Origin of the sequence: Winogradskyella sp. A2 (assembly GCF_046762865.1) — a bacterium.
GTDB lineage: Bacteria > Bacteroidota > Bacteroidia > Flavobacteriales > Flavobacteriaceae > Winogradskyella.
Genome location: NZ_JBKQXM010000004.1, coordinates 1 through 57,671, shown reverse-complemented (window position 1 = coordinate 57,671; position 57,671 = coordinate 1). Strand labels below are relative to the sequence as shown.

Annotated in this window: 56 protein-coding genes (1 of these 56 running past the window's edge); 27 read left to right on the top strand and 29 right to left on the bottom strand. The window is 32.6% G+C overall.

What is annotated here, in order from left to right:
- The 5 genes in view from ACFWV9_RS08810 to miaA are tightly spaced (at most 30 nt apart) and all read left to right on the top strand, a layout consistent with a single transcriptional unit that may run on beyond the window.
- A protein-coding gene (locus tag ACFWV9_RS08810; protein ID WP_411894840.1) for a DUF1015 domain-containing protein crosses the window boundary here: on the top strand, positions 1–307 show its end. The gene continues 932 nt to the left of window position 1, outside the view; only the last 307 of its 1,239 coding nucleotides appear in the window; its start codon lies beyond the left edge, outside the window; the stop codon is at positions 305–307.
- Positions 297–965 carry a YggS family pyridoxal phosphate-dependent enzyme gene (locus ACFWV9_RS08805; RefSeq protein WP_411894839.1) on the top strand — a complete coding sequence of 223 codons (669 nt, stop codon included), beginning with the start codon at positions 297–299 and terminating at the stop codon, positions 963–965. The genes ACFWV9_RS08810 and ACFWV9_RS08805 overlap by 11 nt, the downstream gene beginning before the upstream one ends.
- A gap of 30 nt (positions 966–995) precedes the next feature.
- Complete coding sequence (locus tag ACFWV9_RS08800; protein WP_411895197.1) at positions 996–2,363, top strand: exonuclease domain-containing protein; 1,368 nt, start codon at positions 996–998, stop codon at positions 2,361–2,363.
- Between the two features lie 23 nt (positions 2,364–2,386).
- Positions 2,387–3,259, top strand: coding sequence for an ion transporter (locus tag ACFWV9_RS08795; protein ID WP_411894838.1), 873 nt, complete (start codon positions 2,387–2,389; stop codon positions 3,257–3,259).
- A complete protein-coding gene (gene miaA / locus ACFWV9_RS08790) occupies positions 3,252–4,169 on the top strand; it encodes a tRNA (adenosine(37)-N6)-dimethylallyltransferase MiaA (protein WP_411894837.1) in 918 nt (305 codons plus the stop codon). Before ACFWV9_RS08795 ends, miaA begins: the two co-directional genes overlap by 8 nt.
- 19 nt (positions 4,170–4,188) lie before the next feature.
- Here miaA and ACFWV9_RS08785 read toward each other — a convergent pair whose 3' ends face one another.
- The 18 genes from ACFWV9_RS08785 to ACFWV9_RS08700 all read right to left on the bottom strand — a co-directional run bounded on the left by ACFWV9_RS08785 (position 4,189) and on the right by ACFWV9_RS08700 (position 25,551).
- On the bottom strand, positions 4,189–4,899 hold the full coding sequence (locus tag ACFWV9_RS08785) for a response regulator transcription factor (protein WP_411894836.1): 711 nt from the start codon (positions 4,897–4,899) through the stop codon (positions 4,189–4,191).
- Between the two features lie 9 nt (positions 4,900–4,908).
- Entirely contained in the window at positions 4,909–6,474 is a 1,566-nt protein-coding gene (locus ACFWV9_RS08780) for a sensor histidine kinase (protein WP_411894835.1), read from the bottom strand.
- Positions 6,475–6,544: 70 nt separating this feature from the next.
- Positions 6,545–7,135, bottom strand: coding sequence for a dephospho-CoA kinase (gene coaE / locus ACFWV9_RS08775; RefSeq protein WP_411894834.1), 591 nt, complete (start codon positions 7,133–7,135; stop codon positions 6,545–6,547).
- A 1-nt stretch (position 7,136) separates the two neighbouring features.
- Positions 7,137–8,087 carry a CdaR family protein gene (locus ACFWV9_RS08770; protein WP_411894833.1) on the bottom strand — a complete coding sequence of 317 codons (951 nt, stop codon included), beginning with the start codon at positions 8,085–8,087 and terminating at the stop codon, positions 7,137–7,139.
- 11 nt (positions 8,088–8,098) lie between these two features.
- A complete protein-coding gene (locus ACFWV9_RS08765; protein WP_411894832.1) occupies positions 8,099–9,109 on the bottom strand; it encodes a glycosyltransferase in 1,011 nt (336 codons plus the stop codon).
- 29 nt (positions 9,110–9,138) lie between these two features.
- The gene (locus ACFWV9_RS08760) at positions 9,139–10,839 is read right to left on the bottom strand and encodes an FG-GAP-like repeat-containing protein (RefSeq protein WP_411894831.1); all 1,701 of its coding nucleotides are present in this window, start codon (positions 10,837–10,839) and stop codon (positions 9,139–9,141) included.
- Positions 10,840–10,872: 33 nt separating this feature from the next.
- On the bottom strand, positions 10,873–12,534 hold the full coding sequence (locus ACFWV9_RS08755; protein WP_411894830.1) for an FG-GAP-like repeat-containing protein: 1,662 nt from the start codon (positions 12,532–12,534) through the stop codon (positions 10,873–10,875).
- Positions 12,535–12,671: 137 nt separating this feature from the next.
- Positions 12,672–14,519: a choice-of-anchor J domain-containing protein gene (locus ACFWV9_RS08750; protein WP_411894829.1), complete on the bottom strand. Its 1,848-nt coding sequence runs from the start codon at positions 14,517–14,519 to the stop codon at positions 12,672–12,674.
- Between the two features lie 189 nt (positions 14,520–14,708).
- Positions 14,709–16,412, bottom strand: coding sequence for an FG-GAP-like repeat-containing protein (locus tag ACFWV9_RS08745; protein ID WP_411894828.1), 1,704 nt, complete (start codon positions 16,410–16,412; stop codon positions 14,709–14,711).
- Positions 16,413–16,495: 83 nt separating this feature from the next.
- Positions 16,496–17,965, bottom strand: a complete 1,470-nt coding sequence (locus tag ACFWV9_RS08740) for a T9SS type A sorting domain-containing protein (protein ID WP_411894827.1) — start codon at positions 17,963–17,965, stop codon at positions 16,496–16,498.
- Positions 17,966–18,161: 196 nt separating this feature from the next.
- Positions 18,162–18,977 (bottom strand): enoyl-ACP reductase, encoded by an 816-nt coding sequence (locus ACFWV9_RS08735; RefSeq protein WP_411894826.1) that lies wholly within the window; start codon positions 18,975–18,977, stop codon positions 18,162–18,164.
- A 50-nt stretch (positions 18,978–19,027) separates the two neighbouring features.
- On the bottom strand, positions 19,028–20,680 hold the full coding sequence (gene recN / locus ACFWV9_RS08730) for a DNA repair protein RecN (protein ID WP_411894825.1): 1,653 nt from the start codon (positions 20,678–20,680) through the stop codon (positions 19,028–19,030).
- Between the two features lie 113 nt (positions 20,681–20,793).
- Positions 20,794–21,681 carry a DUF4835 family protein gene (locus ACFWV9_RS08725; protein WP_411894824.1) on the bottom strand — a complete coding sequence of 296 codons (888 nt, stop codon included), beginning with the start codon at positions 21,679–21,681 and terminating at the stop codon, positions 20,794–20,796.
- Positions 21,674–22,885, bottom strand: a complete 1,212-nt coding sequence (coaBC, locus tag ACFWV9_RS08720; RefSeq protein WP_411894823.1) for a bifunctional phosphopantothenoylcysteine decarboxylase/phosphopantothenate--cysteine ligase CoaBC — start codon at positions 22,883–22,885, stop codon at positions 21,674–21,676. Before coaBC ends, ACFWV9_RS08725 begins: the two co-directional genes overlap by 8 nt.
- Positions 22,886–22,891: 6 nt before the next feature.
- Positions 22,892–23,218: a DNA-directed RNA polymerase subunit omega gene (locus tag ACFWV9_RS08715; protein ID WP_224477701.1), complete on the bottom strand. Its 327-nt coding sequence runs from the start codon at positions 23,216–23,218 to the stop codon at positions 22,892–22,894.
- 24 nt (positions 23,219–23,242) lie between these two features.
- Entirely contained in the window at positions 23,243–24,040 is a 798-nt protein-coding gene (locus tag ACFWV9_RS08710) for an outer membrane protein assembly factor BamD (protein WP_411894822.1), read from the bottom strand.
- A 108-nt stretch (positions 24,041–24,148) separates the two neighbouring features.
- Positions 24,149–25,033, bottom strand: coding sequence for a 4-hydroxy-tetrahydrodipicolinate synthase (gene dapA / locus ACFWV9_RS08705; protein WP_411894821.1), 885 nt, complete (start codon positions 25,031–25,033; stop codon positions 24,149–24,151).
- A complete protein-coding gene (locus ACFWV9_RS08700; RefSeq protein ID WP_411894820.1) occupies positions 25,033–25,551 on the bottom strand; it encodes a DUF6913 domain-containing protein in 519 nt (172 codons plus the stop codon). The genes dapA and ACFWV9_RS08700 overlap by 1 nt, the downstream gene beginning before the upstream one ends.
- 70 nt (positions 25,552–25,621) lie before the next feature.
- On the opposite strand from ACFWV9_RS08700, the gene ACFWV9_RS08695 reads away from it, so the two are divergent.
- From ACFWV9_RS08695 to ACFWV9_RS08685, 3 genes are read left to right on the top strand one after another with little or no spacing between them, the layout of a single operon-like run.
- Entirely contained in the window at positions 25,622–26,383 is a 762-nt protein-coding gene (locus ACFWV9_RS08695; RefSeq protein WP_411895196.1) for a 5'-nucleotidase C-terminal domain-containing protein, read from the top strand.
- Positions 26,384–26,386: 3 nt separating this feature from the next.
- Positions 26,387–27,301, top strand: a complete 915-nt coding sequence (locus ACFWV9_RS08690) for a bifunctional metallophosphatase/5'-nucleotidase (protein ID WP_411894819.1) — start codon at positions 26,387–26,389, stop codon at positions 27,299–27,301.
- A gap of 59 nt (positions 27,302–27,360) precedes the next feature.
- Positions 27,361–27,744, top strand: coding sequence for a DoxX family membrane protein (locus ACFWV9_RS08685; RefSeq protein ID WP_411894818.1), 384 nt, complete (start codon positions 27,361–27,363; stop codon positions 27,742–27,744).
- Here ACFWV9_RS08685 and ACFWV9_RS08680 read toward each other — a convergent pair.
- The 5 genes from ACFWV9_RS08680 to ACFWV9_RS08660 all read right to left on the bottom strand — a co-directional run bounded on the left by ACFWV9_RS08680 (position 27,741) and on the right by ACFWV9_RS08660 (position 32,524).
- Positions 27,741–28,478, bottom strand: coding sequence for a hypothetical protein (locus tag ACFWV9_RS08680; protein ID WP_411894817.1), 738 nt, complete (start codon positions 28,476–28,478; stop codon positions 27,741–27,743). The two genes, ACFWV9_RS08685 and ACFWV9_RS08680, sit on opposite strands and share 4 nt — an antisense overlap.
- Positions 28,479–28,581: 103 nt before the next feature.
- A complete protein-coding gene (gene ligA, locus ACFWV9_RS08675) occupies positions 28,582–30,576 on the bottom strand; it encodes an NAD-dependent DNA ligase LigA (protein ID WP_411894816.1) in 1,995 nt (664 codons plus the stop codon).
- A 2-nt stretch (positions 30,577–30,578) separates the two neighbouring features.
- Entirely contained in the window at positions 30,579–31,160 is a 582-nt protein-coding gene (locus ACFWV9_RS08670; protein ID WP_411894815.1) for a TIGR00730 family Rossman fold protein, read from the bottom strand.
- Position 31,161: 1 nt separating this feature from the next.
- The gene (gene prmC / locus ACFWV9_RS08665; RefSeq protein WP_411894814.1) at positions 31,162–32,031 is read right to left on the bottom strand and encodes a peptide chain release factor N(5)-glutamine methyltransferase; all 870 of its coding nucleotides are present in this window, start codon (positions 32,029–32,031) and stop codon (positions 31,162–31,164) included.
- Position 32,032: 1 nt separating this feature from the next.
- Positions 32,033–32,524 (bottom strand): GNAT family N-acetyltransferase, encoded by a 492-nt coding sequence (locus tag ACFWV9_RS08660; protein ID WP_411894813.1) that lies wholly within the window; start codon positions 32,522–32,524, stop codon positions 32,033–32,035.
- A 61-nt stretch (positions 32,525–32,585) separates the two neighbouring features.
- Between ACFWV9_RS08660 and ACFWV9_RS08655 the strand changes: the two genes are divergently transcribed.
- The 5 genes from ACFWV9_RS08655 to ACFWV9_RS08635 all read left to right on the top strand — a co-directional run bounded on the left by ACFWV9_RS08655 (position 32,586) and on the right by ACFWV9_RS08635 (position 36,109).
- Positions 32,586–33,044 (top strand): hypothetical protein, encoded by a 459-nt coding sequence (locus ACFWV9_RS08655; RefSeq protein ID WP_411894812.1) that lies wholly within the window; start codon positions 32,586–32,588, stop codon positions 33,042–33,044.
- The gene (gene ribD / locus ACFWV9_RS08650) at positions 33,045–34,049 is read left to right on the top strand and encodes a bifunctional diaminohydroxyphosphoribosylaminopyrimidine deaminase/5-amino-6-(5-phosphoribosylamino)uracil reductase RibD (RefSeq protein ID WP_411894811.1); all 1,005 of its coding nucleotides are present in this window, start codon (positions 33,045–33,047) and stop codon (positions 34,047–34,049) included. It begins immediately after the preceding gene.
- Positions 34,042–34,653 (top strand): HAD family hydrolase, encoded by a 612-nt coding sequence (locus ACFWV9_RS08645; protein ID WP_411894810.1) that lies wholly within the window; start codon positions 34,042–34,044, stop codon positions 34,651–34,653. The genes ribD and ACFWV9_RS08645 overlap by 8 nt, the downstream gene beginning before the upstream one ends.
- 71 nt (positions 34,654–34,724) lie before the next feature.
- Positions 34,725–35,501 (top strand): EamA/RhaT family transporter, encoded by a 777-nt coding sequence (locus ACFWV9_RS08640; protein WP_411894809.1) that lies wholly within the window; start codon positions 34,725–34,727, stop codon positions 35,499–35,501.
- A complete protein-coding gene (locus ACFWV9_RS08635) occupies positions 35,501–36,109 on the top strand; it encodes an IMPACT family protein (protein WP_411894808.1) in 609 nt (202 codons plus the stop codon). The genes ACFWV9_RS08640 and ACFWV9_RS08635 overlap by 1 nt, the downstream gene beginning before the upstream one ends.
- Here the strand turns inward: ACFWV9_RS08635 and ACFWV9_RS08630 are convergent.
- Entirely contained in the window at positions 36,104–36,511 is a 408-nt protein-coding gene (locus ACFWV9_RS08630) for an acyl-CoA thioesterase (protein WP_411894807.1), read from the bottom strand. The two genes, ACFWV9_RS08635 and ACFWV9_RS08630, sit on opposite strands and share 6 nt — an antisense overlap.
- A 198-nt stretch (positions 36,512–36,709) precedes the next feature.
- Between ACFWV9_RS08630 and dnaA the strand changes: the two genes are divergently transcribed.
- The 4 genes from dnaA (at position 36,710) to ACFWV9_RS08610 (ending at position 40,787) form a co-directional block, all read left to right on the top strand.
- Positions 36,710–38,137 carry a chromosomal replication initiator protein DnaA gene (gene dnaA, locus ACFWV9_RS08625; protein WP_411894806.1) on the top strand — a complete coding sequence of 476 codons (1,428 nt, stop codon included), beginning with the start codon at positions 36,710–36,712 and terminating at the stop codon, positions 38,135–38,137.
- A gap of 12 nt (positions 38,138–38,149) precedes the next feature.
- Positions 38,150–38,599, top strand: a complete 450-nt coding sequence (locus ACFWV9_RS08620; RefSeq protein ID WP_411894805.1) for a low molecular weight protein-tyrosine-phosphatase — start codon at positions 38,150–38,152, stop codon at positions 38,597–38,599.
- Between the two features lie 73 nt (positions 38,600–38,672).
- Positions 38,673–40,073, top strand: coding sequence for a PQQ-dependent sugar dehydrogenase (locus ACFWV9_RS08615; protein ID WP_411894804.1), 1,401 nt, complete (start codon positions 38,673–38,675; stop codon positions 40,071–40,073).
- Complete coding sequence (locus ACFWV9_RS08610; protein WP_411894803.1) at positions 40,074–40,787, top strand: SAM-dependent methyltransferase; 714 nt, start codon at positions 40,074–40,076, stop codon at positions 40,785–40,787.
- Between the two features lies 1 nt (position 40,788).
- Here ACFWV9_RS08610 and ACFWV9_RS08605 read toward each other — a convergent pair whose 3' ends face one another.
- The 5 genes from ACFWV9_RS08605 to dapF all read right to left on the bottom strand — a co-directional run bounded on the left by ACFWV9_RS08605 (position 40,789) and on the right by dapF (position 44,828).
- Positions 40,789–41,451, bottom strand: a complete 663-nt coding sequence (locus tag ACFWV9_RS08605) for a peptidoglycan-binding protein LysM (protein WP_411894802.1) — start codon at positions 41,449–41,451, stop codon at positions 40,789–40,791.
- A gap of 116 nt (positions 41,452–41,567) precedes the next feature.
- Positions 41,568–42,473 carry a DUF2279 domain-containing protein gene (locus ACFWV9_RS08600; protein ID WP_411894801.1) on the bottom strand — a complete coding sequence of 302 codons (906 nt, stop codon included), beginning with the start codon at positions 42,471–42,473 and terminating at the stop codon, positions 41,568–41,570.
- 4 nt (positions 42,474–42,477) lie between these two features.
- On the bottom strand, positions 42,478–43,524 hold the full coding sequence (gene mltG, locus ACFWV9_RS08595; protein ID WP_411894800.1) for an endolytic transglycosylase MltG: 1,047 nt from the start codon (positions 43,522–43,524) through the stop codon (positions 42,478–42,480).
- A gap of 3 nt (positions 43,525–43,527) precedes the next feature.
- Positions 43,528–44,055, bottom strand: a complete 528-nt coding sequence (locus tag ACFWV9_RS08590; RefSeq protein WP_411894799.1) for a GNAT family N-acetyltransferase — start codon at positions 44,053–44,055, stop codon at positions 43,528–43,530.
- The gene (dapF, locus tag ACFWV9_RS08585; protein WP_411894798.1) at positions 44,049–44,828 is read right to left on the bottom strand and encodes a diaminopimelate epimerase; all 780 of its coding nucleotides are present in this window, start codon (positions 44,826–44,828) and stop codon (positions 44,049–44,051) included. The genes ACFWV9_RS08590 and dapF overlap by 7 nt, the downstream gene beginning before the upstream one ends.
- A gap of 149 nt (positions 44,829–44,977) precedes the next feature.
- Between dapF and ACFWV9_RS08580 the strand changes: the two genes are divergently transcribed.
- The 10 genes from ACFWV9_RS08580 (at position 44,978) to ACFWV9_RS08535 (ending at position 57,481) form a co-directional block, all read left to right on the top strand.
- A complete protein-coding gene (locus tag ACFWV9_RS08580) occupies positions 44,978–46,387 on the top strand; it encodes a trypsin-like peptidase domain-containing protein (RefSeq protein ID WP_411894797.1) in 1,410 nt (469 codons plus the stop codon).
- A gap of 138 nt (positions 46,388–46,525) precedes the next feature.
- The gene (locus tag ACFWV9_RS08575; protein WP_411894796.1) at positions 46,526–47,974 is read left to right on the top strand and encodes a glyceraldehyde-3-phosphate dehydrogenase; all 1,449 of its coding nucleotides are present in this window, start codon (positions 46,526–46,528) and stop codon (positions 47,972–47,974) included.
- 196 nt (positions 47,975–48,170) lie between these two features.
- Positions 48,171–48,800: a tRNA (guanine-N1)-methyltransferase gene (locus ACFWV9_RS08570; RefSeq protein ID WP_411894795.1), complete on the top strand. Its 630-nt coding sequence runs from the start codon at positions 48,171–48,173 to the stop codon at positions 48,798–48,800.
- Between the two features lie 82 nt (positions 48,801–48,882).
- Positions 48,883–49,566: a tRNA (guanosine(37)-N1)-methyltransferase TrmD gene (trmD, locus tag ACFWV9_RS08565; RefSeq protein WP_411894794.1), complete on the top strand. Its 684-nt coding sequence runs from the start codon at positions 48,883–48,885 to the stop codon at positions 49,564–49,566.
- Between the two features lie 150 nt (positions 49,567–49,716).
- Positions 49,717–50,067 carry a 50S ribosomal protein L19 gene (gene rplS, locus ACFWV9_RS08560; protein WP_411894793.1) on the top strand — a complete coding sequence of 117 codons (351 nt, stop codon included), beginning with the start codon at positions 49,717–49,719 and terminating at the stop codon, positions 50,065–50,067.
- Between the two features lie 820 nt (positions 50,068–50,887).
- Positions 50,888–53,107, top strand: coding sequence for an NADP-dependent isocitrate dehydrogenase (locus ACFWV9_RS08555; protein WP_411894792.1), 2,220 nt, complete (start codon positions 50,888–50,890; stop codon positions 53,105–53,107).
- 67 nt (positions 53,108–53,174) lie between these two features.
- The gene (locus ACFWV9_RS08550; RefSeq protein WP_411894791.1) at positions 53,175–55,550 is read left to right on the top strand and encodes a TonB-dependent receptor; all 2,376 of its coding nucleotides are present in this window, start codon (positions 53,175–53,177) and stop codon (positions 55,548–55,550) included.
- A 3-nt stretch (positions 55,551–55,553) separates the two neighbouring features.
- Positions 55,554–56,369, top strand: a complete 816-nt coding sequence (locus ACFWV9_RS08545) for a DUF4249 family protein (protein WP_411894790.1) — start codon at positions 55,554–55,556, stop codon at positions 56,367–56,369.
- Positions 56,370–56,442: 73 nt separating this feature from the next.
- The gene (gene murQ, locus ACFWV9_RS08540) at positions 56,443–57,258 is read left to right on the top strand and encodes an N-acetylmuramic acid 6-phosphate etherase (protein WP_411894789.1); all 816 of its coding nucleotides are present in this window, start codon (positions 56,443–56,445) and stop codon (positions 57,256–57,258) included.
- Positions 57,242–57,481 carry a DUF6095 family protein gene (locus tag ACFWV9_RS08535; RefSeq protein WP_411894788.1) on the top strand — a complete coding sequence of 80 codons (240 nt, stop codon included), beginning with the start codon at positions 57,242–57,244 and terminating at the stop codon, positions 57,479–57,481. Before murQ ends, ACFWV9_RS08535 begins: the two co-directional genes overlap by 17 nt.
- Positions 57,482–57,671 lie beyond the last annotated feature (190 nt).

Below are 57,671 nucleotides of genomic sequence, written 5' to 3'. Positions count from 1 at the left end.
AAATTTTGAATTTAAAACAGCTTTAGACCAACTTGATGCTCAACTTTTATATAAGACTATTTTACAACCTATCTTAGGTATTGATGATCTTAGAAATGACAATAGAATTGAATATGAACATGGTAGGCATGAGATGATAACTATAAAGTCTAGTGTAGATAATGGCCAATTTAGAGTTGGTTTCGGAATGTGTCCTGCAACAATAAAACAAATGAAACAAATAGCAGATGAAGGCTTAACCATGCCTCCAAAAAGTACTTATATTTTACCAAAACTTAGAAGCGGAATTACGATTTATGAGTATTAATCACAACCTACAACGTATTAAATCAACTCTTCCAGATAAAGTTACTTTGGTAGCAGTTTCAAAGACTAAACCTACAAGTGATTTAATGGCTGCCTATGATTCTGGCCAAAGAATTTTTGGAGAGAACAAAATCCAAGAAATGGTTGACAAACATGATGTTATGCCAAAGGACATTAAATGGCATATGATAGGTCATGTACAAAGAAACAAGGTCAAATATATGGCCGGATTTGTGGATTTAATTCATGGTGTTGACAGCCTAAGACTACTGAAAGAAATAAACAAGCAAGCCGAAAAACACAACAGAGTAATCGACTGTTTACTTCAAATAAAAATCGCCAAGGAAGACAGTAAATTTGGTATGGATGCTGAACTGGCTGAAGAACTTTTAAAATCAAAAGCCATTGAAGAGCTAAAAAACATAAAACTATCAGGCTTGATGGGAATGGCCACTTTTACAGATAATATGGACCAAATTGAAGGCGAATTTAAATTCCTTAAATCTGTTTTTGATAAAGTTTCTACTTTAAAAGGAACCAATTTAGATCTACAAATTTTATCAATGGGTATGAGTGGCGACTACCCACTTGCAATAGAATGCGGTAGTACAATGGTTAGAGTTGGAAGTAGTATATTTGGTGCAAGAAATTACAATTAAAAATTAATCAACTCAATTTAATTTTTTCATATTTACGCAATCTTAGACATAGAAACTACTGGTGGCAAATACAATGAGGAAGGTATTACCGAAATCGCTGTTTATAAATTTGATGGCCATGAAGTTGTAGACCAATTTATTTCACTCGTAAATCCCGAACGAGAAATACAGCCATTTGTTGTTAATCTCACTGGCATTAATTCTAAAATGCTTAGAAATGCACCTAAGTTTTATGAAGTCGCCAAACGCATTGTCGAAATAACAGAAGATTGTGTCTTAGTAGCTCACAATTCAGATTTTGATTATCGCATCCTAAAAACAGAATTTAATCGATTAGGTTTTAAATATAAGCGCAAATCACTTTGTACGGTAGAGCTTTCAAAACAATTAATCCCAGATATGGAGTCTTATAGCCTCGGTAAATTAGCTAGAGCATTAGGGATACCAATGAGTGATAGACATAGGGCAAGTGGTGATGCACAGGCAACCTTAAAACTATTCAAAATGATCCTTAATAAGGATTCAAGTAAAAAAATAATAAAGGAAACAATCAAGGTTGAGCAAAAATCTAAATTGGCATCAAATCTAAGACAGATCATTGAAGATCTACCTACCGAAACGGGTGTTTACTATATACATAATGCCGAAGGCAATATAATTTACATAGGTAAAAGCAATAATATTAAAAAGCGTATAACGCAGCATTTTACAAATAAGAATTCCAAATCCAAGAAGATTCAGGTACAAGTATCTTCGGTATCATATGAACGTACCGGTAGTGAATTGGTAGCGCTTTTGAAGGAAAGTGAAGAAATTAAGACAAATAAACCAATTCTCAATAGAGCATTAAAAAGGAATAAATTTTCACAAGGGCTGTATAGTTTTAAAGATGATAATGGTTATATAAACTTAAGGATAAGCCAATTAAGACAGAATGAAAAGCCAATAACCACTTTTACTAACAGACAGAGTGGTATCTCATTTTTGAACAGAATGATAGAAAAATTTGAATTATGCGAAAAGCTCCTCGGTTTGGAAAAATCTCAAACAAGTTGCTTTAGATATGAAATAAAAGAATGCTATGGAGCCTGTATTAATGAAGAAGATGTTGAGGCGTATAATAAACGTGCAAACAGCGTAATTGAGATGAACAGTTATGATAACAAAGACATGTTACTTATTGATCGTGGTAGATATATAGATGAAAAAAGTGTAATATTAATAGAAGATGGCATCTTTAGAGGAATTGGTTTTTTTGATTTGAATCATCAAATTAATAATCGGGAAATTTTATCCTCATTGATTACACCAATGCAAAATAATCGAGATACCCAGAATATTATTCAGAGTTATATGCGTAGAAATAAAAGACTAAAAATTATAGAACTACTTAAATAATTTGGTTTTCGTAGATTTGATGAATGGAATCAACTAAAAAACATACTTGGCGAAGTAAACTTCATGAAATTATTTACGAAGCAGATACGCCTAGTGGTAAATTATTTGATGTCATTCTTTTGATTGCAATTTTGGCAAGTATTGTACTTGTAATGCTAGAAAGTGTTAAAAGTTTTGATCTTAAATATCACGGTTTTCTAGATATTTCTGAATGGATTATAACCATTCTATTTACCATAGAATACATAGCACGAATAGCTGTTGTAAAAAAGCCATTAAAGTACATCACTAGTTTTTATGGTATAATTGATCTTTTATCTACTATACCTAAATACATTTCTTTGTTTTTAGCTGGTACACATGCACTGGTAGCGTTAAGAGCACTGCGCCTACTGCGCGTTTTTAGAATATTAAAGCTTGCTAGGTATCTTGGTGCATCCAATCAACTAGCCAATGCCATTAAAGCTAGTAGAGCAAAAATTGCAGTATTCTTATTCGCCGTACTAATAGCGTCAATAATATTTGGTACTATTATGTACTTGGTTGAGGGTGAAGAAAATGGATTTACAAATATCCCTAAAAGTGTTTATTGGTGTATTGTAACTTTAACTACAGTTGGTTTCGGAGATATTGCGCCTCAAACTCCATTGGGTCAATTTATTGCAACTTTTATTATGATATTAGGTTATGGTATAATTGCCGTGCCCACAGGTATAGTATCTGCAGAATACACAAAAGCTTCAGGAAGTGATGTAAAAAAATTATCTGATGAAGAAATTAAAAGCCTAGATTCAGTTCATTTAAATACACAATGTTGTGTTAATTGTTTGGCAGAACAACACCAAGATGGTTCCAAATATTGCTATAAATGTGGCTGTGAATTAAACCATGAGTAAACATATTTTAATATCTGTTGTAGGCCCAACTGCTATTGGTAAAACTTCATTAAGCATACAACTTGCTCAACATTTTAATACTGAAATAGTCTCGGCAGATTCACGACAGTTCTATAAAGAAATGAATATTGGTACCGCTGTTCCGTCAAAAGAGGAACTAAATTCTGCGCCACATCATTTTATTCAACATAAATCCATTAGGGATAAATATTCTGTTGGTGATTTTGAAAGGGATGCCATAAAAACGATTGAAAGTATTCACAATAACAATAGAACTGTAATTTTGGTGGGAGGTTCTGGTTTATATGTTGATGCAGTAATAAATGGACTAGATGAATTTCCAAAAGTTGATTCTTCAATAAGAGAAACTTTGAATTTACGATTGAAAGATGAAGGATTGGATTCCTTACAAAATCAACTAAAAGAAATAGATAAAAAGGCTTACAACCTCTTGACAATTAATAATCCACACCGCGTTATAAGAGCTCTGGAAATTTGTATTGGAACTGGTAAGCCATATAGTTCCTTTTTAACTCATAAAAATAAATCGCGCTCCTTTAATACAATAATGATTGGGTTAATGGCTGATCGTGATGTCATTTATGATAGAATCAACAAACGTGTTGATTTAATGATAGATACCGGTTTAATTAATGAAGCAAAGGCATTATATCAATTTAGAAATTTAAATGCTTTAAATACAGTTGGTTATAAAGAATTATTTGCGTTTTTTGATGGTGAAATCAGTTTGGATTTTGCCATATCAGAAGTTAAAAAAAATACAAGACGATTCGCAAAACGGCAATTGACTTGGTTTAGAAAAAACAAGAATATCAATTGGTTTGATTATACCATTGATGTCAATAAAATAATTGAATTCTTAGAAAATGAAATAAAAAAAACCAGCTGAAAAGCTGGTTTTTAATTATCTAATCGTTGTTGTTTATTACGAGTCTAAATCCTTCTCCGTGTATGTTCAAAATCTCTACTTTAGGATCAGGCTTTAAATACTTACGCAACTTAGCAATATAAACGTCCATACTTCGAGATGTAAAATAGTTGTCGTCTCTCCATATTTTAGTTAAAGCAAGTTCTCTTGGCATTAAATCATTTTCATGTAATGCCAACAAACGCAATAATTCATTTTCTTTGGGCGATAGTTTTGATGGTTCTCCACCATCAAATTTTAAGAAACGTAATTTAGAATTCAGATCAAAACGTCCAATCTTAAATTCAAATTGTTTACTATCTGCAACTGTATCAGTAGCCTTACGTTGCATAATAGCTTTTATTTTCATTAATAGTACTTCACTATCAAATGGTTTGTTTAGGTAATCATCAGCACCTACTTTATACCCTTTAAGTACATCTTCCTTCATTGCCTTAGCAGTTAAGAAAATAATTGGCACATCTGTGTTTTTCTCTCTAATTTCCTTAGCAAGAGTAAAACCGTCTTTATATGGCATCATTACGTCTAGAATACATAGATCGTAATCGTCCTTTTTGAACTTCTCAAAACCTTCCATTCCATTTTTAGCATGGACAACGTCGTAATCGTTCATCATTAAATAATCTTTTAAAACAGTTCCAAAATTTGGATCGTCTTCTACCAATAGAATTTTCTTGTTTTGTTCTTCCATGATTCTCTTTTATGATATTAATGGTAGCCTTATTATAAAGGTACTACCCTTTCCTTTTTCACTTTCAACTGATATATGACCTTGATGGTCTTCTACTATTTTTTTAACATAGGCTAAACCTAAGCCATGTCCTTTTACATTATGTACATTTCCTGTATGTTCTCTATAAAATTTTTCGAACACACGCTTGGCAACTTGCTTTGACATTCCGTTACCTTGATCTGCAATTTTGAGTATAATATTATTTCCAATATTTTCAGTATGCACATCAATTTTTGGTGCATCATCTGAATACTTTATCGCATTGTCTAATATATTAACGATTACATTTGTAAAATGTGTTTCATTCGCCAATATTGATGATTTAACAGCTTTAAAATGAGTCTTCACATATCCTTTTCTATCTTCTACAATTAACTGAACGTGCGTAATGGCATCATCAACTAAATCATGTAGTTTCAATCGATCCTTACTTATATTTAACTCATTCTTATCAAGTTTAGAGATACGCAATACATTTTCAACTTGTGCATGCATACGTTTGTTTTCATCCCTAATCATCTTAAGATAACGTTTTACTTTATCTTCATCACTAATAATCTTAGGATTTTTTATAGAGTCTAACGCTAAATTAATCGTAGCTATAGGTGTTTTAAACTCATGTGTCATATTATTTATAAAATCCGTCTTAATCTGTGATATTTGTCTTTGTCTAATTAATTGATAAATAGCACTAGAATAAGCGAGTATTATCACACTTGTAAAAATCACCGATAAGACTATCATCCACATTATTGATGATAATAAATACTTTCGTCTATCAGGAAAATCTACCCAAAGTTTATAGCTGCTTTCGTTATTATTGTCTAAAAAAATATAAACGCCATAGGCATTTTCCTTTTCAAAATTTTCAGTTTGAACCTTAGTAGCAAGGTCATCATCATAAATTGCAAACTCAAAATTTAGATTAACACCTTCATCTTTTAACTCTCTATTTAAAAGTGTTTCAACCTGTAAAGCAGATACACGTTTATAAATAGGAATATCCTTGAGCATATCCTTAAACGTATCTTCATACATTTGCCTGTCTAAGGCTGGCATAGAAGAATATTGTATAAGGCGCTCACTAGGTGCTATGGCATTTTTACCATCAATCTGAGAGTTATTATAAACTTCTGTTACACGCTCATTTGAACGTTTGCTTATAGCAAAACTGTCAGCATCAATTTCAAAGAACAATGAAGGCACTTTAAACCGCTCCTCTAAAACCGTATTACGGTGAACAATGGTTTTATCATTTATATCGTCTTCAGTAGTTATAAATAATCGTTTTATAACTGTTGAATCTGGTCTTTCATTTTTGCTAAGGAAAGGTTGAAGTTTTATAAGTGAGTTTCTAAGTTCCATTTCTTCAATGTCTCTAGAAACAAAACTTAAGGCCCGTTTTACACTAAGTGTAAAATTTTTCTCCTCATTCCTTAAACTATTATTTATAAAAAATGATTGCACAAAAATGATACCAATGAGAGATAGGCTCATTAACACCACTAAAAAGACGAATAGCTTCTTACTCATCAGTCAAATTTAACATTTTAACATTTAGCGCAAATTATGTTTAACCTTACATTAACAAAAGGTAAGATGGTTATTTTGCTGTTATTTTAAGAAGTTTATTGTGAATTTGAAGCGCCTGCTTCTTAGCTGATGCCAAATCGCTATTTGTAATAATAAAGTCTGAAAGCTCTTTTTTTTGAGCATCAGTCCACTGATTTTTAATTATAGCTTCAATTTTTTCTCTTGTTGTATCGTCTCTTTTTAATATTCTATGTATCCTCAATTCTTCATCTGCAATAACAGTAATGATATAATCATAATTGAGTTGTAAATCATTTTCAAAGATGATTGCTGCCTCTTTTAAAACATAAGGCGCATCTTGTTTCTTTAACCAACGTTTAAAGTGTGAAGCTACTTTTGGGTGAACAATGGCATTCATTTTGTTCAGCAATGACTTATCACTGAAAATCTTCTTTGCTAGATATGGTCTATTTAATTTGCCATCTACATAGGCATTGTGACCAAATAATTGAGTCAACTTTCGTTTTATGACCTTTGATCTATTCATTAGTGCTTTAGCCTCCTTATCAGCCACATAAAGCGGTATGCCCAATGAGTTTAAATAATTGGCTATTGTGGTTTTACCACTACCGATTCCACCTGTAATGCCAACTACTACCATACTATAATTTAATAAAATCTATACGTTTCTGCTTAACACTTGCTCTTTTAACGAAATCTGGTTTTACAACAATTTTGGGTATCATGAACTGTTGACCTTCATTAACATCATTAAAGTCGCATTCTACCTTAAAATTAGATTCTGTAATTGAATTAAACCGATTTAAATCTATATAATAAGATACAGATACAGTCTTTGGGAAATAGTTAATGTTTACATTATTTGGAGTGTTCTTTATTACTACAGGTACTTCAATAGTACCTTCGGTAAATCGTTCTACATCTCCATAAACCTTAATCGATGCTGGTACTGCTTGTACGTCATTATATTTTGACATATCCAAATTAATTCGTTCTTCAATATCTAATTTGATATCAGAAAGAGACAATAATTCAGTATTTATGGATTCGATAGATTCAAGCTTTGACATTGGCCCAACTAATTTTACACTATCAATATCTTTGTTCAATTCTCCAAGCAAATCAAAACCTAAAGCATATTTAAAATCTTTTTTAACAACAACATCCACATATTTTGTTGACATTTTTGAAAACTTTAAAATTAAAGTGTCAGGTTTAAGCGTAAATAATTTATACGAACTACCCAACTCTTCTTCAATTATATATTTTTGACGCTGTACATCAAATACAAATTCATTATTTCTTGTGATGACATCAGTCTTTGCATCTATCCTTATTATTTTAGAATCCTTAAAGACAAAAGGAACTAAAGTAAATCCTTTAGCTTCAACATATGCATTGATTAGATTTAAAGAGTCATCTTCAATTACAATTTCTTCATCTAAATTGACTAGCTGAATTTTTAGAGTTATATTTTGTTTGTAATCATTGGAAAGCTTAGAAAAAATCAAAAAAACAAAAGCCAATATGAAAAAGATACTGAACCTTTTTACATTTTTCTTTTTTAGATAATTTGAAATTTTCTTCTTCATTTAATTAAATACTATTTATTAAAAAATAAATAAGAGAACACTTCTTCGGGTTTTCTTTTTAAAAAAGCCACATAAATACTCGATTTTAAAAATCCATATCCATATCCAAAAAATTGAACTAAAATGGCAATTACAGATTGTATGGCTACAAAGATATTCTTGTAAGTAATAAATGAAATTAATAATGCAAGAACAAAATAGACTATATAGAAATACAATGGCCATGTTAAACTGATGGTTAAATATAAAACGAATGAAACCAATAACCCAAGACTAAATAGTGTAGGAAACCAATAGACTAAACTACTAGAGTTTGGGTGCCATTTATTAAGTATTGGTCTAACCATACCAAACCTATTGACCTGTTTGTAAAATTTAGACCAAGAAATACGCCTTTTATGATAAACAAATGCATTTGGTATTAAAACCGTTTTATAACCTAGCTTAAGCAGTCTTAAAGACAAATCTGGATCTTCGCCTGGATGTATTGAACCAAATCCTCCCGAATCAATAAAAGCTTGTTTAGAGATGCCCATGTTAAAGCTACGTGGTTGAAACTTATTAACCTGTTTCTTACCACCTCTAATTCCACCAGTAGTGATTACAGAAGTCATAGCAAAGCTGATAGCCTTTTGTAAATTAGAGAATGAAGGGTGCGAAGCATCAGGGCCTCCAAAACAATCATAATAACTCACGTTAAGAAATGACATAACTTCAGTTAAGTAATTGCTTGGTAGCAAAACATCTGAATCTAATATGATGTAATAATTTCCTTTAGCCTTTCTCATTCCATAATTACGAGAATTACCCGGTCCTGTATTCTCTTTAAAGTAATACGAAATATTTAATTTATCATTAAATTCTTCAATGACTGATTGTGATGATTCCGTTGAACCATCTTCGATAATTACAATTTCATAGTTATAATTTCCTTCTAGACCTAAAAAGCTTTCAAGTAGTTCTTTTATTTCTTGTGGTCTATTAAATACAGGTATAATAAATGAAAATGATAAGTCCTTCATACCTTACAAAGGTAAATAAACCTATAAGTTTATTTTTTAATAAACTTCATTATTTCATGTGTGTTTTGAGAAGATAATCTTATAAAGTAAACACCTGTTCCTAATTGATAAATATCCAAAGAAATATCTTTGCTATTTGGTTCAACTGACTTATATTTCTCACCTAATAAATTGAATACTTCAAGCTTATCAATTATTTTAAAAGAATCAATATTAAGAATGTTACTTGTTGGATTTGGATACAATGTGATTTTATTGGTATTAAATTCATTAACAGATAATGAACTGCCTTCAACTATTTTTAAATTCTGATTAGGTGAAATATTATAAAATATATCTTCGGTACCACTTAACCAATTCACTTTAACATAGTCAATTAAATTGGCGTCTCCAATACCAAAAAACTCACTGGCTGAATTCTGGGACAAATAACCTTCGCCACTTAATGTATATCTATATTGTTTTTCTCCATTAACTGAAATTTCTATGAATGAGCCAATACCATTTCTATTACTAATGGTACCCTCTAACTTTACTTTTAACCAATTGTTACTAGTATTAGAATTGTTCTTCCAAAGAAATATATTGTCATGGTTTATATTATTAACTAAAATTTCTGGATAACCATCATTATTGGTATCTCCTATAGCATTGGAGTAGCTAATTGCGAAATCACCTGGTACGGCGTTATTTTCAAGTGAAAATTCTCCGTTATCATTTCTAAATAATGCTGATGACAAATAACCTAAAACCGAACCATCATGTTCAGCAGTAACGTAAATATCTAAATCACCATCATTCTCGGCATCTAAAAAGACCGAACCCCAAGCTACGCTATTCATTGTGGTATTTGTTAACTGGGCTACATCTGTAAAAGTACCATCACCATTATTTTGAAGTAAAACATTACCAACTACGTCATTGGTAACATAAATATCTAGCCAACTATCAGAATTAAAATCACCTACGGTAACAGACATGGCGTCAATAGTAATATCAGTACCAGTTTCTAATCCAACTTCAGTAAATGTTCCGTCGCCATTATTCTTATACATAGTATTGGCATAAGCAATTTTATCGTTTGCCACATATATATCCTGAAATCCATCCTTATTATAGTCAATAAACGCTGAACAAAAAGATAGTGTCCCTGTGGATAAAAGTCCAACTTCTGCATTTACAAGTGAAAAGGTATTATTTCCGTTGTTTTTATATAACACATTTGGTATTGTAGTATCTCTATTTGACAGAAACACATCCAAATAACCATCATTATTGTAATCTCCCCAAGACGCACCATACGTAACTAATACTTCATTTAACATACCTGATGAATTGGTTATGTCTTGAAGCATCATATTACCTAGATTCTCATATAATCTATTCACATTTGTATCACTAGTGACAAAAAGATCATTGTCGCCATCATTATCAATATCAACCCAATTAACCTGCTTGTTTCTCCAATTATTATTTGAGATATTAAGTGTTTGTTCTACAAAGTTACCATTGATATTTTTATAAAATCTAATTGGATCACCATTAGCGGTTGCAACTGTTAAATCATCCCAACCATCATTATCGTAATCAAAGAAAGACACTCCATTACCAAATAATGTATTACCACAAATAATTTCTACACCAAGCTCTTCAGCTTGATTGTTAAAAGCAATCTGTGCAAAGCAAAAGTTAATTGATAGTAACCACAAAGTCAAGTGATAAAACTTCATAATTGAGTTTACTGGTTTTATTATAAATGCAGATTATTGTTTAATTATTCTCAGGGTTTTTTGAGCATTCCTAAACTCAACTTCCACCATATAAGGACCTTCTTCTAAAATTGATAAATCTATCTCACACTCCAACGACTGAGGTTTGGTTGACATAACCAATTGCCCTAACATATTATAAATTCTAACACCTTCTATTTGGTATTGCGCATTGAAAGTCAGGATATTTTTTACTGGGTTTGGAAAATAAGTTAGAGCTAAGGAATCATCAACTTCTGAAATGGAAAGCGAGGAACCCTCAACAATGTTCAGGGTTTGGTTCGCAGACACATTGTAAAAAATATCTTCAATCCCGCTTAACCATGTCACCTTAACATAATCAATAGTAGTATCTGTACCTAAACCAAATTGCTCGGTTCCTGAATTTTGAGACAGATAGCCTTCACCCAAGCAGGTATAACGATATTGTTTATTACCATTTATGGATATTTCAATAAATGAACCTACACCATTTCTATTACTTGTCGTCCCTTCAAGCTTTACTTTAAGGTAATTATTACTTGAGTTCGTATTATTTTTCCAAAGGAAAATATTATCATGGTCAATATTATTGACAACAATTTCCGGATAGCCATCATTATCTGTATCACCCAACGCATTACCATAACTATAAGCATAGTCATTAGGTACGGCATTATTATTAAGCTGAAATGATGATGTATTCACTTTCTCATAAAAAGCAGAAGACATAAATGGTGCAGCTGTGCCATTACCTTCGCCACTTACATATAAATCTATATCTTTATCATTATCGGCGTCTAAAAATACTGCTCCCCAACTAGAACTGTTAAATGTGACTTGATATTGTTGCGCCATATCTGTAAAGGTACCGTCACCATTATTAACAAAGAGTACATTGTTTGTTGGGTCATTAGTAATATATATATCCAACCAGCCATCAGAATTAAAATCCTCTACTGTTACCGACATGGCATCTATACTTACATTAGTGCCAGTTTCAGTACCAACTTCTGTGAATGTACCATCACCATTATTCCTGTACATTAAATTTGGATTAGGGTATTTATCATTAGACACGTATATATCTTGATCACCATCATTATCGTAGTCCAAAAAGGCTGAGCAAAAAGACATGTATCCATCTGTTAACAATCCTGCTTCAACATTTGCTAAGGTGAATGTTTTATCTCCATTATTTTTATAAAGTATGTTTGGAATAAAAGGATCTCGTACTGATATAAATACGTCTAAATAGCCGTCATTATTATAGTCGCCCCAAGAAGCACCATAATATGGGAAATTATCAGTGAGCATACCTGATGTAGACGTAATTTCAGACATAATCATATTACCTAAATTTTCAAATAACCGATTACCCGAATTGTCACTGGTAATAAAGAGATCGTTATCTCCATCATTATCAATATCCACCCAATTAATTTGCTTGTTTCTTGCATTATTGTCAGATATATTAAGTGTCTGAGAGACAAAATTTCCATTGATGTTTTTATAGAAATAAATAGGATCACCTAAAGCTGTTGCCACGGATATATCATCCCAACCGTCATTGTCATAATCAAAGAAGGTTACACCATTACCAAGAAATGTATACTCACAATTAACATTAATACCTAATTCTTGCGCACTCTCTTCAAAAGAGACTTGAGAAGACAAAAGGTTTATTGAGAAGATTATTAAAATTACATACCGCATCATCAAAAGCGCAATTTTTTCTCAAGATAATAGAATAATTAAAGAAATAAAAAAAAGCCGTTATTCAACGGCTTTTTTATAAGTATAAACTGAATAAGTTATTGTTTTATTACTCTTACTGTTTTTGTAACATTTGCAATAGTTACTTGAACGAAATATGTACCAGTTTCTAATCTAGACATATCTAATTCGCTATCTACAGTTTGAGGCTGTGCATTCATTACTTCTTGACCAAGCATATTATACATTCTAACAGTCTCAATATTATTTTGAGCGTTTAAGGTTAGAGTATTTTTTACTGGGATTGGATAGTAAGTAAATGCTGCTTCACTATTCAAATTCTGGGTGCTTAGGGTTGCACTATAGGCTGATACCTGAAAGGCTAAAGGAGAGTCTCCAGCAAATTCAAAAACTCTTATATATACAATTTCACCAGCAAGCCCATCCGCGGATTCAATTTCAACTAATGAAAACAAATCAACTCCGTCATCATCATCACATTCAAATTCGACTAGGGATCCACAATTACCTGTATATATACTCATACCAGTGTCACCGCTAGGTATAGGAGGATTAGAATCCGTAGCAATAGTTAAGTTGCCATCTGGTGGTACTAAAGCCCAAAACCATTGATCGCCACCTAAACTAGAAGGATCTAATGGATCATAAGTACTACAGGATGGATTAGGTAATTCTCCCGAACCTGTAGCACCTTGATTAGTTGTAAGTATTGGATTATCAGAAAAGATAGCTCCAATAGTTAATTCCAAAGCATTTGCACAATCGTTATTAACTGGTGGTGCAGGATTCGCCTCCGTTGTAAAACTATATACGGCACAACCAGTAGACTCTAAAGAACCATTAGTTGGTATAATCTGCCAATAGTATGTTACACCATTTTGCAGATTGATGACACTAAAAAACGGATCAGGTGTAACTCCTAAATTAACTAATGCACCAGGATCAGTTCCAATAAAAAATATGTAACCAGCCGCAGGTGTTCCAGTTGACGGTGGGGTCCACGTAAATGTATATTCACCACCAAAAGCAATTACATCAGATGCCGTATCGGTTGGCGATATAGGCATCTCAGCACAATTAGGAGGTGGAGGTGCTACTTGAGTCGTAAAGCTATACTCTGGACAACCAGTAGCTTCAACACCACCATTTAAAGGTACTATCTGCCAATAATAAGCTGTATTAAAATCAAGTCCTGTTACGTTAAACAAAGTTCCTGTTACTGTCCCAACATTTGTTAAGGATCCGGGTGTTTCACCAAAGTACACATTATATGCATCGGGTGTTGGTCCCGTTGATGGAGCTGTCCAGGTTAAATCTACCGCCCCACCAAAAATAACAACATCAACCGCAGAATCTAAAGGAGATATTGGTGTTTCAACACAATTAGGTGCTGTTGGTAATTCTTGTACGAGTATATCATCAATGTACCAGCCTGAAGCGAAATTTCCTATATAGTGAAAAGCCACATAAACAGTGGAATTTACGGGTAAAGAGAAAGGGCCATTTGAAACCCACGTATCTTCCAAACCAATTACGTCATTAACGGTTGTCCACGTAGCTACTGTTGGATCACCAGAACCGGAATAGTCAGTAGAATAAACAACATCATGTGTAACTGCAAAACCAGCAAAATCTACATTCTCAAAATATGATAATACAGGATTGGTTGTTGCAGACAAATTTAGTGGTGGAGATATTAACCACCTATCATTAGGATCATTAAAATCATCAAAAAATGCCGCGTTTGAAGGACTATTAGATCGCTCAGTAGTTTGGGCCCATAAGTTACCAGCATCGGTTCCAGACCCTGCTATATCTATCCATCCTGAAGGTGGGAAACTGCCTTCGAAATCTTCGCTTAAAATCTGTGCCTGAGCAAATGTAAAGACTAAACAACACAGAATTAGAAGAGTAATTTTTTTCATAAATCTTAAATTTTAGTTATGGTTTATTTGGAATATATTATCAGCAATTATGTACTACTACACCAATAACTTATGTCGACGAAAAGTAAATATTTTCGTTGTAATACGCAAATAATAAATTAATTATAATTTATTACAACAAAAAAAAGCCACTGCAATCAGTGGCTTTTTTTTGTTATTATTAAACATTTATTGTTTAATGATACGAATGGTTTTTGTAATGTTGGCTATAGTAACCTGTACAAAATATGTTCCCGTTTGTAAACTTGATACATCAATATCGCTATCTACAGCTTGTGGCTGTGCATTCATTACCTCTTGACCTAGCATATTATACATTCTAACATTTTCAATGTTATTTTGAGCATTTAATGTTAATGTATTTTTAACTGGGTTTGGATAGTAAGTAAATGCTACTGAATTATCAAACTCATCAGTAGATAATGACGAACCTTCCACAATGTTCAGTGTTTGATTTGCACTAATATTATAAAGTATATCCTCATTACCACTCAACCATTTTACTTTAACATAATCTATCATAGTGTCAGTACCTAAGCCAAATTGTTCTGTTGCCGAATTTTGAGACAGGTACCCCTCTCCTAAGCAAGTATAACGATATTGCTTATTGCCATTTATTGAAATTTCTATAAATGATCCTATTCCATTTCTATTACTAGTTGTACCTTCAAGTTTAACTTTTAACCAATTATTAGATTGAGGTGAGGTATTATTCCATATAAAAATATTATTGTGATTTATATGATTAACAACAAAATCAGAATACCCATCATTATCTAAATCGCCAATAGCATTAGAATAACTCTCTGCAAGATCATTGGGAATAGCTCCATTAATTAAATCAAAAGTTCCATCATTTTGATTTTCATAAAATGCAGATGATAAATATTGAGGGAAAGCCCCATTTGTACCACCACTCACATACAGATCTAAATCCATATCATTCTCTGCATCCATAAACACAGCACCCCAACCGATACTATTAAAAGTTACTCCATATGAACTTGCTAAATCTAAAAAAGTACCATCAGTGTTATTTATTAATAGTATACTATCATCATTATCATTTGTCACATAGATATCTAACCAACCGTCGTTATTTAAATCCTCTACAGTGACTGTCATGGCATCTACATAAATACCTGAGCCAGTATTTAAACCGACTTCGGTAAATGTTCCATCCCCATTATTTCTATACATTAAATTAGGATAATTAACTTTATCATTTGCGACATAAATATCCTGATCACCATCATTATCATAATCCAAAAATGCTGAACAAAAAGACATAAATCCAGTAGTTAAAAGTCCAGCCTCAAGATTTGCTAAAGTAAATGTTTTATCTCCATTATTTTTATAGAGAATATTTGGAATATTTTGATCACGAATGGATATAAAAACATCTAAATAACCATCATTATTGTAGTCTCCCCATGATGCACCATAATAAGGAAAAATATCTGTAAGCATACCTGACGTTGATGTAATCTCGGACATAATCATATTACCAAGGTTTTCGAACAATCGGTTGCCTGAATTATCGCTAGTAATAAAAAGATCATTATCACCATCATTATCAATATCCACCCAGTTAATTTGTTTATTTCTTTGGTTATTATTGACAATATTTAAATTATGGTAAACAAAATTTCCATTAATATTTTTAAAAAAATGAACTGGGTCACCTTCAACAGAAGCCACAGTAATATCATCCCAACCGTCATTATCGTAATCAAAAAACGCTACCCCATTACCTAAAAAGGTATTATCACAATTAACATTTACCCCCAATTCTTGAGCCTTTTCCTTAAATTGAATTTGTGCAAAAAAAAAGTTAGAAGAGAAAACTAAAACAAGTAAATATTTTTTCATTTGAATATACCCTTAAAATACTAATTGAAGCTAAAACATAAAAGCCGTTTTTTCAAACGGCTTTTTATAATAATTGTTAAAGTTTATTGCTTAATTACTCTTACTGTTTTTGTTACATTAGCAATAGTGACTTGTACAAAATAGGTTCCAGTTTCTAATGAAGACATATCTAATTCACTATCTACCGTTTGTGGTTTAGCATTCATTACTTCTTGACCAAGCATATTATACATTCTAACAGTCTCAATATTATTTTGAGCGTTTAATGTTAATGTGTTTTTAACCGGATTCGGATAATAAGAGAATGAAGCTTCATTGTCAACACTATCATTACTTAAGGTTGCGCTATATGCAGAAATTTGAAATGCTAAAGGATTATTTCCGCTATATTCAAAAATTCTTATATAAACTACCTGATTAGCCAATCCATCAACAGGTTCAATAACAACTTGAGAAAAGAAGCCATCCGGAGAGTCGTCATCATCACATTCCAACTCAGCTAAAGCTCCACATGATCCTGTATAAACAGACATACCAGTATCTCCACCAGTCCCTGTGGGATCAGCATTGGTTTCAATTGTTAAATTGCCATCGGCAGGGACAGTAACCGAATACCAAACATCTCCTCCGAAACCCTCTGGATCTATAGGGTCATAAAGACTACAGCTTGGAAGAGGAGTTTCACCAGAATCTGTTGCCGAAACGTTTGTACCAACTATAGGATTCTCTGAGAAAACAGCTCCTGGTGTTATTGGTGTCGCATTAGCACAGTCATTATTAGACGGTGGAGGTGGTAACATTTCTGTTGTAAATGTCCACTCTGCGCAGCCTATCGCAGGTTCTGCACCATTCAAAGGAACAACCTGCCAATAATACTGTGCGTTAAAGGCAACGTTAACTAAGTCTATAAAAGTATCTGTTGTAGTACCAAGACTTGTTAATGAACCAGGCGTATCTCCTAAGAAAAACTCATAAGCCGTTGGTGGTGGCCCTGCGGACGGCGCAGTCCAAGTTAAAGTAAGTTCACCTCCGAAAATAGCCACATCGGTTGCCATATCCATTGGAGATATAGGCATTTCTGCACAGTTTGGTGCCGGTAATGCAGGCGTAATAGTAACCGAAATGTTTGTAATATCTGCTGGCGCAGAATAAGATCTAAATAAGCCTAATTCTAAAAATCCATCAACGGAAGGATCATAAGCTCCTCCTGGAATAGCACCTGAAAAAGTCAAGGTTGTTGAAGCTCCTGAAGTTGCACCACCAGAAGTTGGTGGATCTACATTGGTTGTTCCTGCCGTAGTTGTGAAGTCTAGTTCTTCTTCACTAGACCATGGGTCACTTGTACCTGGATCTGACCAATCATATGTTACAGTAAATGTTTCATAAACACCTGCAGGTACACCAGCAGCATTACCTGCATCATTAACTGCCACAACAACTGGAGTTGGACCCGTTGTCTGGTACATACCAGTGTCTAGCGGAAAAGTAAATTGAGCCATTGCTGTGAATGAACACATTAAGGCCATTAAGAAAAATAAAGTAATTTTTTTCATATATTTTAGTATTTAAGTTAGTAATCCCTTAAAAATATGTTAAAAAACAGGAACACTGACAATCATTTACCCTAAATCGATAAAAAACGATATAAATCGATTAAATACAAATCAATAAAATGTAATCAACATGTTATCAACAAAAAAAGCTGTTATAGAATCCATATAACAGCTTTAAATTGAGTAATAATTTCGTTTAATCGTTGTCCATAAAAACATCCATCACTTCGTCACTAACACCCATATTACTAAACCCTCCATCGTTATAAAGGTTTTGAAGTGTCACTCTTTTTGTAAGATCACTAAATAATGTAACAGTGTAGTTTGCACAGTCCATGGCTGTTGCGTTACCAAGTGGTGACATTTTCTCTGCGTATGCAATAAATCCATCAAACCCCTTCACACCACTACCCGCAGTTGTTGGTGTTGGAGACTGAGAGATTGTATTTACTCTAACATTTTTATCTCTACCAAAGAAATAGCCAAAGCTACGAGCAATACTCTCTAAATAGGCCTTGTTATCTGCCATATCATTATAATCTGGAAATACACGTTGCGCCGCCATATAAGTTAAAGCAACTATACTTCCCCATTCATTCATGGCATCAGCTTTATATAATGTTTGCATTACTTTATGGAATGACAATGCAGAAACATCGGTTCCCTTTTGTGTCCAATCATATTTTTGATTTGTATAAGCCCTACCTTTTCTCACGTTAATTGACATACCAATAGAATGCAATACAAAATCTAACTTTCCTCCTAAAATTTCCATAGATTTTTCAACAAGATTCTGAAGATCTTCTTCTGATGTGGCATCTGCAGGAATTATGTGAGAACCTGTTTTTTCTGCCAAAGCATTTATTTGACCCATTCGCATTGCAACTGGTGCGTTTGTTAGGACAAATTCACCACCTTCTTCGTGTACACGTTCAGCTGTTTTCCATGCAATTGAGTTTTCATCTAATGCTCCAAATATGATTCCTTTTTTTCCTTTCAGTAAGTTATACATATGGTTATATTTTAATTAGTTAGTTTCTTTTTAAGGCTGTAAATATACTATTAATTCAATAACTGTTTAGCATGCGCTATAGCTGATTCTGAAACATTAATGCCGCCTAACATTTGCGCAATTTCAACAACTCTATCCTCTTCATTTAACCGCTTTAAATTGGTATGGGTCTTATTTTCCTTATCTAATTTAAAGACCTTAAAGTGTGTGTCTCCCTTGGCAGCAATCTGAGGTAAATGTGTTATTGAAAAAACTTGCATAGTTTTGCTCATTTGCTTCATTATACTGCCCATTTTATTTGAGATTTCACCAGACACACCTGTATCAATCTCATCAAACATAATAGAAGGTAATTGAATATATTCTGAAAGAATTGATTTAATCGCCAACATTATTCTAGACATCTCACCGCCAGAGGCTGATTTTTTCAAAGTATTAAAACTAGATCCTTTATTTGCCATAAATAGAAACTGCAAGGTGTCTTTTCCATTTTGGAAATAATTCTGAGTGCTAGTAATATCTATTTTAAATTTCGCATTTGGCATTCCTAAATCCGACAAAATTGCTTCTAATTTTGTAACCAATATAGGTGTTGCAGAATTTCGTTGTTTATTGATTTTTGATGCAAGAACATCAAGCTCAGTTCTTAACTTAGCGATTTCACCTTCTTTTTCTTTTATAGAATCATCTAAGTTTTCGGTATTATCAACTTTTAACTTTAAATCAGTCCTAATATTGGTTAATTCTGTTACTGTGGAAACCGAATGTTTCTGAAATAAATTATTAATAATTTGAAGCTGAGAATTAATTTGCTCTAATTCTTGAGGATCAGTTGAAAGATTCTCATGAAGGTTATCCAACTCAACTAAAATATCTTCTAAATCTATACTTAAACTTGTAATTCGCTCCAATAAAACATTGTACATCTTACCAAAACTAGAGATTCTAGTAAGCTCTTGTTTTACATTATTTAATTGGTCTGTCAGCCCTAAATTTTCAGCACTGATTATTGAACGTACATTTCCTAATCTCTCACTTATGTCTTCAACATTGTTTAATGCTTCAAATTGAGATTCTAAATCTTCAAGATCCAAATTATCAAGATCTATTTCAGATAGCTCCTTCAACAAGAATAAATTATAATCGTATTCTTTAATCAATTCTGATTTTGACAACCTTAATTCTTCTAATTCCTTATCTAGTAATTTATACGTCCTTAATTCTGAAGAATATTCAATCAATACATTTTTGTTTCCTGCCAATGCATCAATAACTTGAAATTGATAGGAGTCTTCTGTGAGTTGCTGCGTTTGATGTTGCGAGTGAATATCAATAAGATGCTCACTAAGTGCAACTAAACTATCTAATGTTACTGGCGTGTCATTTATAAAAGCCCTAGATTTACCTGAAGGCAAAATCTCTCTCCTAATAATTGTTTGAACATCAAAGTCTAAATCTAAGGTGTTAAAAAGGCCTTTCAGATTGTACTTTGCAATATCAAAAATTGCCTCAATTACACACTTTTCATCCTTGTTTTTTATCTGGCTTAAATCTGCACGTTTGCCAAGCACTAGGCTTAAACCACCTAACAATATAGACTTACCTGCTCCTGTTTCACCAGTAATAATGGTAAAGCCATTATTAAAGTCTACATTAAGCTCATCAATAAGCGCAAAATTTCGGATATGTAATGATGATAACAAACTCTACTATTTGTAATAACAAAATTAATAGTTTCGATTTTTATATTAAGGGCATTGCTAAAAAAGTTATGCAGTATTTATATGGGAAAAATTATTCTGATCGCCAAGAGCATTTAGAATTTTATATTACGCCATTTTTGAGAATATGTAGGTGCTATTCTATTTAAGATATCCATACTGTCGGCAATGTTTACGCTAGGTCCACCAGATAAAATATCCATTATTTCATCTGACTTAGCATCAAAGAATACACGCATTAAAAATGAATTTGGACGTCTCCTATGAATTTTCTGTAATTCTTCTAAAACAGAAGTAACCTTAGTTTTTCCTTTCTTAGTATCCTCATGCATTAGGTCCAATCCATTGATATGATATTCGTACATAGTGGTTCTAAACTCCTTAAATGTTGGCGACATTAAGTTATCAATCAACGCAAATCTAGATTGCAGTCCATCTTCAAGTTTCCACCCTTGCCCATTTAGTTGTTGAGAATAGTTAGCAATAGTCTGTGCTTGCTTAAAGTATTCGCTACCACCATTTAATGCAAATGTATCAGCATCCATACCTAATATCATGTACACATGAAAAGCCAAAACAGAGATTAAATTAGATTCAAACTGAATTGGATTGTAAACCAAGTTTTGAAATTCTAAATATTGAAAGTTGAAACTCCTATCATTATAATTATAAACTGGTGTATTATAAGTTGAGTTATAAACCGGTCTAGAGGAGGAAACCTGGAGCGTGGCAGCAAATAAGTCGTTATTGTACTCTTGGACATTGATGACCATATTACAATCTATACGTTCTTGCTGATTAAAGTTCTTATCCGTCCATTGGGTATTGCTGATAAATTCATTGAGTTGCTTTTCCAAATTCCTAAATACAACATTGTTGTCATTACCGGTTTGCTGTGCAATAACAGTCACGGTACAATTTAATTCTTGTGCTAATACACCTGTGGTAAAAAATAGGGTAAATAAAACTGCAAGTTTACGCATGTAATTGTTTCAGTATTTGTTGCATTAAATCATTTGCTACCTCAGCTTTTGATTTCAATTTATGTTCAATAACCTCGTTTGTAGATGTTATAAATGTAACTTTATTTGTGGATACTCCAAAACCTGCACCTTTATCTTGTAATGAGTTTAAAACTATTAAATCAAGATTTTTTGATCTTAGCTTTCCTTTTGCATTTTCTAATTCATTGTTAGTCTCTAGTGCAAAGCCAACTAAAAACTGATTAGATTTTTCTTCCCCTAATGACTTTAGAATATCCTTTGTTTTTTCCAACTCTATTGTAAACGTCGAATCCTTCTTTTTTATTTTTTTACTCGCAACGTTTTTTGGCTTATAATCTGCAACTGCCGCCGAAAGTATTGCAATATCTGTGTCATTAAAATTGTTATGAACCTCGTTATACATTTCTTCAGCACTAACAACCGGCTTAATATTTACATGACTATGATTAATACTTTGATGCGTAGGACCTGTCACTAAAGTTACGTTTGCTCCCAAATTAGCAGCAGATTTTGCTATTTCAAATCCCATTTTACCACTAGAATGATTTCCTATAAATCTGACAGGATCTAATGCCTCATATGTTGGCCCAGCAGTAATCAAGACATTCTTACCATTTAAAGGTAATTGTTCAAGTATATCATTACTTATAAAACTTACAATATCTTCCGGCTCAGCCATTCTTCCTTCACCAACCAATCCACTAGCCAGTTCACCAGTGCCAGCAGGAATCATCTTATTACCATATGTAATTAATTTGTCAAAGGATGCCTTAGTAGACTGATGCTTGTACATGTCTAAATCCATTGCTGGTGCAAAATATACAGGGCATTTTGCTGACAAATAAGTAGCTAACAGTATATTATCACAACCTCCATGTGCCATTTTAGCCAATGTATTTGCAGTAGCTGGTGCTATAACAAATAAATCTGCCCAAAGACCTAGATCAACATGGTTATTCCATACCTGATTATCATCATCTTCATCTACAAATGAAGAATAGACAGGGTTTTTAGATAGTGTGGAAAGTGTAAGCGGTGTAATAAAATCCTTAGAAGCAGGTGTCATAACCACTTTAACGTTAGCACCTGCTTTTATAAATAACCGGACTAAACTAGCCGATTTATATGCGGCAATACCAGCAGTAATGCCTAATAAAATGTTTTTGTCCTTTAAAATAGACATTGAAGATTATTGCTGAGTATCCTCAGTATTTCTGTGATATATTTTATCATCTAACCACTCCTTTACAGCTAGTGCGTGTGGCTTTGGTAACTTTTCGTAAAACTTAGAAACTTCTATTTGCTCTTTGTTTTCAAAAATTTCCTCAAGACTGTCGTTATAAGTTGCAAACTCTTCCAACTTATCAATTAACTCACGTCTTATGTCTGTGTTAATTTGTTCTGCACGTTTTGCAATTACCGAAATTGCTTCATAGATGTTGTTTGTTGGGGCATCTACAACGTTTCTATTGTAAGTAACTGTAGTTACTGGTGCATCTGTCTTTTTTAAATCCATCTTCTATAAATGATTAACTTTTCGTTATTTCTGTACTATCGTACTATTTCCGTTTAATAATTCTTCTTTCATAATTGTAGCTTCATCCAAATATTTTGATTCTGGATAAGCTTTATTGAGTGAATTAAAATAACTGACTGCGTCACTAACGCGTCCTTCTTTTAATCGATCAATACTTAATGCCGCTAACTTATATGCTGAATCAAATCTGTAAAACATAGCATCTTCTCTTAAGGAAGTTCCTGGAAACTCCAATAAAAAGTTATTAAATGACTTGATCGAAGCCTTGTAATCAGTAATTAGGTTATACTGTTTGGCAATCTCAAAGGCTTTCTTCTCAAGTTTAAAATCTAATTCGTTTATGAGTTTATTAGCATCAGCTACATAGCCAGATGTTGGGTAAAGATTAATAAACAATTGAAGTTTTTCAATCGCTTCAACAGTTTCCTTTTGTTCTTTGGTGAAAATTGGTGAGTTATGATAATACCCTTTGGCTGCCAAAAACGCGGCTTCCTCAGCTTTTTCACTACTAGGATATATGTCTACAAACTTATCAAAATGGTAACTCGATATATAATAGTCCTTAAGTTCATAAGAACAATTAGCATGCATAAAGGTTAATTTTTCTGCTTGTGGTTTACCTCTATAAGCTGGAAGAATTTGTTCGAACAATCTATATGCTTTTGCATATTTACCTTCTTCATAGAGATCAGTTGCAAATTTAAACTTCTCCGCAGTACTCTCAGATTTCAACATCTTTTGGTAATCACTACAAGAGGTCACTAAAATTGCTATAAATACTATATAAAATGCTCTTTTCATAAATTTTAAACAGATGGCAAAAGTACACATTATTAACGGATTTTGAAAACAAAAATTAAATGCTAAAATAGCCCATACTAACAGGTATTAAAGTAATTTAATCTAAGTTTAACTTTTACCTAAAAATTTCAACTCTTTTTTAATTTGATTTTGAAGAGATTTTGTAGCTATTACAAGCGGTAAACGCACATGTAATTGAGAAACACCTATCCCTTTTAAAACAGCTTTAATTCCTGCAGGATTGTTCTCTGCAAATATCATTGCCGTAATAGGCATAAGTTTATAATGAATATCATAGGCTTGTTTTGCCTTACCTGCAATTCCCAATCTTATCATTTCTGAAAATTCTTGGGGTAATCCTTGTCCAATTACTGAGATTACACCAGACCCTCCAGCCAAGGCTACACCAAGTGCTAAATCATCATCTCCAGATATTACTAGAAAATCGTCCGGTTTTGTTCTAAGCAATTCTAAATATTGATGCACATTATTACCTGCTTCCTTTACTCCGATTATATTGTCAAAGTCATTTGCAAGTCTAATTGTTGTCTCTGGTTCAATATTCTTTGAGGTCCTACCAGGAACATTGTATAAAATAATTGGAAGAGGTGACACCTCCGAAATTGCTTTAAAATGCTGATAAATTCCTTCTTGAGTGGGTTTACTATAATAAGGCGAAACTGATAATATTGCATCGATTTGAGTAAAATCCGTGCTTTTTATTTCATTAATAATTGAAGAAGTATTATTGCCTCCTATTCCCAAAACAAGTGGTAACCTTCCTTTATTTACACTAGCAATAAATTCAATCAATGCTTTCTTCTCATCAGATGAAATGGTGACACTTTCTCCCGTGGTTCCACTAATAACAAGGTACTCTACACCATTTTTAATATTGTATTCTACCAATCTCTCTAGAGCATCAAAATCAATGCTTAAATCTTCTTTAAACGGTGTGATTAATGCAACACCTGTACCTACAAATTGGGTCATTATAATTTATTTAAAATGTTTAAATATTTTCTAAATTCTATTTTGAAAGTCTCAAATTCACTTGGATTTACATCTATAATTAAATCATACAAACGCTCATCAGTTCTTGTCAATCCAACTTTTAAATTGGCCTTTGAAGATGCAGTGATTAAATTTAACAATACATTATCCGCCTTGTAATAGCTAATTAGAACGTCGTGATCCTCATCAATAAATGACTTCAAATCTATGTTGTTTATCTTCCCTTTCCAACCAATATCTTTTGGACTAAAAAAAGTTTCCCATTGGCTTCCTTCAAACTTGTCATCATCTGTAAAAGCAACTATTTTGTGCTTTGGCGATGTAAGATTGAGTTCTTTAAATAAGGCTCTAAACATTTCAAATTCATCAAATTCATCAATATTTAGCAAAACAGCAATAGTCTTTACTTTATTGCTATTAACATATGCCTTGCGTGCCTGAAGCAATGAATTAACATATTTTTGATTTGATTTTGTCTTAAATGCCTTTAAAATCATTTATTTTTGACTTTGTGCAAATTTAGCAAAAGCATAAACATATTTTCATAAACTCTTGATAAGAAATAAAATGTCTGTAAAACATGTTATACTGTTCTTTTTTATTATGGTTTTATTTTCATGCAATAAAGATTTTCATTTAAATAAAATTGAAGGCAAGAGAATTGAAATTAATGATGAAATCTCTGGTAATGAATCCATAGAAGAATTCATTAAACCTTACAGAGAAAATGTAATTAAGAATCTTGATAGTGTTATTTCTTATGCACCAGACACATATTCAAAAACAGATGGTGAATTTAATACTGCAATTGGAAATTTAATGGCCGATGCTGTGTTTGAAGAGGCGAATCCTGTTTTTAATAAACGTACGGGTAAAAATATAGATTTTGTAATCTTAAATCACGGTGGTATTAGATCCATTATACCTGAAGGAAATATCACAACAAGAACCGCTTATAAGGTTATGCCTTTTGAAAATTCTACTGTAGTTGTTGCATTAAAAGGAATACAGATTCATGAAATGCTGAAATACTTATCCTTGGCAAAACGTGCGCATCCATTATCAAAACATGTGCAAATAACTCTAAACCCAGGCTTTGAACTAGTAGATGCTAGTATTAATAATCAACCTATTGATAAAAACAGAACTTATTATGTTGCCACCAATGATTATTTATACAATGGTGGTGATAAAATGACCTTTTTTCAACCTAATGATAGTTTGTATGTACTAGACTATAAAATAAGAAATGTCTTAATTGATTATTTTAAGAAAAAAGACACCATAAAGCCAGTCATTGACAACAGGTTTATTCAACTAAAAAAATAGAAGATGAAAAGAAGAACATTTATAAAGCAATCTTCTGTAGCAACAGCTTTAGTTGGTTTAGGTGGATTAGGCCTACAATCCTTTCAAAGCAAAAAACGAAAGCGAATAACGATTCTGCACACAAATGATGTACACAGTCATATAGATCCTTTTGGACCAAATGATGGTAGAAATGCTAATAAAGGTGGTATCGCAAGGCGTGCAACTATAGTCGAATCAATCAGACAAGAAAATCCGAATACACTATTATTAGATGCTGGTGATATTTTTCAAGGTACACCATATTTCAATTATTATGGTGGAGAGCTAGAATTTAAGCTAATGAGCATGCTCAAATATGATTTAGCTACCATAGGTAATCATGATTTTGATAACGGAATCGAAGGACTATATGCTCAATTACCACATGCTGATTTTGAATTTGTTTCAGCAAATTATGATTTCTCAAATACCGTAATGGATACTCATGTAAAACCTTATAAAATATTTGTGCGTGATGGTATTAAAATTGGTGTTTTTGGACTAGGTATAAAACTTGATGGATTAGTTGACAAAAGAATGTATAAGGAAACTATTTACAACGATCCTATAGAAATTGCACAAGATATGTCACATGTCTTAAAAACCGAACAGAACTGTGACTTGGTTGTCTGCTTGTCTCATATTGGTTATTTTTATAAAAAATTTCCTAAAAAAGTATCTGATCTAAATTTGGCTAGAGCCACAAAAGACATTGACCTAATTATTGGTGGGCATACTCATACATTCTTGCCAAAGCCAACAATTGAAAAAAACAGTGACGGTAAAAATGTTCTGGTTAATCAAGTTGGAGCTTATGGACTCTATCTAGGACAAATTGATTTTTATTTTGAACCAGGCAAAGAAATGCAGGCAAAAGGTACTTCCATAATTGTATAACTATTTTGTAAGTTATTTTTTAGTTGTCGTCTAAAACCTCATAATTAAGTCAAATCTTTATGAAGTTTGATAAAATATTTCTGGTTTTACGAATAGCTGTGGCAATAATTTTAATTCAGACACTCCGATTTAAGTTTACTGCACATCCAGATAGCGTTTATATATTTGAAACTGTTGGCCTAGAGCCGTTCGGTAGAGTTGGAATTGGTATTGCAGAATTAATAGCTGGAATCTTATTGCTTGTTCCGAAAACAATCTGGCTAGGTGCTTCTTTAGCTTTAGGTATAATGGCTGGTGCAATTGTTATGCATCTAACAGAATTAGGTATTGAGGTGAAAGATGATGGTGGTGTGTTATTTTTTACTGCAATTATTACGTTTGTATTAAGCTCAATAGTTCTTTATTCAGAAAAAAGAAATATTCCTTTTTTTAAAAATAACTAAGCCTCAGCATGCTCATCAGAATAAAATGGTTCATCAGGACCAGTAAATTCAATTTGTGACTGCATGTAAAAGAAGATAAATGCTACAACTAAAAAGAAGGAATAGATAAATCCAAGCATTTTATCTTCCATGACATAGAAATATGCTAATTGTATTATTTCAGAGAAAACAATACAAATAGATCCCATCAAGAACATCATAGATTTGGTATCATTTCTATACATATAATTGATTAAGGCAATTGATAATAGTGTCATAACAACTGCATTGTATGTGTATTCTAAAGAATATTCATAGGTATTTAATACATTTTCTGTTGTTGCAGTTACTAACGAAACGCAAAAAATATCTAAGACCACAAGAATGAATATTGGTATTGCTAACTGAGAAAAAACAGATTTGAAATTCAGCTGAGTTAATATCTTCAGCATTAAAAATATATATGATAATATGAAAAGCATATTGGCGACATAATAAATATAATCTATATCACCTTCATATAAATTTGGACCATACCAAGCAGAATAACTGAGGACATGACCAATGGTATATAATACTAGAAACCAGAAAAAATATATACTTTTATTGGTGGTCCAGCCACAATAAAGTATCGTTAATAAAACAAGAATACCGGCACTTACGGCAGCACCTTCTAATTGAAAGGCCATACCTTGAAAAACGATGAATACACCACCGAGTAAAAGCAACAGTACTTTAATAATTTTACTGAACATTATAAATTAATCCCTAGTTAATAAAACAAATATAAAATTATTTTACAATTAAACGGTAAAAAAATGCTTTTTATCGATAAAACACTTATTTTTCTGTAGGAATTTATTTCAATAGCTCTAAAAACGCATACTCGGAAAGGATTGGAATATTTAAATTTTCGGCTTTTATGCGTTTACTTGGTCCCATTTTATCTCCTGCGACCACAAAACTTGTCTTTGAAGAGATGGAAGATGACACTTTTCCACCATTATCTTCTATGAGTTTTTTGAGTTCATTTCTCGAGACTTTTTCAAAAACACCTGAGACAACAAATGCTTGTCCTTTTAATTTATCTGTTTGGTTAGCTAACTTTTCCGCAGATATTTCTAATTGCACTCCAAACTTTCTCAAACGTTCTATGTTATTTCTGTTTTCTTCAGACGAGAAAAACTCTACTACACTTTCAGCAATTCGTTCTCCAATTTCATCAACGGTCACCAAATCCAACAAAGTTGCAAACATTAGGGCATCAATTGATTTATATTGTTTAGCCAATTTTTTCGCAACTGTTTCACCGACATATCTGATACCTAGAGCAAACAAAACCCTTTCAAATGGTATTTGCTTTGAAGCTTCTATTCCACTAATTAAATTTTCAGCACTTTTTTCTGCCATTCTTTCTAAAGGAATAACTTGATCTACAGTCAACTCATATAAGTCTGAGTAATTATTAATTAATCCTTCATTAACCAATAATGCCACGGTTTCACCTCCTAGTCCTTCAATATCCGTTGCTTTTCTGGAAATATAATGTTGAATACGACCTATAACCTGTGGTGGACATCCATTATAATTAGGGCAATAGTGCTTTGCTTCACCTTCCAACCTAATAAGTTCCGTATCACACTCTGGGCATTTTGTAATATATTCAGTTGGTCTTGAGTCTAATGGTCGCTTGGTAAAATCAACTGCAATTATTTTTGGAATTATTTCACCTCCTTTTTCTACAAATACCGTATCACCTTCTCTAATATCAAGTTTTTCAATCTGATCAGCATTGTGCAAGGAAGCACGCTTAACAATTGTACCAGCTAACTGTACTGGCTCTAAATTGGCAACTGGTGTAATTGCTCCTGTTCTACCAACTTGATATGTTATTTCATTTAATTTGGTTGAAACTTGCTCTGCCTTAAACTTATAGGCCATTGCCCAACGAGGAGCCTTTGCGGTAAATCCTAATTCATCCTGTTGGTACAAACTATTAACCTTAACCACTACTCCATCAATTTCAAATGGTAAATTGTGTCTATGTTCATCCCAATGAGCCACATATTCTAATACCTCATCTATAGAGTTAACCAATTTAGCTTCCTTTGGCACCTTAAAGCCCCATTCTCTTGCCTTTTCTAATCCTTCAAATTGTGTATTAACATTGAGGCTATTTCCTTTTATACTATATAATAGACATTCTAATGGACGCTTTGCAACCTCAGAGCTATCTTGTAATTTTAAACTTCCAGATGCTGTGTTCCTCGGATTTCTATATGGTTCTTCATCATTTGCTATTCGCTCTTCGTTCATTTTTAAAAAACCAGCAATTGGTAATACAATTTCCCCTCTAATATCAAATCTATCTGGAAAATCTCCTTTTAATTGTAGCGGAACCGTATTAATAGTTTTGACATTTGCTGTTACCTCATCTCCTTGCACACCGTCACCTCTTGTAACTGCTCTGATAAATCTTCCATTTTCGTATGTCAAATTCATAGAAGCACCATCATACTTTAATTCACATGTATATTGCACCTTCCCATCTACAAGTTTTTTAATACGAGTTTCCCAGTCTAGCAAATCTTCTTTTGAATAAGAATTATCCAAAGAGTACATTCTAAAATCATGAACAACTGTATTAAAGTTCTTGGTAATGGTACCACCAACTCGTTGCGTAGGTGAATTGGCATCAAAAAACTCTGGATGTTTCTCTTCCAAATCTTGAAGTTCCTTTAACTTCATATCAAATTCATAATCACTGATTATTGGATTATCAAGTATGTAATAATTATAGTTGTGTTGACGAAGCTCGTCCCTTAACTCTTCGATTCTTAATTCTATATTCATTTTTAAAGTCCTTCTTTGTTCAACCATTTTGGTGCCGGTAGCGGTTTATAGTTATTCATTTTATTTAATAAACCGTCAATAGTTGAGTCTATAACTACAGCTTCAAGATTTTCTTGTTTTAAAAACCCTTGTTTTACCATCACTTTACACTGCATTATTAATGAGTCATAGTATCCGTTAACGTTTAAGATTCCTATAGGTTTAGTATGCAATCCTAGTTGACCCCAAGTGGTAATTTCAAAAAATTCATCCATTGTACCAAAACCTCCAGGTATAATCATAAAACCCTCGCTTTTTTCATACATAATAACTTTTCTATCGTGCATATTTTGAGTTATTATAAGTTCCGTTAACTCATTGTTTACAATCTCCTTCGTTCTCAAGAAATTTGGTATTACACCAATTGTTCTACCTTTATGATCTATAGTCCCTTGAGCTACCTTTCCCATTATTCCAATCTTTGCAGCACCGTATACTAAAGTGATATCTCTATTGGCTAAAACTGAACCTAACTTATAGGCAGTATCAACAATTACTTTATTATTACCTTCGCTACTACCACAAAAAACAGATATACTCTTCATACTAAATCTTTATTCCTTTCAACATTCTTAGGTTCGAATTTAAATCTTCTAATAGCTCAATATCTTTAAATCCAGCATCTATTAAAAGTTGTTTTGTTTCCTCACCAAGATACTGGTTAATTTCAAAATATAACTGACCTCCTTTTTTTAATTTTTTGTTCGCAAACGCAGTTATTACTCTATAAAATATCAATGGATCATCATCATCTACAAAAAGTGCAAGGTGTGGTTCATTCTCTAATACATTTGGCTTAATTTCCTCTTTTTCAGAGTTTCTAACATAAGGTGGGTTTGATACAATAATATCAAATTCTTCATTAGACATTACTGAATCATGAGAAGTCTCATCTAGAATATTAGCTTTGGTGAAGCTAATCTCGACTTCATTTAAATCTGCATTTATTGACGCAACCTTCAATGCTTCGTTACTAATATCTAACGCATAAACATTGGCATTCGTTAAGTTTTTTGCCAAACTTATTGCTATACAACCACTACCTGTGCCTATATCTAAAATATTTAAAATTTCGTGTTCATCAAAGGATTGGTTTCTTATAATCCAATCCACCAACTCTTCAGTCTCTTGCCTTGGAATTAAAACATGTCTATTAACCTTTATTTTTAATCCAAAGAACTCAGTTTCACCAAGTATATATTGAATAGGTTTTTGTTGCTTAAGTGCTTCTAATACAATAAAGAATGTATCTGTTTCAGATTTTGTTAGGGTTAACTCAGGGTTTAATGCCAATTGAAACCTAGGGATATTGAGATAGTATTCTAAACATATAAAGAAGAAGTTTTCAACTTCATTCTTGCCGTAAATTACATCAAGTTCTTGATGGAAAATATTTTTAAGGTCAAGTGCTCTCAAATTACAAGTCTTTAAGCATCCACACAGAACATGAATAATGTCCAGTATCACCCATTGGTTTCTCTATACTCTCAAAGCCAACTTTTCTATAAAGTTTGCGTGCATCATCCATATAAGGCATAGTCTCCAAGTAACACTGTTCAAAACCAGCTTGTTTTGCAAAATTCAAACATTTTTCCATCATTTTACTCCCTAATCCTTTACCCCTTGCTTCTGGCATAAAATACATTTTCTGTAATTCGCATATATTACCTTTATAATTATCAAGTGGCGAAATCCCAGCACCACCAATAATATCCTCACCTTGAGCTACTACAAAATACGCCTTTCGAGGCTCTCTATATGTTTCCGTCATGCAATCTAACGCTTTGTCCTCATAAGCAGTACCTACTTTAGGTACACCCATTTCTATTAATACTGATCTAATTGCCTCAGCTATTTTAGCATCATCCTTGAGTTCTATTTCTCGAATAACAATAGTATCTTTATGCACTTAATTTTTAATTTTAATACTGAAATTGTTTCGGTATGAAGATAGCTATATTTCTCATTTTATGACAAAAAGAATTTTACTGTTTTTATCATTTTTTACACTACTTTTCAACTGCTCTATAACAGAAAAACCACAGTTTATTGGACTAAATAATATAAAAGTTATTGACGCAAATGCAGATGCTATAACGCTAAGCACTGATGCGATGTTTAAAAACCCAAATGATGTTGGTGGCAAACTAAAAACAGATGGCCTAAGAGTATATATAAATGAGACTGAAGTTGCTACCATTGTATCTGAAGAATTTGATGTACCATCAAAAAATGATTTCACCATACCTTTAATTGTTTCAGTTGCGACTGATAGCCTTGTTGATAAAAATAGCTTAGGTGGTCTAATAAGTAGTTTAATTTCTCAACAATTAAAGGTTAGATATAATGGTGAAATTGACTATAAAGTGTTTGGCTATTCCTCTTCATATACCATTGATGAAGAACAAATAATCAAAGTAAAATTGTAATTGAAAAAACACGAATATTACATAAAACGTTGCTTACAGATTGCCGTTAATGCATTAGGGACTTCAAGACCTAATCCAATGGTTGGTTCAGTAATAGTACATGATAACAATATTATTGGAGAGGGTTATACAAATCCTTATGGTGGTGCACATGCAGAAGTAAATGCCATTAAATCTGTTAAAGACAAAAGCAAACTTGCTGAGAGTATTTTATATGTTACGCTTGAACCATGCAGTCATTTTGGGAAAACACCACCTTGTAGTGACTTAATCATAGATCATATAATTCCAAAAGTAGTAATTGGCTGTATAGACGATAACCCTGAAGTAGCAGGAAAAGGTATTGCCAAATTAAAAGCTTCTGGATGCAATGTTACAGTCGGTATACTCGAAGATATGTGCAAAAAGCATCATAAAAGGTTTTTTACCTTTCATAATGAAAAAAGACCCTATATTATATTAAAATGGGCAGAAACTAGTGATGGATTTATTGCTCCTATAACTAAAAACGAGCAAAAACCGGTTTGGATTACAAACCAATACTCCAGACAGTTAGTTCACAAATGGCGCGCCGAGGAACAGGCCATTTTAGTAGGCACTAATACTGTAAAGGAAGATAATCCTAGCCTCACCGTTAGGGATTGGGATGGGCAAAATCCCGTAAGAGTCGTTACTGATATAAATGAAAATCTAAGTCATAACTTTTCAGTTTTCAATGATCGAGCAAAAACTCTTGTTATATCAAGTTCAATAATTGATTTTGAAAAACCAGTTGCAAATCAGGTTTGTCAATTTTTATATAATAAAAATATTAATTCAATAATTATTGAAGGTGGTGCAAAAACACTTCAAACGTTTATCGATGAAGGGCTTTGGGATGAAGCTAGAATATTCACTGGAGACATTCAGTTTAATAATGGCTTACAAGCTCCAAAATTAAAAGGAGAATTGGTTTCTGAAACCAAAATTTTGAATGATACATTAAAGATCCTTGTAAATGATTAAAACATTAATATTTGATTTTGGTGATGTTTTTATCAATTTAGATAAGCAAGGTGCCATGGAGAATGCATTAAAACTATTTCAACTTGAATCCTTTGAAAACGACATGCTCGAAGCTAATTTAAAGTTTGAAACTGGTAATATAAATACCTCCCAATTCATTGAATTTTATAAATCAAAGTTTCCATATTTAAGTAAAAAGGATATTGTCAATGCATGGAATCATATCTTAAAGGACTTCCCGAAATACCGATTAGAATTTATCAAAGCTCTATCAAATCAGAGTAGCTATAAGCTAGTTTTATTAAGCAACACTAATGAATTACATATTGAACACATAAGGCAACATTTTAATTTTTATGAAGATTTTAAAAACTGTTTTGATCAGTTTTACTTATCTCATGAAATTCAATTGAGAAAACCAGAAAAAGAAATCTTTGAGTTCGTTCTGACACAAAACAATTTGAGACCTGATGAATGTTTGTTTATTGACGATACTAAAGAAAATACAGATACAGCAAAAGCCATGGGATTTCATATTTGGACAATAGACGAAACCAAAGAAGATATTACAAGCCTATTTGAAATTAACAAAGAGCTCTTTTGATCTATTTAATTCTAAGCATATTATCATCTACAGGTATTTTTATACTATTTAAATCGTTTAAAAAGTACGGTGTGAACACGCTACAAGCAATTGTAGTCAATTACATAACTGCATGTAGCCTTGGCGCTGTATTATATGAAGGTGAGATAGATATGGCTGAAATAATTAATTCAACTTGGTTTTATGGTGCAGTTTTCCTTGGGTTTTTATTTATACTCATCTTTAATGTAATGGCACTTACAGCTCAGAAAAACGGATTGTCAGTAGCTTCTGTGGCAAGTAAAATGAGTGTAATTATCCCAATTATTTTCGGAATCGTTGTATTTAATGAAAGTGTTAAGTTTATAAAAATATTTGGGATTATTCTCGCCTTGGTTGCAGTTTATCTAACATCAGTTAAGGAAAAAGATAATGTTGTATTAACCCAATCCATTTACCTTCCTATTCTATTATTTTTCGGATCCGGTACAATTGACACTTTAGTGAACTATTTCGCACCAGACGATAAAATACCTTTATTTTCTGCTACTATATTTGGGGTTGCGTTTTGCGTAGGTGGATTTGCACTATTCTATAAATCTGTGAATATGAAAAGTCATTTTAGAATAAAAAGTATTCCTTTTGGAATGGCATTAGGTATCATCAATTACGCCTCCATATATTATCTTTTAAAAGCATTACGTGTTAATGGTTACGAAACCTCAACGGTTTTTACAATAAACAATGTAGCCATAGTAGCGTTTTCAACATTAATCGGTCTAATATTATTTAAAGAAAAAATATCACTTAAAAATTGGATTGGAATTATCATAGCAATAGTTTCAATTATAATTGTAACACTGAGTTAATGGAAATAAAGGACACATATAGAACCATATCTAAACCGTCCATTGGTGATTTATTTAAGGATAAAAATAGTAAGTTCTGCGGTTATGCATATCCTATTCATAATGAAATAGAAATCAAAAATTATTTGACTAATCTAAAGAAAGAACATCATACCGCAAGACATTGGTGTTATGCCTATAAATTAGGAACTGAGAAATTCGTTTATAGAGTAAATGACGATGGTGAACCAAATAATTCTGCAGGTATGCCTATTTACGGGCAAATTCAATCTTTCGAAATAACAAACGTATTGGTCGTAGTAATTCGCTATTTCGGTGGAGTTAAACTTGGAGTCGGTGGCTTAATTAATGCTTACAGAACAGGTGCACAATTTGCTTTAGAATCAGCCACAATAATTGAAAAAACAATTAACCAATCCTTCAGTCTAAAATTTGAATATAAAAATCTAAGTAAAATTCTGCGAATACTAAAAGAAAACCAAGTTGAAATATCGAAGCAGAATTTAGAAGTTGATTGTTTGTTGGAAATATCTGTCAGAAAAAGTAACGCTTCTAAAGTTTTTGAACTTTTTAAAAATTTTTATGGCGTCGATATTCGTGGATTATAACGATTTTTTTTGCAGTTTATCTAAAAGATATTTTGGGCAACGCGTTGGTCTGTTTCTTTTCATGTCAATAAAAGCTAAAATTGTACTACCTGTAGCCAGTAAATTACCTTTCTCATTTATTAATTCATATTCAAACTCAATCGTTGCTGTTGGGACTTTTTTCAGCCTAGTTTTTACTTTAAGCACGTCATCATAACGTGCTGAATTTTTGTAGTTTATATTTAAGGAAATAACTGGAAGCATAATTCCTTCAGCTTCCATCCCACTGTAGCTAAGGCCAAACTGCCTAAGCCATTCCGTTCTACCCACTTCAAAATACACTGCGTAATTTGCATGGTATACAACTCCCATCTGATCTGTCTCTCCATAACGCACTCTGATTTTAGTTTCATTAATATTCATAATAGTGCGTCTTTTTAGTAAAAAATTTGTAAATTCAGCCGGAATTAAACATGCGAAAAAAAATCTTAAAATTCAATTAAATTTCATTTTTTTTTTAAGAATTTTGTTCACATATTTGTCGATATATAATTAATGAGAGAAACCTAATTCTCTTTTTTTTTGCTAATCTAACTAACAATACATAATTTAACTTAAAGCATGGAGATAACCGCTCAATCTGTATGGGATAATTGTCTTGATTTCATTAAGGATAATATTCAACCTCAAGCTTATAAAACTTGGTTTGAGCCTATTAAAGCGGTTAAACTTTCAGGAAATGCATTAAGCATACAGGTGCCGAGTAAATTTTTCTATGAATGGCTAGAAGAGCATTATGTTAAGATACTAAAAGTGGCTCTTACGAAAGAGCTAGGTGAAGATGCCAAGCTGGTTTATGTTATCAAAATGGAAAACACTTATGGTAACAAGCAACCATTTACTGAAAAAATCCCAAGTTCAAACAGAACTGCGGTTAAATCCCAAGATGTAGATGTGCCTTTTGATAATAAAAGTCCAGAATTAAAAAATCCTTTTATTATTCCAGGAATAAGAAATGTTAAGATTGAGTCTCAGCTTAATCCTAGTTATAATTTTGAGAATTTTTTAGAAGGAGATTCTAACAGACTAGCTAGAAATGCTGGTATTGCTGTGGCCAACAAGCCAGGTGGCACTTCTTTTAACCCTCTATTGATTTTTGGAGGTGTTGGATTAGGTAAAACACACCTTGCTCATGCAATTGGTGTGGATATAAAAGATAAATACCCTGAAAAAACAGTTCTTTATATATCAGCTGAAAAGTTTACACAACAGTATATTGATTCAGTAAAAAAGAATAATAGAAATGACTTCATTCATTTTTATCAAATTATAGATGTCCTTATCATTGACGATGTTCAGTTTTTATCGGGCAAAACAGGTACTCAAGATGTTTTCTTCCATATTTTTAATCATTTACACCAAAACGGAAAACAGGTTGTACTAACTAGTGATAAAGCTCCGGTAGACATGCAAGACATAGAGCAAAGACTACTTTCTCGTTTTAAATGGGGGCTTTCTGCAGAATTGCAAACACCAGACTTTGAAACTAGAGTTTCTATTCTAAAGAACAAACTTTACAGAGATGGTGTTGAAATGCCAGATGAAATAGTAGAATATGTTGCTAAGCACATTAAGTCTAATGTAAGAGAATTAGAAGGTGCTATTATATCATTAATCGCACAATCTTCTTTTAACAAAAAAGAAATCACCATTAATCTTGCAAAGGATATTGTTGAGAAATTTGTTAAGAACACAAAACGAGAAGTTTCTATAGATTACATACAGAAAGTAGTTTCGGATTACTTCCAAATGGATGTAAACACTTTACAATCTAAAACACGTAAGCGTCATATTGTACAGGCACGTCAGCTGGCTATGTTCTTTGCTAAAAAATATACCAAAGCTTCGTTGGCAAGCATAGGGTCTCAAATTGGACAAAGAGATCATGCAACCGTACTACACGCATGTAAAACTGTTGATAATTTATCTTCAACAGACAAGCAGTTTAGAAAATACGTAGAAGATCTTGCAAAAAAATTATCCCTTTAATTTAATTAAAGAATGACACGCATTTTAATGGTGTGCCTGGGCAATATCTGTAGGTCACCGTTAGCACACGGCATTTTAGAATCTAAACTCAACTCATTAGATTATTTTGTTGACTCAGCAGGGACAGCCTCCTATCATATTGGTAAAAAACCAGATAAAAGATCTATGGAAGTAGCATTTAATGCTGGGATAGACATAACCACACAACAAGCAAGAGCATTTATAACAAGTGATTTTGATGATTTTGACTACATCTTTGCAATGGATGAATCAAACTACCATGATATTATGAGACTTGCACGTAATCAAGAAGATGCTAAGAAAGTAAAGTTGTTTTTAGATGCCAATAAAACTAGGTTTGATAAGAACGTACCAGACCCATATTATGGAGATATAAGTGATTTTGAATACGTTTTTGATTTAATTAATGAAACTGCCGACTTAATAATAAGAGGATTATAATTCATCATCCTAATCCATTTCTCAATTATCTTTACTTTTTTGTAATTTAGTACCAACCCACTAATTATATAGAATGAGAATTTTAGCCTCAACAATTTGCCTGCTCTTTGGTATGCTTTTAACTGCCCAAGAATTAGATATACAATTATTTGCAGAGAACTTTGATAGGCCAGTAAATATTAAAAACGCTGGTGATGATAAATTATATGTGGTTGAGCAAGATGGATATATAAGAATTGTCAATGCTGACGGAACAATTGAATCCACCGCTTTTTTAAATATAGATTCACAAGTCATAAATTCTGGAAACGAAAGAGGATTACTAGGACTAGCATTTCATCCAAATTATGCAACTAATGGATATTTCTATTTAAATTACATAAACAATTCTGGCAATACAGTTATTTCAAGATTTAATAGAAGTGGTACAAATCCGCTGTTAGCAGATCCAAGTTCAGAATTAATCTTACTTACATATTCTCAACCTTTTTCAAACCATAATGGTGGTGATATGGCATTTGGCCAAGATGGCTACTTATATATTTCATCTGGTGATGGTGGTTCTGGAGGTGATCCTCAAAACAACTCTCAAAACCTCACCAATTTACTAGGCAAAATTCTTCGGATTGATGTTGACAATACCGAAAACGGTAGTAATTATGCAATACCTGATGACAATCCTTATCATGAAAGTCCTACCAATAGAGAAGAAATTTGGGCATATGGATTGAGAAATCCATGGAAATTTTCATTTGATCAATTAAATGGTGATATATGGATTGCTGATGTAGGCCAGAATGAATATGAAGAGATTAACAAAGCGGCACTTAGTGAGTCTGGTTTAAATTATGGATGGAGATGCTATGAAGGGAATTCAACCTATAATACCAGCGGATGCCCTGCTCCTACTTCATTGACATATCCTGTATCTGAATACAGCCACACAAACAATGGTCTCTTTAAATGTTCTATCACAGGAGGCTATAGATATAGAGGCAGCACCTATACAAATTTCAGTGGGCTTTATTTCTTTGCTGATTACTGCAGTGGCGAAATAGGATATCTTGAAGAAAACGGAACAAATTGGGATATGACATTAGTGGATTTTCCTGGCAATTGGGTTGCATTTGGTGAGGATGTAAATGGAGAACTCTATATTTCTGATATTTCTTCTGGCAATATTTATAAACTTATTGACTCATCATTGAGTATCACAGACTCAAATTTTTCTGAGATATCTATTTACCCAAACCCAGCCGATAGCTTAGTTAACCTCGATTTTTCTAATATAACTGGTAACCCAGAAATAACTGTTGAAATTCTAGATATTCAAGGTAAAATAATATTAAGTGAATTACGCACCATAGAAACAGTTTATAAATTAGATGTTTCTAAATTTAATGCGGGACTTTATATTTTAAAATGTAAATCTGTTTCTGGTGAAATACTCCTTCAAAAACTTATAATAGACTAAATGGATAACTACGGTAAATTATACCTCATACCTACACGATTAGGCGATAATCCTCCACTGGAAGTTTTACCTATATCTATAAAAAAAATAATTGAAGGATTAGATGATTATATTGTTGAAAACGAAAAAACAGCTCGTAGATTTATTAAAAGAGTCACTCCTAGCAAATCGCAACCATCCTTAAATCTTAGCGTGTTAAACAAATACACTACTATAGAAGAAAGAAACTCCTATTTAAATCCTTGTTTAACAGGAACATCTGTTGGCTTACTTTCTGAAGCAGGTTGCCCAGCAATTGCAGATCCAGGTGCTGAAATAGTGAAATTAGCTCATGAAATGAATATACGTGTTATACCCTTAGTAGGTCCATCATCAATCATTTTGGCATTAATGGCTTCAGGTATGAACGGTCAAAACTTTGCATTTAACGGTTATTTACCTATTGATAAAGCCGAGCGAAAATCTAAATTAAAATCTCTTGAGCGTATTTCTTCAGAACAAAATCAAACCCAAATTTTCATTGAAACACCTTACAGAAATAATAAATTGTTAGAAGATTTAGTTGCAACATTACACCCTAACACTCAGATATGTGTTGCATGTGATATTACATTGCCAACAGAGTTTATTAGAACAATGCCGTCCAAAGACTGGAAATTCATAAAAGAAGACCTTCATAAAAGACCAGCAATATTTATCCTTAAAAAAGACTAGATCAAATTCTTGCCTTTGCACTTTTGTTTGGTTTAACGATTGAAGTATCGTAACCAGAAAACTTTTTCATATAATGCTTTACGGAAGAACCATAAGCATCAGAAAAATTTTGTCCACCATAACTTCTCAGAAATTTTTTAACACTTCCTGGTCCTGCAAGATGAGCTGCGGCTAAAATACCAGATTCAGTTACTTTAAAACCTGAAATATACTTACCCTCAAATCGTTTTATATCATTTCTAAGAATCCACTTGTTACGCTCAGCGTTCGCAACAAATGCCTTTTCCTGTAATTCAGGATTGTATAAAAAACTATTTGGGCTGTAAATTCCTATTGTCTTAAGGGTTTCAGATCCAAACTGATACTTACCTAAATAACCTAGCGTATTTATCGTGAAGTAATCTCCTCTTGATTCTTTAAATGCCAATGCTTCCTTAAATCCTTCGAAAGATTTACCTAAATATAGTGAAAAGACAGAATGTTCATTCTCAAAATTATTCATGCGAGAATTAATTGCTAAATCTTCCTTAATATTATAGTCTAAATCTAATCCCTTTGTGGAGTAATTTTCAGGATTTAATTTGGAATCTGGATATAAAGCCATTGCTATTACAAAACAGATTGAAAAGGGTAAAACAAAATTTTTAACTTTATTCTTAACCATAAAAGCTAATTTATTAGTAAAACTTCTTCCCCAATTAGTTCTACTAAATTCGGCTGCAAAGATACAACATTTTAAGATTATCTGAAAATCAGAGGATTAAGGATTATCAATACTCGTTAAAAGTAGATATAATGAAACTTTAAGCGACCCTTACTATTTAGCTCTAATGTTGGAAAAGGAACCTTAATTACATTCAAAACATCAAATATGGTTTTAAGTAGATGGGAATTTGTTTTTATTCTAGTTAAATCAATATCCAAACTAAGGTAATACTGTCTTACGCGATTTTGATTCAAAAATAAAGGATCTGAAGGGTTTCCTGTCAACATTCCATCTGCGCCATAACCAAAAGCAAGATTGAGCCATTTTGGAATCCTATCAGTTTTTAGGAAGGAGTTAATATTAGCACTTAACCAATAGGTTTGACCGTTATAATCTTTCAATACTTCCTCAAAAAAACCATCTCCTAATACATCTGGTCTTTGCGCTGCTAAATCAGTAGTATGGAATGAATATTTTAATACTATTCGTTGGTCTTGCCATAATAATTCTTGCCCAACATAGAGACCTGTACCTGCAACATTTGCCGCCATATCTGACCATGAAAATCCCCATTCTTCTGAAAAACCATCCATAACCTCAACGACGGTTAGAAAACCCAACCCGAGCGTGGACCCATATATTAATTGATCTTTTTGACGAACTCCCGCCCAATCTAAGGTATTAGCCCCTATTCTCCCTAATTGATATGAAGAAAAAACATGGCCCAATTTATCCATTTGCAACCATTCTTCACTATCATCAATAGTCTTAAAACTTGATTTAGGATAATCAGCATACCACAATTGGTTTAAACCTATTAATGTTAACGAAGCCAATGATGCTTCTGTTATTATTACGGTATTTCTCCTTGGTATATTTAACGAATCACTTGGTGTTAGAAATTTATTGATGCCTGATTGAGAGAAGCTACAATTGGTAAAAAATATTAAAAGAAAAAACAGAATTACCTTGAATTTCAATGTATTACTTATTAATGCCCTGAGATGACAAATAGCGCTGATATTCTCTAGCGTTGTTATTATGTTGTGCTAATGTTTTAGCAAACTTATGGTAACCTATTCTTTTTGCATCCGCCGCGAAATAAAGATAGTTGTGTTTTTCAGCATTAAGAACAGCATTTACAGCAGATAAATCTGGCATTGCAATTAATCCCGGTGGTAATCCAAGATTCTTATATGTGTTATAAGGCGAATCTATTTCTTTATGCACATTTAGAACCCTTCTTATTACCGTAGTCTTATACTTAGGTAATTGATATGCCGCAAATTTTAATGTAGGATCAGCTTGCAAAGGCATGCCAATTCTCAATCTATTTATATAAACACCGGCAACTCTTGGTTGCTCTTCTTTTTTCTTAGACTCTTCATGTACAATTGACGCAAGTGTTATTACTTCATTTGGTGATAAGTTTAAAGCCTTTGCTTTTGCTCTTCTAGATTCGTTCCAAAAACGTTTATATTCATAAAGCATTTTATCTCTAAATTGCTCTGCAGTAGTATTCCAATAAAACTTATAGCTATTAGGTAAATACATTCCCAATGCGCTGGCATTTGTGAATCCATTCGATTTTAAAAATAACTCATCTTCCATAGACTGTAACAAAGATGTACTATCAGCTTCAATTTGAATGCTAATTCTACCTGCCAAAGCCTCTAGGCTATTTTGATTGTTAAATGAAGTAGTAACTTCTAATCCCTTACCAATTCGTATTGAATTGATAATGTCATTATTATTCATTCCTTTATTAATGGCAAATTTACCCGACTTAATATTAGTAGTATACTTCTTCTGTTTAGCCAATGCATCAAAACTATTTATGTCTTTTAGCAGAGGCTCAAGATGTGAACGGACTTCGTTGTATTTTGCCTCTGTTGGAATATAAATATAAGCAACGTTATTGTTGAATGCGGTATTAGGCTTAAACATTGCACCATAAATGTAATAGGCAAAAATCCCAAAAATGAATAGTCCTAATAAGGCCACAGCCCAAAGAATTTTCTTTATGTACATGAGCTAAGCATTTATTCTTTGTAAAATATATTCGTTTGTATAGTCTGTTCCGTCAAATCTCCAATCTTTCTTTAATCCTATTTTTTTAAATCCGTTATTTTCAAATAAATTTAAGCTGGCTAGGTTATCTTCCTTAATGTTAGCATATATCTGACGCAAATGCAATACTTTAAAACAGTAATCGATAAGCAAATTTAATGCTTCTTTACCAACACCTTTTCTTCTTTGAGAACTGTCTTTGACTATAATGCCCAATCCTGCTCTATTGTGAATGGCATTAAAATCATAAATATCAATTAAACCAACAGTTTTATCACCTGTATTTTCACAAATTGCAAGTCTTAATTGCTTAGCTTCAAAAATATCCTGTTGTGCATTTTCGAGATACTTCTTTATCAAATATTTTGAATAAGGTGTTATTGTGTCACTTAATTCCCAAAAGTGGGTATTATTTTCTATTTCAAAAACAAATTCAAGATCTTCCGGCTCTAAAGCTCTTAAGTAAATTTGATTTCCTTTAAGACTTACCATACAAACTCTCCTTTATAAACTTGTTCAGCAGGTCCGATTAACCAAATATTGTCATAGCCATTTTCTTTCGATTTAAAACTTACAACAAGTTCACCTCCAGGTGTATTTAAATTCACCTCGTTGCTCTTTGTAAGCTTCTTTGCATGCATGGCCAAGGCCACTGCTGTCACCCCAGTACCACATGATAAGGTTTCGTTTTCTACTCCTCTCTCATAAGTTCTTACTGAAAATGAATTATTTGATAGAGGTTCAACAAAATTAACATTGCTACCTGATGCATTATATGGCTCACTATATCTTATTTTAGATCCTTTTAGTTTAACATCTAAGTTACTTAAATCCTCAACAACCTCAACATGATGAGGAGAACCAGTATCCAAAAACACATGGTCAGAATATAATTCTACATCATCAACATTACTCATTTGAAGATGTACAATGTTAGTTTTGATTTTGGCATAGTGTATACCGTCAATGGCATTGAACTTTGCCTCATTATTAATAATGCCTAAAAATTTTGCAAATGCAGTAATGCATCTTCCACCATTACCGCACATACTACTTTCATTTCCATCTGCATTGAAATACACCATTTTAAAATCTGAAAAATCGTCATTTTCCAGCAGTATAAAACCATCGGCTCCAATGCCAAATCGTCTGTCACAAAGTTCTGCAATACGTTTGGTATTATTTTTGTCAATTTTTTGACCTCGGTTATCAATGATTATAAAATCATTGCCAGTGCCTTGGTATTTGTAAAAAGTAATTGCCATATACCATGCAAATATAAGAATTAAAGCAAGTAAATTCGCTTGTTAATTGGTAGTTAAAATTGAAGTTAAATAGTCGTTAAAATTAATATTGAATTTCAATAAATCTCTAAATTTAATCGTTGAATAGTTAAACTTTAATCTGAAAAATTATGAAGAAAATTATAACATTGGTATTTGTTTCGGTATTAGGTGGTCTATTAACCCTAGGCGGATACAAACTTTTCATTGAAAAAGACAACGAACAACTTGTTGTAAATGAATCATCCGAAATTCCGATTTATATTCCAACAAATACAGCTACATTAAATTCGTCTAATGCGGTCACTCCAAGTTTTATTGAAGCAGCTGAAAAGTCCCTGGATGCTGTTGTTCATGTTAAAAACACAGCAATTGTCACTGCTCCAATGACAATGTATGATTTGTTTTCTGGCGGAAGTAATGAAAGAGCTCAGGTAGGTACAGGTAGCGGTGTAATTATATCTCCATCTGGTTATATTGTTACTAATTATCATGTTATAAAAAATGCAAACGATATTAGTATTACACTAAATAACAATAAAGTATATACAGCAGAACTTGTGGGTTCTGATGAAGCAACGGACATTGCCTTGATAAAAATAGAAACGGAAGAGGATTTACCATTCCTAGCATTTGGAGATTCTGATAATGCAAAAATTGGAGAATGGGTTTTAGCGGTTGGTAATCCATTTAACCTTAACTCAACAGTCACTGCTGGTATCATAAGTGCCAAATCTAGAGACCTGACAGGTCAGAATGTGCAATCCTTTATACAAACTGACGCAGCTGTTAACCCAGGGAATTCAGGTGGAGCACTTGTAAATACAAACGGAGATTTGATTGGTATCAATACTGCAATTTCATCTAGAACAGGTTCTTACATAGGTTATTCATTTGCCGTCCCTAGCAATATTGCAAGAAAAATCGTCAATGATATTATGGAGTATGGAAATGTACAAAATGGAATATTAGGAGTTGTTGGTGGCGCTTTAAACAGCAAGGCAGCAGAACAATTAGGTGTTGATATTACCGAAGGTTTCTATGTAAGTGAGGTGCAAGAAGATACCGGAGCAGAAAATGCTGGTATACAATCTGGTGATATTATCAGAAAAGTAGATAATGTTGAGATAAATAAGTTTTCTGATTTAACAGGTTATCTAAAAACTAAAAGTCCAAATGATATTGTAAATGTCACTTTAATAAGAGATGGTGATGAAGAGGTTTTTCCTGTGACTTTATTAAAACCTTCTATTACCTTATTACAGACAATTGGGTATGTAAAAAATGCATCTGATGAAGATCTTAAGCGTTATGATATTGATTATGGTGTGAAGATTTCAGAGTTTTATGAGGATAACTATAAAGACTATTGGAATAAAAATGGTGTTGAAGAAGGCAGTATCATAACTAAAATTAATGGTAAAAAGTTATACTCGGTTGATGATGTACAAAATGCCATGAAGACAAGAGATTATAATGAACCACTGCAAATTGAAGTTATTAATAAGGAAGGTGAGAAAACAGTTTATAATTTCAGATAAAAATCAAATAAAAGAGACCAAAAACACCCTTTAAAGAGCTAATCTTTAAAGGGTTTTTATTTTCGACAAAATGTATTACGAAAACGTTTGAAAAATATTATTTTTGCGGCGAAATCTAAATCACTAAATCAAAACAAAATGGGTTTTAACGACACTTACGAAAAAGAGTTAGCCTTTCAAGCAGATCGTCGCAGAGCTACGGTTGAATTCATTAAAATTATTACAGACTTATGGTACGATAAATCCATAGAGATAGTCCTTTTTAGAAATCAGCTTATTGACAGAAATGTTAGCGAGATATTGAACTTGCATGAATATGCTGGCGAATTCGTTCAAAAACCAATTTCTATCTTTGATTCAGTAGAGATTGCACAAGCTATTGGAAAACTTAACATACCACCTGCAAAATTAGATATTGGTAAACTCACATATGAGTACCATCTAGAAGATCAAAAGTATGGCAATGCTACTGCATTTGTTTCCTCAAAACTTAAGGAGTCTAAAAATAACAATGGTATTGAACCAAAAGATGTTGTATTGTACGGCTTTGGTAGAATTGGCCGACTGGTTGCAAGAGAATTAATGACAAGAACTGGATCTGGTAGTCAACTAAGGCTAAGAGCAATTGTTACTAGAGGTGAAATAACCCAAACAGTTTTAGAAAAAAGAGCTTCACTATTAAGAAATGATTCAGTACACGGAGACTTTTCGGGCATGGTATCAACTGATATTGAAAACAATGCACTTATAATCAATGGTACAACCGTTAGTATTATTTCTGCAAATGCACCAGAAGATATTGACTATACAAAATACGGTATAAAAAATGCTTTAGTAATTGATAATACTGGTGCCTTTAGAGATAAAAAGGCTCTTGGAAGACATCTTAAGGCAAAAGGCATTGATAAAGTATTACTTACTGCACCTGGTAAAGGTATACCTAATATTGTACACGGTGTAAATCATTTAGATCACGATCCTGACAAAGTGAAAATCTATTCTGCTGCTTCTTGTACCACAAATGCTATTACACCAGTACTCAAAGCGATAGAAGATTCTTTTGGAATAAATTCTGGGCACTTAGAAACTATTCATGCTTACACCAATGATCAAAACTTAGTTGACAATTTCCATAAAAAATATAGACGTGGTAGAGCAGCAGGTTTAAACATGGTTATTACAGAAACTGGTGCTGGACAAGCCGTTAGTAAAGCATTACCTTCATTAGATGGTAAGCTAACATCTAATGCCATTAGAGTCCCCGTTCCTAACGGATCACTTGCTATATTGAACCTACAACTAGAGAAGAAAACTTCTTTGGATAGTTTAAATACCATTATGAAAAAATATGCTCTTGAAGGTGATTTAGTTGAGCAAATTAAATACGAGATGAGTGATGAATTAGTATCAACAGATATTGTTGGTAGCTCAGCGCCATCAATATATGATAGCAAAGCCTCTATTGTTAGAAAAGATGGCAAGAATATAATTCTCTATGTTTGGTATGATAATGAATATGGTTATAGTCATCAGGTAATACGATTGGCAAAATATATATCTAAGGTAAGACGATACGCTTACTATTAAAATTACCACAGAATAATGATTGGTCTTACTTTTGTAAGGCCATTTTTTTTGCAAAACATCTATATTTTATAATTCAAACGTATATACTCTGGCTTAATATAATTGTAATATTTTTGTATTTAATTAATACATTAAATGCTATTAAAATTACTATATTGGCACATTATTAAACCTAACCAAACCAAAATCAATTAAGATGAGATTCTTGACAAAAGTCGTCGTTTTACTGATTGTTACATTCAGTTTTCAAAATATTTATTCTCAAACAAATGCTGCTCAACAACCAGAAGAACAACTTTCTTTAGATAGCGGAACGATTGACAGTCAGTTTGAATATATATTTAAGAAATCAGGGAATTTCAAAGGTGTTAATGGCCAAAAATATGAAGCTGTTAAATATACATCATTACTTACCCTCAAAGCACATGTTTTAGATTCACTTAAAACAACGTACTCTAAATTAAATACTTCAGAGGCCACAGTTGAAAATCAAAAGAATGAAATTGAAAGCCTTAAAGCACAACTACAAAATACACAAACAACACTAGGTGAAACCGAGGCAGAAAAAAACAGTATGGCATTATTTGGTTTACAGTTGGGCAAAACCAATTATAACGTTTTAATGTGGAGTATAGTTGCTGCTTTATTTGCACTTCTAATAGTTTTCATACTTAAGTTCAAAGGAAGTAATGCATTAACAAGAGCTGCAAAATTAAAACTAGAGGAAGTAGAATCCGAGTTTGAAGAACACCGCAGAGTAGCTTTGGAGCGCGAACAAAAGGTAAGACGTCAATTACAAGATGAACTCAATAAAAATAAAGCATAACTTTTTAAGTACTTAATTTAAAGATCCGTAGTTCAATAATTGCGGATTTTTCTTTGAATTTTATAAGTTGCATCTTTGCATTATGCGCATAGACATCATTACCGTATTACCAGAATTATTAAAAAGTCCCTTTGAGGCCTCAATTCTTAAACGAGCCATTGAAGCAAATCTAGTTGAGGTTCATTTTCACAATTTGAGAGATTACACTACGGATAATTACAAATCTGTAGATGATTATCAATTTGGTGGTGGTGCAGGCATGGTAATGATGATAGAACCTATTGATAAATGTATCACTGGTCTAATGACAGAACGTCATTATGATGAAATCATTTATATGACACCAGATGGTGAACGGCTCAATCAAAGTATTGCCAATCAAGTTTCATTAAAAAAGAATATCATTATTCTTTGTGGACATTATAAAGGAGTAGATCAACGTGTTAGGGACACATTTATAACCAGAGAAATTTCAATTGGTGATTACGTCTTATCTGGTGGAGAACTTGGAGCAGCAGTTTTATGCGATGCAATCATTAGACTTATACCCGGTGTATTAGGCAATGAAACGTCTGCCCTAACCGACTCTTTTCAAGACAATCTATTAGCACCACCAATCTATACTCGACCAAGAGAATATAAAGGAATGAAGGTGCCTGAAGTACTATTTAGCGGAAATTTTCCCGAAATAGAAAAATGGCGAGAAGAGCAGGCTTTCTTGCGCACAAAAGAAAGAAGACCAGATCTTCTAAACGATAAGGATTAGTATAATATAGTAGTGACTTTAATTGCTACAAAATCTTTTCACTTTTCACTTTTCACTTCTAACTTTTTAATTATCTTTGCACCCAATTTTAGATTAACCTCTGGCGAAAATCGTGGATGTTGGTTTGAATGAATCAATAAATAAAAGAAAATGAATTCTTTAGTAAAATTTGTACAAGACGAATTTGTAACAAGAAAAGATTTACCAGAGTTTAGTGCTGGTGACACTATTACAGTATACTACGAAATTAAGGAAGGAAACAAAACACGTACACAGTTCTTTAAAGGTGTTGTTTTACAACGTAAAGGATCTGGAACTTCAGAAACTTTTACAATTCGTAAAATGTCTGGAACAATTGGTGTAGAACGTATTTTTCCTGTTAATTTACCAGCTTTGCAGAAGATTGAAGTAAACAAGCGTGGTAAAGTACGTAGAGCAAGAATTTTCTACTTCAGAGGTCTTACCGGTAAAAAAGCAAGAATTAAAGAAGTTAGAAGATAAAACTTCAAAAATAATTTTAAAAAAGCTTTCTATTATGAAAGCTTTTTTTTGTTATTAACATTTGTTAATAATTGTAGTTTATAAGATGTTGATATTTTAACCGTTAAAAAATTTGTATTTTAATAATAGAAACATACTTTAGTTGAAGAATTAACAGCAAACCTAGTTTGTGTTTTTGAAAGCAATTTCAAAAAGTGTTAATTTGTGATAAAGAAGTTCTTTATTTAATGAAATTGTTTTTTGAGGTTGGTGAATCGCTTGTGTAGGCAAGGTTGATGAGCAAACCAAGAAGCTTAGGTGTTGCAAGATGTTTTGCAGATTGTAGGAGTTAAGTGGAAAGCTTGGAAAAAGTAATAGGATCGAAAGTGAACATGAAAAGGAAGAGCAATGTTTTAGACGTTGGCAAGTACGAAAGTGGGTGTTAAAAAAAGAAACATCAAGGAAAACAATTTTTGAAACAAAGTAGTATCATGTCAATACATTTTGAAAGGTGCGAAATGTTTCGTTGAAACGGAAACACTTGAACTGAAAAGGATGGTGGTGTAAACCACGAGCCGAGTTAATGAAAGTTAACTAGGTCACGTTAGTACTGTTTCAAAGAAAAGCCATGTCAAATCAGTTTTACTGTAGTGATATGGCTTTTTGTTTTATATAATGTCTTCATTTAAGTTAAAATTATTATTTCACATTTCTTTTTATTAATTCAATAAAAATTTATGTCTTAGGTTATTAATCTTACATCAACAAAACTGATGCATTTTTGTATATTTGCCAAACTTTAAAATAAGCTAAAGCACAATCAAAAATTTCATTTAAACTTATGACTAAATCAGCAAAGATTGTTTACACAAAAACTGATGAAGCACCTGCATTGGCAACACGTTCATTTTTGCCTATCGTAAAGGCCTTCACAAAATCTTCAGGAATTGAAATTGAGACAAAAGATATTTCATTAGCATCAAGAATTTTAGCTGTATTTCCAGATTATTTGAACGACAATCAAAAAGTACCAAATGCTTTAGCAGAATTAGGAAATTTGGCAAAGAAACCTGAAGCAAACATCATTAAGCTTCCAAATATTAGCGCCTCAATTCCTCAGCTCAAAGATGCAATTGAAGAATTACAATCAAAAGGCTATGGATTACCTGATTATCCTGATGAACCAGAAAATGATAAAGAAAAAGAAATTAAACAGCGATACGACAAGATAAAAGGAAGTGCGGTAAACCCAGTTCTAAGAGAAGGTAACTCTGACAGAAGAGCTCCTAAGGCTGTAAAGAATTTTGCCAAGAAAAATCCTCATAGTATGGGTGAATGGGCTTCAGATTCTAAAACTCACGTAGCAACGATGTCGCATGGAGATTTTGCTCATAATGAAAAATCAATAACAGTTAATAATCCGACTACAGTAACTATTATTCATACAGATGACCAAGGCAATAATACTGAATTAAAGAATAATATTGATTTGCTAGAAGATGAAATCATTGATGCTACCGTAATGAGTAAAAAAGCATTGTTAGAATTCTTAGATCGAGAAATCAAGGATGCTAAAAATGAAAATGTACTTTTTTCACTTCATATGAAGGCAACAATGATGAAAGTTTCTGATCCTATTATATTCGGTCATGCAGTGCGTACTTATTTTAAAACATTGTTTGAAAAGCACGGAGAAACTTTCGAAGAAATTGGCGTCGATGTTAATAATGGTTTTGGTAATTTATTAGAAAAGGTAGAAGAATTACCAGTCGAGAAACGCCATGAGATTCAGTTCGATATAAAAGAGGCTATAGACAATGGAGCAGATTTGGCTATGGTAAATTCTGATAAAGGAATTACAAACCTCCATGTACCAAGTGATGTAATTATTGACGCTTCTATGCCAGCTATGATTCGTACCTCAGGACAAATGTGGAATGCAGATGGAGAACAACAAGATACTAAAGCAATTATACCTGATAGCAGTTATTCTGGTGTTTACATTGCAACAATAGACTTTTGTAAAAAACACGGCGCTTTCGATCCAACTACAATGGGTACAGTCCCAAATGTAGGCTTAATGGCACAAAAAGCAGAAGAATATGGTTCTCATGATAAAACATTTGAAATTGAATCTAATGGAACAGTTGAAGTTGTGAATGAAGACGGAACTGTTTTAACTAGTCACAAGGTAGAATCTGGTGATATATGGAGAATGTGTCAAGTTAAGGATGCTCCTATTCAGGATTGGGTAAAACTTGCAGTTACAAGAGCTAGAGCTTCTCAAACTCCCGCTGTATTTTGGTTAGATAAAAATAGAGCCCATGATGCAGAATTAATAAAAAAAGTGAATAAGTACTTACCAAATCATGATACAAATGGTTTAGATATCAGAATCCTTTCTCCAATTGATGCCACTGAATTTACATTAGAACGCGTAAAATCAGGTAAAGACACCATATCAGTTACAGGAAATGTATTAAGGGATTATCTAACCGATTTATTTCCAATATTAGAATTAGGCACAAGTGCTAAAATGCTCTCTATTGTACCGTTAATGAATGGTGGAGGTTTATTTGAGACAGGTGCTGGTGGTTCTGCACCTAAACATGTACAACAGTTTGTTACTGAAAATCACCTTAGATGGGATTCTTTAGGTGAGTTTTTAGCACTCGCTGTTTCATTAGATCACTATGCCGATGTAAATAATAATGAAAAGGCACGAGTTTTGGGAGAAGCGCTTGATGATGCGACAGAAAAATTACTTGAAAATAAAAAAGGTCCTTCGCGAAAAGTAAATGAATTAGATAATAGAGGTAGTCATTTTTATTTAGCGCTTTATTGGGCAGAAGCATTGGCAAATCAAGAAACTGACACAGATTTAAAAATAGAATTCGACAAGATTTATAAGGGTTTGTTAGCCAATGAATCTGATATAGTTAAAGAACTAATTGATTGTCAAGGCAAACCAGTTGATATTCAAGGATACTATTATCCAAATGATGTTATGGCAGATGAAGCCATGCGACCAAGTGATAAATTTAATATCACATTAAAATAAGATTAAACTTACGTTAAAAGAGCTTCAATAAAAATGAAGCTTTTTTATTTTTGCCAAAAATTGGTATATGAAAAAGAGCCTATTAGGTCTACTTTTAATCTTATTATCTATAATCCAGTCTGCAGTTGGGCAAGAAAAGTTTACCTTAAGCGGTACCATTACAGACAATACTAGTAACGAAACATTAATTGGTGTAAACATTCTGGTGCCAGAAATTCAATCGGGTACAATGACCAATGAATATGGTTTTTATTCTATTACTCTACCAAAAGGAACATACAATATTCAGATTAGCTACTTAGGTTTTGAGACCATCATTGAATCAATAAACTTAAATCAAAATATAAGTAAGAACTATAAATTAATTGAGTCAGCCGAGAGTTTAGGTGAAGTAGTAATAAAAGAGAATGTTGAGAAATTGAATATTAAAAAACCTCAAATGAGTGTTAATGCACTGTCAATTTCTACAATAAAGAATATGCCAGTAGTTTTTGGCGAAGTTGATGTTATAAAATCAATTACCCTTCTGCCAGGAGTAACAAACGCTGGTGAAGGATCCTCAGGTTTTAACGTTAGAGGTGGCGCAGCAGATCAAAACTTAATTCTGCTAGACGAAGCTATAATATTTAATTCTTCACATTTATTTGGTTTTTTCTCTGTTTTCAATCCAGATGCAATAAAAGACTTAAAGCTCTATAAAGGAGGAATTCCTGCAAAATATGGAGGTAGAGTCTCATCTGTACTTGATATTTATCAAAAAGAGGGTAACAGTAACCAGCTTAAAATGAATGGTGGAATAGGTCTTGTATCTAGTAGGTTATTAGCAGAAGGGCCAATTAAAAAAGAAAAAGGTTCCTTTTTATTTGGTGGTCGTAGTAGCTATGTACATTTATTTTTGCCATTATTCGATCTGGATAATGTGGCTTATTTCTACGATTTGAACACAAAAATAAGTTATAAATTGAATGATAATAATAGTGTTTTCCTATCTGGTTATTTTGGTAGAGATGTATTTAGTATTCAAGACAGTTTCAAAAACACCTATGGTAATTCAGTATTGAATTTTAGATGGAACCATCTATTCTCAAGTAAGCTGTTTTCCAACTTATCATTAATTTATTCTGATTATTACTATGGATTAGATCTCAATTTTGTTGGCTTTGAATGGGAATCGGGTATTAGAAATTTCAACGTCAAATACGATTTAAAACATTACCTCACTAATAACTTTAAATTAGAATATGGTTTAAATAGCATTTATTACAAGTTCAATCCTGGAGAAATCAATCCTAATACTGATGATTCTGGTATAAATCCATTTAAACTTATTGATAAGTATGCTTTTGAAAATGCCGTTTATTTAGATGCAGAACATAAATTAAGTAACCGATTCTCGGTAAGTTATGGTGCAAGATTTAGCACATTTCATAGACTTGGACAGGATGAATTAAACATGTATGAAAATGATAATCCCATAGTTTTTAATGAGGAACTCGGAATATATGAGAAAGCAGAACCTATTGCTACAGAATCCTATAATCAAGGTGATATATTAGAATCATTTTCTAACATTGAACCTAGATTGGCATTAGCTTATCAATTATCAGATAATTCTTCTGTTAAGGCCAGCTATAACAGATTGGCGCAGTATTTACATCTTTTGTCTAATACTAATTCGCCTACACCTCTTGATGTATGGGCACCAAGTGGCAAGTACATTAAACCACAGCTCTTAGATCAAGTTGCTTTGGGATATTTTAGGACATTTAAGGATAACCAGTATTCATTGGAGGTTGAAACATTTTATAAAACCATTGAAAACCGAATAGATTATACTGATGGAGCCAACCTAATAGCAAACAATGCTATAGAACAGGTTATTCTAAATGGTGAAGCCAGAGCATATGGATTAGAAATTTTGTTTAGAAAAAATGAAGGTAGGCTCAAGGGCTGGCTATCATATACTTTATCTAAATCAGAACAAAGAACACCTGGAAGGACACCAATAGAAACAGGAATTAATAATGGCGAATGGTATAATACACCATATGATAAAACACACGATATTTCATTAACTGCGAGCTATGATATCAATAATAAATGGCGTTTGAATTCTAATTTTGTTTTTCAAACCGGACTTCCAGTCACATTTCCTAACGGACAATACGAATATAACGGAATACTTGTCCCAAAATTTGAAGCACGTAATTCAAGTAGGTTACCATCATATCACCGATTAGATTTTTCTGTAAATTATAATCCAAATCCAAATAATCAAAAGCGATTTAAAGGTGAGTGGGTATTTGGTATATATAATATATACAATAGACGAAATGCAGTTAATATACAGTTCAGAGAAAATAGAACAACTGGTATTAATGAGGCTCTAAGGCTTTCTCTTTTTGGGATAGTACCTTCTGTTTCCTATAATTTTAAATTTTAAAAAATGAAAAAGATTCTTCTACTTTTAATAATAGTAAGTTCACTATATAGATGCGAAGATGTAATTGATGTAGAATTAAATGAATCTGATCCTCGCCTCGTAATAGAAGCTTCAATCAATTGGTTTAAAGGAACACAAGGAAATGAACAATCAATTAAGCTTTCTCTGTCAGCACCATTTTTTGAAGAGAATGTTCCACCTGCAAGTGGAGCAATCGTCCAAGTTTTTGATTCTAATAATAATACTTTCAATTTTGTAGAAGATAGTAATACTGGTATATATAGTAATAACACCTTTATACCAGTAATTGATGATATTTATACGCTGAGTATATTCTATGATAACGAACTTTATACTTCAACAGAGACATTTAAATCCGTTGTACCGATTGAATTCGTAGAGCAAATTGATGATGGTGGGTTTTCGGGTGAAGATATTGAACTTAAGGCCTTTTATACAGATCCTGCTAATATTGAAAATTACTATTTCTTTGAATTTATAAGTGATATTTCTGTTGTACCAAACTTAGAAGTATACGAAGACCGATTTACGGATGGTAATCAAATTTTTGGATTTTACACAGAAGAAGATTTAGAATCTGGTGACGTTGTTACGATAAGAAATTATGGTGTATCAGAAAGGTTCTACGAATATATGTTCATTTTACTTCAACAAGGCAGTGAAGAAAATGGTGGGCCATTTGAAACTCAGCCTGCAACTGTTCGTGGAAATTGTATAAACCAAACAAATCCTGACAATTTCCCATTTGGTTATTTTAGGTTATCAGAAGTCGATGAATTAATTTATACAGTTCAATAACATTTTGGTCATATCTGCTAGGAAGTAATTTAAAAAAGACTTCAGCTTTACTAAAAATTATTACCTTTATTACATGGATTTTACTAAAACCACAGAGGAGGATTCCTATTACAATAATCTTGAGCAAATGTCTGTAAATGAGATTATTACTAATATGAATAAAGAGGACAAATCTGTCCCAATAGCAGTAGAAAAAGTTCTTCCAAGAGTAGAAATATTAATTGAACAGGTAGTTGAAAAATTGAAATTAGGTGGACGGCTGTTTTATATTGGTGCCGGCACGAGCGGGCGCTTAGGAATTTTAGATGCATCAGAGTGTCCTCCAACATTTGGTGTACCCCACGGTATTGTAATTGGCCTAATTGCTGGTGGTGATACTGCAATACGCAAAGCTGTTGAATTTGCTGAAGATTCTAAAACTCAAGGGTGGAAAGATCTAAAAGCCTATGATATTAATGACAATGATTTTGTGATAGGGATTGCCGCTTCGGGTACAACACCGTATGTAGTCCACGCATTAAAAGAATGCAATAATCAAAATATGGTTACTGGGTGTATAACATGTAATATTGGTAGTCCACTTGTTAAGGTATCCAAATTTCCAATTGAAGTTATGGTTGGACCAGAGTTTTTAACCGGAAGTTCTAGAATGAAAGCTGGTACTGCTCAGAAACTTATACTGAATATGATTACTACAGCCACAATGATAAGGCTTGGTAAAGTTCGAGGCAATAAAATGGTGGATATGCAACTTAGTAATGATAAACTTGTAGACAGAGGTGTTAAAATGATAATGAAAGAATTAAATATTTCTCGACAAGAAGCAGATAATTTGTTAAGTAAACATAAAAATGTTCGGAAAAGTATTGATCATGGAAGAAAACAATAGAACTGATAAGGAAGTTTTAGCTAAAGGTATAAAGCAAATGATAATTTGTTTATTACTCATGTTTGCAGGCCCAACACTTTTACATATATCATTTAGCAATGATGATAAACCACTTTTTATACCATTGCTTATATTATCCTTAATAATATGTTTGTTAGCTATTGGTTTACTTTTTGTTGGAATAAACACAATTGTTAATAGCATGTTTAATAAGAATAAATAGATTTATTCTCATAAAAAAAGTATCCGGTGACTACTGTCTACCGGTTTTTTTTATGGATTCTTTACTGATTTTTTTGCTTTAACAAAAAAAAGCCCTTTGCAAAGAGCAAAGGACTTTCAAAAAAGGCGGCGACCTACTCTTCCACAGTAAGCAGTACCATCGGCGCTAACGGGCTTAACTACTCTGTTCG

Coding starts and splice junctions, on each gene's coding strand:
- ACFWV9_RS08690 (WP_411894819.1), top strand. CDS start 26,387: ATGAAAAGAAGAACATTTATAAAGCAATCTTCTGTAGCAACAGCTTTA.
- ACFWV9_RS08635 (WP_411894808.1), top strand. CDS start 35,501: ATGGAAATAAAGGACACATATAGAACCATATCTAAACCGTCCATTGGT.
- mltG (WP_411894800.1), bottom strand. CDS start 43,524: ATGTACATAAAGAAAATTCTTTGGGCTGTGGCCTTATTAGGACTATTC.
- murQ (WP_411894789.1), top strand. CDS start 56,443: ATGGATTTTACTAAAACCACAGAGGAGGATTCCTATTACAATAATCTT.
- ACFWV9_RS08645 (WP_411894810.1), top strand. CDS start 34,042: ATGATTAAAACATTAATATTTGATTTTGGTGATGTTTTTATCAATTTA.
- ACFWV9_RS08700 (WP_411894820.1), bottom strand. CDS start 25,551: ATGATTTTAAAGGCATTTAAGACAAAATCAAATCAAAAATATGTTAAT.
- ACFWV9_RS08750 (WP_411894829.1), bottom strand. CDS start 14,519: ATGAAAAAAATTACTCTTCTAATTCTGTGTTGTTTAGTCTTTACATTT.
- ACFWV9_RS08715 (WP_224477701.1), bottom strand. CDS start 23,218: ATGGATTTAAAAAAGACAGATGCACCAGTAACTACAGTTACTTACAAT.
- ACFWV9_RS08620 (WP_411894805.1), top strand. CDS start 38,150: ATGACACGCATTTTAATGGTGTGCCTGGGCAATATCTGTAGGTCACCG.
- ACFWV9_RS08745 (WP_411894828.1), bottom strand. CDS start 16,412: ATGAAAAAATATTTACTTGTTTTAGTTTTCTCTTCTAACTTTTTTTTT.
- ACFWV9_RS08670 (WP_411894815.1), bottom strand. CDS start 31,160: ATGAAGAGTATATCTGTTTTTTGTGGTAGTAGCGAAGGTAATAATAAA.
- ACFWV9_RS08575 (WP_411894796.1), top strand. CDS start 46,526: ATGGGTTTTAACGACACTTACGAAAAAGAGTTAGCCTTTCAAGCAGAT.
- trmD (WP_411894794.1), top strand. CDS start 48,883: ATGCGCATAGACATCATTACCGTATTACCAGAATTATTAAAAAGTCCC.
- ACFWV9_RS08785 (WP_411894836.1), bottom strand. CDS start 4,899: ATGGAAGAACAAAACAAGAAAATTCTATTGGTAGAAGACGATCCAAAT.
- ACFWV9_RS08725 (WP_411894824.1), bottom strand. CDS start 21,681: ATGCGTAAACTTGCAGTTTTATTTACCCTATTTTTTACCACAGGTGTA.
- ACFWV9_RS08780 (WP_411894835.1), bottom strand. CDS start 6,474: ATGAGTAAGAAGCTATTCGTCTTTTTAGTGGTGTTAATGAGCCTATCT.
- ACFWV9_RS08550 (WP_411894791.1), top strand. CDS start 53,175: ATGAAAAAGAGCCTATTAGGTCTACTTTTAATCTTATTATCTATAATC.
- ACFWV9_RS08795 (WP_411894838.1), top strand. CDS start 2,387: ATGGAATCAACTAAAAAACATACTTGGCGAAGTAAACTTCATGAAATT.
- ACFWV9_RS08760 (WP_411894831.1), bottom strand. CDS start 10,839: ATGAAGTTTTATCACTTGACTTTGTGGTTACTATCAATTAACTTTTGC.
- dapF (WP_411894798.1), bottom strand. CDS start 44,828: ATGGCAATTACTTTTTACAAATACCAAGGCACTGGCAATGATTTTATA.
- ACFWV9_RS08535 (WP_411894788.1), top strand. CDS start 57,242: ATGGAAGAAAACAATAGAACTGATAAGGAAGTTTTAGCTAAAGGTATA.
- ACFWV9_RS08685 (WP_411894818.1), top strand. CDS start 27,361: ATGAAGTTTGATAAAATATTTCTGGTTTTACGAATAGCTGTGGCAATA.
- ACFWV9_RS08615 (WP_411894804.1), top strand. CDS start 38,673: ATGAGAATTTTAGCCTCAACAATTTGCCTGCTCTTTGGTATGCTTTTA.
- coaE (WP_411894834.1), bottom strand. CDS start 7,135: ATGGTAGTAGTTGGCATTACAGGTGGAATCGGTAGTGGTAAAACCACA.
- ACFWV9_RS08710 (WP_411894822.1), bottom strand. CDS start 24,040: ATGAAAAGAGCATTTTATATAGTATTTATAGCAATTTTAGTGACCTCT.
- dnaA (WP_411894806.1), top strand. CDS start 36,710: ATGGAGATAACCGCTCAATCTGTATGGGATAATTGTCTTGATTTCATT.
- ACFWV9_RS08740 (WP_411894827.1), bottom strand. CDS start 17,965: ATGAAAAAAATTACTTTATTTTTCTTAATGGCCTTAATGTGTTCATTC.
- coaBC (WP_411894823.1), bottom strand. CDS start 22,885: ATGTCTATTTTAAAGGACAAAAACATTTTATTAGGCATTACTGCTGGT.
- ACFWV9_RS08805 (WP_411894839.1), top strand. CDS start 297: ATGAGTATTAATCACAACCTACAACGTATTAAATCAACTCTTCCAGAT.
- ACFWV9_RS08655 (WP_411894812.1), top strand. CDS start 32,586: ATGACAAAAAGAATTTTACTGTTTTTATCATTTTTTACACTACTTTTC.
- ACFWV9_RS08590 (WP_411894799.1), bottom strand. CDS start 44,055: ATGGTAAGTCTTAAAGGAAATCAAATTTACTTAAGAGCTTTAGAGCCG.
- ACFWV9_RS08735 (WP_411894826.1), bottom strand. CDS start 18,977: ATGTATAACTTACTGAAAGGAAAAAAAGGAATCATATTTGGAGCATTA.
- rplS (WP_411894793.1), top strand. CDS start 49,717: ATGAATTCTTTAGTAAAATTTGTACAAGACGAATTTGTAACAAGAAAA.
- ACFWV9_RS08555 (WP_411894792.1), top strand. CDS start 50,888: ATGACTAAATCAGCAAAGATTGTTTACACAAAAACTGATGAAGCACCT.
- ACFWV9_RS08680 (WP_411894817.1), bottom strand. CDS start 28,478: ATGTTCAGTAAAATTATTAAAGTACTGTTGCTTTTACTCGGTGGTGTA.
- ACFWV9_RS08605 (WP_411894802.1), bottom strand. CDS start 41,451: ATGGTTAAGAATAAAGTTAAAAATTTTGTTTTACCCTTTTCAATCTGT.
- ACFWV9_RS08770 (WP_411894833.1), bottom strand. CDS start 8,087: ATGAAGAAGAAAATTTCAAATTATCTAAAAAAGAAAAATGTAAAAAGG.
- ACFWV9_RS08545 (WP_411894790.1), top strand. CDS start 55,554: ATGAAAAAGATTCTTCTACTTTTAATAATAGTAAGTTCACTATATAGA.
- miaA (WP_411894837.1), top strand. CDS start 3,252: ATGAGTAAACATATTTTAATATCTGTTGTAGGCCCAACTGCTATTGGT.
- ACFWV9_RS08630 (WP_411894807.1), bottom strand. CDS start 36,511: ATGAATATTAATGAAACTAAAATCAGAGTGCGTTATGGAGAGACAGAT.
- ACFWV9_RS08610 (WP_411894803.1), top strand. CDS start 40,074: ATGGATAACTACGGTAAATTATACCTCATACCTACACGATTAGGCGAT.
- ACFWV9_RS08765 (WP_411894832.1), bottom strand. CDS start 9,109: ATGAAGGACTTATCATTTTCATTTATTATACCTGTATTTAATAGACCA.
- ligA (WP_411894816.1), bottom strand. CDS start 30,576: ATGAATATAGAATTAAGAATCGAAGAGTTAAGGGACGAGCTTCGTCAA.
- ACFWV9_RS08570 (WP_411894795.1), top strand. CDS start 48,171: ATGAGATTCTTGACAAAAGTCGTCGTTTTACTGATTGTTACATTCAGT.
- ACFWV9_RS08580 (WP_411894797.1), top strand. CDS start 44,978: ATGAAGAAAATTATAACATTGGTATTTGTTTCGGTATTAGGTGGTCTA.
- dapA (WP_411894821.1), bottom strand. CDS start 25,033: ATGACCCAATTTGTAGGTACAGGTGTTGCATTAATCACACCGTTTAAA.
- ACFWV9_RS08695 (WP_411895196.1), top strand. CDS start 25,622: ATGTCTGTAAAACATGTTATACTGTTCTTTTTTATTATGGTTTTATTT.